The organism is Burkholderia pulmonis (assembly GCF_984667975.1).
Map to the genome: position 1 here is coordinate 511,451 of NZ_OZ480188.1, position 57,671 is coordinate 569,121.

General features: G+C 67.9%; 18 protein-coding genes (2 of these 18 running past the window's edge). 2 read left to right on the forward strand and 16 right to left on the reverse strand.

The genetic code is table 11. From position 1 onward, the window contains the following. A protein-coding gene (locus AC5LXK_RS34100) for an AraC family transcriptional regulator (RefSeq protein ID WP_493395022.1) crosses the window boundary here: on the reverse strand, positions 1-133 show its 5' end (the start). It extends 827 nt beyond the left edge of the window; 133 of the gene's 960 nt are visible here — the first part of the coding sequence; its start codon is at positions 131-133; its stop codon lies off the left edge, out of view. 120 nt (positions 134-253) lie between these two features. Next, entirely contained in the window at positions 254-1,177 is a 924-nt protein-coding gene (locus tag AC5LXK_RS34105; RefSeq protein ID WP_493395023.1) for an SDR family oxidoreductase, read from the reverse strand. 268 nt (positions 1,178-1,445) lie between these two features. On the opposite strand from AC5LXK_RS34105, the gene AC5LXK_RS34110 reads away from it, so the two are divergent. After that, positions 1,446-1,757, forward strand: coding sequence for a hypothetical protein (locus AC5LXK_RS34110; RefSeq protein ID WP_493395024.1), 312 nt, complete (start codon positions 1,446-1,448; stop codon positions 1,755-1,757). A gap of 97 nt (positions 1,758-1,854) precedes the next feature. Here AC5LXK_RS34110 and AC5LXK_RS34115 read toward each other — a convergent pair whose 3' ends face one another. Continuing rightward, a complete protein-coding gene (locus tag AC5LXK_RS34115) occupies positions 1,855-3,603 on the reverse strand; it encodes a cholesterol oxidase substrate-binding domain-containing protein (RefSeq protein ID WP_493395025.1) in 1,749 nt (582 codons plus the stop codon). Between the two features lie 1,138 nt (positions 3,604-4,741). Between AC5LXK_RS34115 and AC5LXK_RS34120 the strand changes: the two genes are divergently transcribed. Then, entirely contained in the window at positions 4,742-5,575 is an 834-nt protein-coding gene (locus tag AC5LXK_RS34120; protein WP_493395026.1) for a response regulator transcription factor, read from the forward strand. A gap of 383 nt (positions 5,576-5,958) precedes the next feature. Here the strand turns inward: AC5LXK_RS34120 and AC5LXK_RS34125 are convergent, their stop codons facing one another. The 13 genes from AC5LXK_RS34125 to AC5LXK_RS34185 form a co-directional block, all read right to left on the reverse strand. Beyond that, the gene (locus tag AC5LXK_RS34125) at positions 5,959-7,662 is read right to left on the reverse strand and encodes a cyclic peptide export ABC transporter (RefSeq protein WP_493395027.1); all 1,704 of its coding nucleotides are present in this window, start codon (positions 7,660-7,662) and stop codon (positions 5,959-5,961) included. A gap of 37 nt (positions 7,663-7,699) precedes the next feature. Further along, positions 7,700-8,179 (reverse strand): hypothetical protein, encoded by a 480-nt coding sequence (locus AC5LXK_RS34130; protein ID WP_493395091.1) that lies wholly within the window; start codon positions 8,177-8,179, stop codon positions 7,700-7,702. A 53-nt stretch (positions 8,180-8,232) separates the two neighbouring features. Next, a complete protein-coding gene (locus AC5LXK_RS34135; RefSeq protein WP_493395028.1) occupies positions 8,233-8,889 on the reverse strand; it encodes a glycosyltransferase family 25 protein in 657 nt (218 codons plus the stop codon). Then, on the reverse strand, positions 8,886-18,383 hold the full coding sequence (locus AC5LXK_RS34140; protein WP_493395029.1) for an amino acid adenylation domain-containing protein: 9,498 nt from the start codon (positions 18,381-18,383) through the stop codon (positions 8,886-8,888). Before AC5LXK_RS34140 ends, AC5LXK_RS34135 begins: the two co-directional genes overlap by 4 nt. Positions 18,384-18,470: 87 nt before the next feature. Further along, positions 18,471-27,560 carry an amino acid adenylation domain-containing protein gene (locus AC5LXK_RS34145; protein ID WP_493395030.1) on the reverse strand — a complete coding sequence of 3,030 codons (9,090 nt, stop codon included), beginning with the start codon at positions 27,558-27,560 and terminating at the stop codon, positions 18,471-18,473. After that, entirely contained in the window at positions 27,557-31,471 is a 3,915-nt protein-coding gene (locus AC5LXK_RS34150; protein ID WP_493395031.1) for an amino acid adenylation domain-containing protein, read from the reverse strand. Before AC5LXK_RS34150 ends, AC5LXK_RS34145 begins: the two co-directional genes overlap by 4 nt. Next, complete coding sequence (locus AC5LXK_RS34155) at positions 31,459-33,075, reverse strand: MBL fold metallo-hydrolase (protein WP_493395032.1); 1,617 nt, start codon at positions 33,073-33,075, stop codon at positions 31,459-31,461. The genes AC5LXK_RS34150 and AC5LXK_RS34155 overlap by 13 nt, the downstream gene beginning before the upstream one ends. A 10-nt stretch (positions 33,076-33,085) precedes the next feature. Continuing rightward, positions 33,086-46,480: an amino acid adenylation domain-containing protein gene (locus AC5LXK_RS34160; RefSeq protein ID WP_493395033.1), complete on the reverse strand. Its 13,395-nt coding sequence runs from the start codon at positions 46,478-46,480 to the stop codon at positions 33,086-33,088. Continuing rightward, entirely contained in the window at positions 46,477-49,800 is a 3,324-nt protein-coding gene (locus AC5LXK_RS34165; protein ID WP_493395034.1) for a type I polyketide synthase, read from the reverse strand. The genes AC5LXK_RS34160 and AC5LXK_RS34165 overlap by 4 nt, the downstream gene beginning before the upstream one ends. Further along, positions 49,797-54,185: a beta-ketoacyl synthase N-terminal-like domain-containing protein gene (locus AC5LXK_RS34170; protein ID WP_493395035.1), complete on the reverse strand. Its 4,389-nt coding sequence runs from the start codon at positions 54,183-54,185 to the stop codon at positions 49,797-49,799. The genes AC5LXK_RS34165 and AC5LXK_RS34170 overlap by 4 nt, the downstream gene beginning before the upstream one ends. Positions 54,186-54,493: 308 nt before the next feature. Continuing rightward, positions 54,494-55,492 (reverse strand): TauD/TfdA family dioxygenase, encoded by a 999-nt coding sequence (locus tag AC5LXK_RS34175; RefSeq protein ID WP_493395036.1) that lies wholly within the window; start codon positions 55,490-55,492, stop codon positions 54,494-54,496. 82 nt (positions 55,493-55,574) lie between these two features. Then, positions 55,575-56,885 carry a diaminobutyrate--2-oxoglutarate transaminase family protein gene (locus tag AC5LXK_RS34180; protein WP_493395037.1) on the reverse strand — a complete coding sequence of 437 codons (1,311 nt, stop codon included), beginning with the start codon at positions 56,883-56,885 and terminating at the stop codon, positions 55,575-55,577. Between the two features lie 159 nt (positions 56,886-57,044). Next, positions 57,045-57,671, reverse strand: partial view of a UDP-glucuronic acid decarboxylase family protein gene (locus AC5LXK_RS34185; RefSeq protein ID WP_493395038.1) — the 3' portion only. Its footprint extends 324 nt past the window's final position; 627 of the gene's 951 nt are visible here — the last part of the coding sequence; the start codon falls outside the window, past its right edge; it ends in the stop codon at positions 57,045-57,047.

The following is a 57,671-nucleotide window of genomic DNA, read 5'->3' on the forward strand; positions in this document are numbered from 1 at the left end:
GAAAGCTTGCCTTGGCGCGACCGGCGGTCGACGCCTGCCAGTCGCCGCAGTACTGGCCGACGTGAAAAAGCTGGCTTCTGGGCTCCAGGCTGGACAGCAGCCAATGGACGACCTTGTCTGTTTGCGCGGACATTCCGATGCTGGAAGGAGGGTGACGCGTCTATGCTACGGGCTGCGCCGTGCCGCTCAAACCAACGATTCGTAGAAAGCATTTTCCTGTCGTGGCGAAAGGATGGCCGCGGTACGCCTCCGCCTACGACTCCCGGCGAATGCGTTCGAGCCCCTCACGGTACGTCGTCACTTCGAACTCGGGGAAGCGGCGCTTGAACTTCGTCGAATCGAACAGGTTGTCGTGCTCGTAGCGGGGCAGGAGCTCCCGGATTTCGCGCACCTGCGGCGAGAAGAGGCCGGCGGCCGCAAAGGCCCATTTTCCGACGATCGAGTAGGCGGGCTTGCGTCCGAACGCGTCGCTGGCCATCGCGACGAACTCCCGGTACGTCGGCCGGTCGTCGCAGCAGGGCAGATGCCAGGTCTGCCCGAACGCATCCGGCGCGTTGCCCAGGGTCGCGAGCGCGCGGCTCGCATCGGGCGTCCAGATGAGCGTGCGACGCGTGTCGTCACGCAGCGGCACCTTCGGTTTCTTGCCGGCCTTGAGCTTGTCGAGGATCAGCGCATTCGTGAAACTCTGCGTCTTGCCCGGGCCATAGAACTCGGGGGCGCGCCCGATCAGGACCGGAATGTCGCCGCGCGCCATCTCGTCGAGCACCATGGACGCCATCGCGGCGCGGACCTGGCCCTTGCGGCCGACCGGCGCGAAGGACGTGGCCTCCGTCTGCGGCCGGCTGTTCTGCGGATACATGTAGGTGTTGTCGAAATAGGCGAACCGGGCGCCTTCCGCCCGGCACGCATCCAGCGCGTTCTTCAACATCACCGGAAACTGCGTTTCCCACAGTTGCGTGTCCGGCGGCAAGCCGGCGGTGAAATACACGATGCTGCTGCCCTTGACCGCCTGGGCGGTCTGTTTCGCATCGAGCAGATTGGCCGACACCAGGCTGTCGGTGTCGTTGACCTTGCGCGGCGTGCGGCTCACGAGGCGGATGTCGCGCGTGTCCATGCGGTTCAATTCCCGCGCCAGCTCCGTGGCGATCTGGCCATTGGCCCCTAATATCGTTTGCATTTCGTCTACCTTTGCGACCTTGCGTCAATGACGATAGCGACGAGGTTAACCTTAAAGTAAACCTGAAGGTCAAGCGGTTCGACGACATCCCGCCGAAACGGCCGGAACCCGCTCTCCGGTGGCTGCGGGCGCACGAGATGACGAAGCTGCCCGGGCGGCGAACTTCATCATCGTATTCCTGATCATGTCTCCGGGCGGGACGGCATACCCGCCGTCAGGGCTTCCGGTATCGCAATGCGTCGACCGGCAGCGAGAACGCGGACGTCGCATGGCGCCGGTTCGCGTAGTAGAGAAGGTAGTTCTCGATGCATCAAGGAAACGAAGCCGATTGCGCGGCCACACCCCTTGGTTCTCGGATGGCAAAGGTGACATCAGTCGCCTGAGCATCGCAACAGGTCGTTCCAGTGCGGGCTCCACTGCAGAGAACATCGACAGCGCGATACGCCATTTCATCGCAATGGATCCGCTTCCAGTCCAGACCGACGTTCCTGAAGATGCGTCCGACCCGACGCGCGCCACTGCCCCGATGCCGTTTGTGATCGTCATCAGGGCAGTGGAATTACCGTCAAGGCGCTTTTGACGCCGGATGGCATCCGGATCACGTGGCGTTGCGCGGCGGGCGGCCCGGAAAGCGCTCCGCGAACGGCTTCGCGAAGCGCCCGGCATCCGCCTGGCTGTTACGGCATCAACCGATCCAGCAGCGGCGACCGGAAGACCCGGTACGGGTCGTAGCGTTCGAGGGTCGTGCGCGCCGCATCCCAGCTGCTCGACGCCGGCTGGCCTTCACGATGCAGGTTCGGAATCGTGGTGGTGAGCATCGTGTCGTCCTGCCAGGCGGCCGTGTCGGTATAGGCCCAGCCCTTCGACCATTCGGGGCGCACCGTCGCGTAAGAGCCGGTGTAGTTCGCGAGCATCCATTGCTCGATCTCGCGATAGAAGCGGTCGGCGGACGGCGTGCCCGGCAACGTCAGGATGTCGAACCACACGGCGGTATCCCATTCCGTCCGGTCGGGGCGCGGCTTGAGTGCGGACAACGCGGGCACGACCGCGCCCGCGCCGGCATCGGCCGGCTTGTCGAGGCCGGTGACGCGGATCTCGACGGGGCCGTTCATCGGATACTCGCCGCGCGCCTTGTACGTGTCGACGCGGTTCTGATAAAACTGCACGAATTCGCTGATCACGCGCTGCACGTCGGCGCGCCGCGCCAGGATCGCGTAGCCGTTCGCGGTGACGCGCAGCGTCGTCGGCCGAATGTACTGAAGCACGGTGCGCGACCAGCCCCAGATGTCCCCGCTGAGCGTGAGCGCGAGGCCGGCGGTCGTGATGGCCAGTTGCGTCTGGCCGAACAGCGGCGTCAATGCGCCTTCGCCGCCGATCACGATCCGCTTGACGAGATCCGAGATGGATTGCGAGATCGAATCGGAGAACGGATAGTTGTACGGCTGCGTGACGGCGCGCGACAGGAACGGCTTGCTGGGCGTCGGCGTCCAGACCTTGAGCCACGGGTTGCTCGTGAACGGGAACCAGATGGCTTCCACCCGGCCCGAGCGATCGAGAAACGACGTGATCGTGCGGCCCGTCGTGCCGGCCGCGGCAAACAGTTCGGATGCCGGAATGTCGACGTAGCTCTGGCAGCGCAGCCGCTGGTTCGGGCCTGCCGTCAGCGTGACTTCGACGACGAACGCCCGCCCGATGTGCGCGAGGAACGCGCCGATGTCGGGATCGCTGCGCTCGAACCGGCGCAGCACGTATTGCTGCCGCGCCGGATCGAACACGACCGCGGTGAGCGCGACCACGAGGTTGCTCAGCGAGCCGTAGGTGTGGCCCGGTTGCAAGGTTTCACCGGCCGCCGGCACGGCGGTGCCGTGCGCATCGATCGCGAGTGCGCCGCCGAGCGTGATGTCGCCCGGCGCAGGCGCGGCAATCACGCCGAGGCCATATTGCTCGAGCGTCGCGAGCAGCGACTCCAGCGAGACGCCCGTCTGGGCGGTGACGCGCGCCGGACGGGCCGACGTGTCGACGGAAACGACCGTCAGCGACTTCGTCGTATCGAGCAGCACGAGGTTCGCGGCGCCGGCGCCCGGATCCAGCGTCAGCGGCGACCAGTTGTGCATGTAGCCGCGCGGGCGGATCCGGTAGCCGTTCGCACGCGCCCAGTTGACCGCCGCGACGACGTCGTCGGCAGAGCGCGGCGCGGCGGTCCATACGTCCTGCACGGCGATTTCGCCGCTCCAGTTCTGGAATGCCTGCTTGTAAAGCGGGATGTCGGCCGGGAAGCCGGGCGGTGTCGCGCCGGCCGTCGCCGCGTGTGCCGCGATCTGGTAGAGCGGCGTCCAGCCGGTAACGACACCGGCGGCCGCGAGCTTCGCCATGTCGGCGAGGAAGGCGCGGCGCGGCGCGGGTTCGTCTCGGAAGTCGTGACTCATGGTGTGCTCCAGTTTTTAGGAATGGTTTTGACGAACGGAAAGACGACAGATGACGCGTTGATACCGGGATGCGGCAATTCGAGCTGCGGCGAAGCGAGGTAAAACGTTGCGGGCAGGGCAGCCTTGAAAAGACGACCGGTTCGGCAATGCGCGGACGCGCATCATCGCGGACGTCTGGAGGGAAATCGACAAGCCGCCCGGCGGCTTCTTCAACCGGCCGCCGGCCCGTCCTGCCGGCAGGCGGGCAGGGTGATCCGGCTGGATATCGCGTGGCGAAGCGCTAGTCGCGACGATCGATAAAGAATGATTGAGCGCGAATGTTTATTTCCATGTTTCATTTTTTTAAATAAAACCGATCTCAATTCATGATCGGATGATGGCCGGTATTTTGTGTCGCCGAGAGATTAGCAACCTGTTTGCCGGGTGACAAGCGGCAGAGTTGCCAGATTGCGTGAAATTCGATGTTTATGTTTTGTGGCGGACAATGAATTGATTATTCGTTGATCTTTCGAGGTGCCGATATTCGAAAACCCCTGCAAATTCTGGCAGGGAGATTTTTATCACCGGAAAGTGTATTAGCGGCGTGACGCGGAAGCTGAAACAGGACTCATGCCGTGCCGTCTTGCAGGTTCATCCAATCGTTGAGTGAATCGAAACAATTGCCGGGAAAGCGAAGGGCCAAGCCGGAATCGCATCGCCGAACGATGAATCCTTGATGAAATTTTCCGGAAATTCTCTCGAATAACGCTTCGCAAACGAAATTGAAACTCATGGACGCAACGCCCGGCGAGATTGTTTAAAAATATCGCACCAGGCAATGGCGAACTTATCCAGTGGAAACTGGTACATCGATCGATTCAAGTTTCATGAGGTGGCGTGAGTCGAAGATAAATATCCAATTAGCTGAAAATATTTTCAATCATCGCTATCATACGCAGCTGGGGTATTCACGCATCAATTCAATGAAAGGAATCGTTTCATTTTTTCGTGCTTTTTTCGTTTAATCCGTCAGGCGTGAGCGGCCATTCAGCGGCGCTCAATGACCGGAATGGACGTTTCAGCTTCTTGCAGGGTTCGCCAGCAACAATCGTCAAGCACTGCGCCGCCGCCCTCAATCACGCACTACAAGGAGAGTCAGATGGTCGCGATCTTCGCGAAACTCGGGAAGGTGATTTCGAGCGCCGGCAGCGAGCGGTTCGCATCCGACATGCATGCATTGCTGGTCGCATCGATTCCGCTCGAGATCACCCGGATGACTGAATGGACGCTCGACGAGCCGGCGGGCGAAGTCGTCCACGTGGAATCGCTCGGCGCGTTCGGCGCGACGCGCGATGACGCACGCGGCGGCGCACCCGTCGTGCACGGCGAGCGGGAACCGGCGGCGCATCCGCTGCGGAACCGGATCGTGGCCGCCTGCGACCGGCAGCTCATTCACGTCAATCCGTTGATGCGGCGCGGCCACGACAGCGAAGTCGCGCCGCTGCGCGGGGCGAGCGCGGGCTTCCAGTGCCACCTGGTGTCGGGCAAGGCAAATCGCCGCTATGTGATCTCGCTGCATCGCACGGCGTCGCATTGCGACTTCTCGTTGCAGGAGATGTCGTTCCTGAGGAATTTCGCCGATACGCTGCTGCCGCTCGTCGAATGGCATGCGTCGACGCGGCGGCAGGACGTGCGCGAAGGCGCGGCGCCGCGCCGTGCGATGGAGGGCGTGCCCGGTGTCGAGGCGCTGCGCCAGGAGTTCGAATCGCGGCTTGCGCGCGCATCGGTCGTGCTGTCGGCGCGCGAAAGCGAAGTGTGCCTCGGCCTGCTCGCGGGCAAGATGCTGCGCGAAATGGCCGGCGAGCTCGGCGTCAAGGAGAGCACGATCGAGACGTACATCAAGCGCGCGGCGGTGAAGCTCGGCATCAGCGGCCGGCACGGGCTCACGAAATGGATGATCGACGATTGCGTGCCGTGCGCATCGGCGGCCTGACGCTGCTTCGTCGATCTTCTCGCGCGTGAGGCCATCACGCCCGCCGAGGCCGGGCCTGACGTCGATTCCGGCGATGCTTTCGCGCGACGCGAACCGCGTGGCGACAGCGGATACGCGTCGCCGGCCGGCAGCGCCGTGCATGCCTTGATCTCGCACGGCGGCCGCCCGCTGTTCCGCGACCCAGCGCGTGTCGCCGCTGGCCGAATCGACGCATCCGACGCATCCGACGCTCGAGGCGGCCGCCGGCCCGGGTGATTCCCCGTTCGTAGAAAAAGGAGGATCGCCGCGCGACGGAGCGGCATCGTCCGAACTCGCGCTCGTCGCATCAGGTGGCAGCATGCGCGCTGCCGCCACCGATGGAACCTGCTGATCCGTGGCACCGGTCATCCTGCCATTTCGGCGCTGGCCGCATAGCTGGCCGAGTCGGAGAAGATGCGGCCGCTATCCAGGCGAATGACCCGGCCGGCCAGCCGGAAATACTGGTCGTCATGGGTCACGATGATCACGCATTTCCCCCGCGATTGCAGATCGGGAACCAGCACTTCGTAGAAGAACTTCTTGAATACCGGATCCTGATCGGCGGCCCATTCGTCCAGGATGTAGATCGGACGATCCTCGATGTAGGCGCACAGCAGCGCCAGCCGCTTGCGTTGTCCCGTCGACAGCGCCTTGGTCGTCGAGTAGGTCTTGTCGTGAATCTCGATCTTGCCCGCCAGTTTCAGGGTTTCGAGGTACTCCCGCGCAAGCCCGATGCCTGCATTTTCATGGTCCGGCCCGATGATGCGGTTGAACAGGTGGAAATCGGTGAATACCGCGGAAAACAGATTCCGGTACGGCTCCCTCGCGTCGTCGTCGATGATCTTTCCGTCAAGGGCAATATGGCCTTCGGTCGGCGTGTAGAGGCCGCTGAGCACCTTCGCGAGCGTGCTTTTGCCGCTGCCGTTGCCACCGATCACATAGACCAGCTCGCCGGCGTGAATCGTCAGGTTGACGGGGCCCAGTACGAAGTCGACCGACGATTCGTTGTCGCGGTAGCTCATCTTGACGTCGCGCAACTCGATGCGCCGCCAGGACCGGATCGGCGGCGCGTCCTTCATGCCGGGCGCGGACGGCCCGCCGGACGAATCCGGCGCGTCGTCGATCAGGAAACCGAATTCCGCCAGCCGGGCGAGGGCAGTCTTGCCTTCGGCCACGATCGGCAGGATGTTGATCAGCATGGTCAACGGTCCCATCATGTAGAGCACGGCCAGGATGCTCGCCGTGAGTACGGCGGGATCCACGACGCCGAGAGACGGCACGCCGAACAGCAGGAACCCGAGCAGCACCGCGACGGTGAGCTGGCCGATGCTGTCGCCGCTCATGAACCAGAAGCGCTCGATGTAGTTGTAGCCCGCCACGCGCCGGGACGATACTTCGATCGCCGCCCTGGTGAACCAGCGGCGTCTGGCCCGGTTGAGCTTGAGTTCCTTGATGCCGAACACGAGGCTGTGCGTGTATTCGTTGAACTGGACAAACTCGTCGCGCACTCTTTCCGTGAAATTGGCCGCCTTCCGATAGAAGAACAGGTAGAGCACCAGGCCGACGATCGTCAGTGCGAGCGTCGACGCGAAGACGATCCACGACAGGTAGGCGAGATAGACGATGCTGCACATCAGGACGACGGATTGAACCAGGATCGTCGGTATGGTGAGCAGGGTCTGGCTCAACTGCGGAATGTCTTGCGTCAGCATCGTCAGGACCTGCGGTGCGCCGCGCCGGTCGATTTCCTCCAGCGGGGTCGCCAGGATGCGCTTGCACAGGTTGACGCGCAATCGCGTCATGATTTTCATGCATGCGTAGGACGGCATCGCGGCCGCGCCGCTGCGGCAGATCACCGCAATGACATTCACCGCGATGAAGATCATCAGCAGCATCGGTCGATTGTCCTGGTCGTGAAGCACCCGGCTGATCAGGCCGACGCCGGCGATCGACGCGACACCGCTGACGAGGCCCGTCAGAACCGTGCCCACGGTCAACCAGGGATGACTGCGCCACATCAGGGTGACGGCCGAATGCCACGGTGGCGATTTGCTTTGCGCGGAGTCCATGTGTCGCTGTTCGGAGAGGCGTGAAAACGGGAAGGGCTCAGTTGACCAGGTGACTGAGTTCGATGGTGTGTGCCGCCGATCTCAACCTCGATGACGCTTCGTGCCTGCCGAGAAACGTGATGCTTTCGACGATTTCCAGCGGCGAATCGGAAAACAGGATGCAGCACTTCAGCAGGCGCTGCGCCCGGTCCCAGCCGACGCGCGTGGAATCGGCCACGCCACGCAGCGCGGCCTCGACCGATGCGGCCGTCCAGTTGTCGTTCCGGATCAGCTGCGACTCGATCAGTCGAAGAAAGTGCAGGAGCGTGCGGGGGTTGCTCTCGATGCTGTACATGAGGATGTAATCGACCCGCAGTTTCTTCGTGATCAACGGAAAGATCAGGTCGATCACGCCGGCGGTCGATTCGCATTTCCCGTAAGCCAGCGAAATCGCCTCGCCGAGCTTGTGGTCACGGTGAAGCGCATCCAGCGCGGCCTGGACGAACGCCGCTTCATGGTCAACGGTAGTGATTTGCATGATGTTCAATGGCCTGTCGAGTGATGGGTCGCAGCGAGCGTGGGCCGCAGGCGTTACCAGCCATCCGGAATGGGCATGGAATAGGTCAGCGGCTTTTCCGGCATGACTTCATCCATGATGTCGGAGTAGCCGGACTCCTGTCCGACCAGGTTCGGCTCGAAGCAGTAGCAATTGAACGTCTGCTGCAGCACGAGGTTGTTGCGGTCGTTGATGGCCGGCGGGTGTTCGTTGATCGCGATGAACGCGTCGTAAAGCGAGTTCCTGACCACGTACGCATGCGCGGTGAGCGTCTCCACGGTCTTCACGACGTTCGGTGCGACGGGAACGGGCGGCGCGAAGTGGTACGCGCCCAGAAACAGCATGTGCCAGTCGTCCGGCACCTGCGTGATGAACTCGGGGAAGCGCGCGGCGAAATCGGCGGCGAAGAACGCGTCGTCCTCGAAGATCAGCACTTCGCTCGCGCCGTCGGCCTTCGCCTGTTTCACGGCGGCGAGATGGCTCATCGTGCAGCCGTAGTCCTGCGGGCGCATGTGGCTCAGGGATTCCGGCACGCTCACGAGCCTGGCATCGACCGCGGGCAGCCGTTCCACCGTGAGGATGTCCTGTTCGGCGAATTTTCGTTGCATCGCGTCCCAGCGGTCGGGACGGCGGTCCAGGTTGATGCAGACCTTGCGGGCGAAAGTGTTGTCGATCGTCGGCGTGGATTTCATGAGGGCTGTTTTTCCAGAAACTGATTGACATGGGCAGCGAGGACACTCGCATGCGGATCGAGCAGCATGGTCAGGTGGTCGCCGGGGACGTCCGTCACCTCGACGGGGAGCGCCGAGAAGCGGGGCCACCCCCAGGCCGGATCGAGGCGGAGCTGCGCGATCTCGGGCGACGGATCGTAGTCGCCGGGATCGCGCTCGGTACTGCGGAACAGTGCGATCGGCACGGGCAGCGGGGACGCCTGCGGTGCGTAATGCGACTTGAAGTTGGCCTGATAGACGCGCAGATAGGCGCGCAGGCGGTCGGGTCCGGCGTCCGCGAACCAGCTGCCGCGGGCGCCGATCCGCTCGAGGATCAGGCCGGCCTGGCCGTCGGGATCGAGCGGAACGAGGTCGTCTCGCGTCACCTGAAGGTCGGTCCCGAGGAAGGTGCCGATTTCGTGGGCGATCGCGACCAGCCATTCGGTGTCATCCCAGTCCCGCCAGTAGGTGGCGGCCGGGCCGTCGACGGGCGCGGACGCGTCGAAGATCGCCAGCAGTTTCACGACCGCGCCCTTCGCGACGAGCTGCCGGCTCATTTCGAGCGCCACGTGCGCGCCGAACGAGTGGCCCGCGAGGTAGTAAGGGCCCGCGCCCACCAGCGGCCAGATGCGTTCGATATGACGGGCCGCGATGTCTTCCACGCGGGTGAGCGGCAGGCAGGTGCCGTCGAGGCCGAGTGCTTCCAGCCCGTGGATCGCGTGGGCTCCGGCCAGGTGGTTCGCGAGCGGGTGGAAGTAGACCACGTTCCCGCCGGCGCCCGGCAGCAGGAAGAGCGGCGCGGCGGGACCGCCGTCGCGGATCGGCACGAGTCCGCCGGTGGGCGCTGACGGTTCTCGCGTCGCGAGCGCCGCCGCCAGTTTCTCGATCGTCGGATTCTCGAAGAGGCAGGAAATCGGCAGCCGGCGATCGAACGCCTTCTCGACGTTGGCCATCAGCTGGATCGCGATGATCGAGTGACCGCCGAGATCGAAGTAGTTGTCGCTGACCGTGATGTCGTCGCGCTTGAAGATCCGCTGCCAGATCTCCAGCAACGTGCGCTGGTCCGCCGTCGGCGCGACGGCGCATGCGGCCGGGCCGGTGTCGGGCCGGACGGCTGGGGCGGCGTGATCGGCCGCGCCGCGCGGCACGCCCGGCTGGCCGCCGGCGGCCGGCGCGTCGGCGAGCTGGCCGGTCAACTGGTCCGGCTCGGCGGCGAACCGTTCCAGCAACGCGCGGAGAGTGCCCAGCATCTGCCGCACCACGTCGGGCGCGACACGGTGCGCATCGTGCGAAATCTCGAAGCCGATGCGCGCGTTCGGATGCACGGTTAGCGTCAGCGGGTAATTCGATTCCGCGAAGGCGCGGGTGTCGAGGATCTCGATGTCGTCCGGCCCGAGATCGGGGGCGGCGGCAACCGGGAAGTTCTCGAACACCAGCAGGCTGTCGAACAGGCTGTCGCGGGCACCCAGCTCGCTCCATGACTGGATGTCGACCAGCGAGCTGTACGAATGCGGCTCCATGGCCGCCTGCGCGGCATGGACCGCCGTCAGCCATTCGACGAACGGGCGCTCCGGCGCGATGCGCAAGCGCAACGGCAGCGTGTTGATGAACAGCCCCACGATCGACTCGACGCCGTCGAGCATCGGCGGGCGACCGGACACGGTGACGCCGAAGACGACGTCGTCCGTGCCGGCGTGGCGTCGCAGCACCAATGCCCAGACGGCGCGTATCAGGACGTTGAGGGTAAGGCGATGGGTGCGCATGAGCGCATGCAGCCGCGCGGTCAGGGTTTCGTCGAGCAGGAATTGCTGGGTCCTGCGCGCGGCGTCGCCGGCGACCTGCCGGGCCGGACTGGCCGCGATCGGCGTGGCGGCGCGGAACCCGGCCAGCTCGGCGCGCCACCAGGCTTCGTCGGCCGAGCGGGGATGATGCGCGAGCCAGTCGATGTACGTGCGGTAACCCGGCGCGGGTGCCGCGACCACGGGCGCGCCGGTGCGGACGATCGACAGGTAGTCGTCGAACACTTCCTTCATCAGGGTCGCGGTGCTCCAGCCGTCGAGAATGATGTGGTGCGCGCTCCAGCAGAAGCGATGGCGCATATCCGTTTCCTGGATCAGCGTGCAGCGGAACAACGGCGCGCGCTGAAGATCGAAGCCGCGCTGCCGGTCCTCGGCGAGGAACGCGTCGAAGTCCTGCGCGCGGCGGGACGCGTCGCGGGAACGCCAGTCGAGGCATGTCCACGGCAGGTCGACCGCGCGCAGCACGGTCTGGACGGGCTGATCGCGATTGGCCCACGCGAACGCGGTGCGCAACACGGGATGGCGTTCGAGCGCATGGGCCCACGCCTGCCGGAGCGCCGGCACCTCGAGCGGCCCGCTGACGACAAAGCTGAACTGCTGGAAATAGGCGGCGGGATCCAGGTCGTACAGCGAATGGAACAGAATGCCCTGCTGCAGCGACGAGAGCGGGTAGCTGTCGTCGACGTCGTCCCATGCGGTATCGGAGACGGACGCCGCGAAGTCGAGCAACCGGTCCTTGAAGTGCGCGGCCAGGTTCTCGACCGTCTGCCGCCGGTGGAGCCGCTCGCCGTAGCGCCAGTCCACCTGAAGCCTGCCGTCGGCAACGGCGGCGACGATCTCGAACGCATGCGTGCGCTGCTCCCGTTCGGCGCGCAGCGAACCGAGATCCTCGGTGGCCGGACGCCAGCCATCGGATTGCTGCAGCACGCTGTCGAGCTGCCCGTGATAGTTGAAGAGGATATCGGCCTTCGGCAGCGCGGCGAGGCTGTCGCGCACCGCGTCGTCGGGGCTCAGGTAGCGCAGCAGCGAATAGCCGAAGCCGTCGGCCGGAATGTCGCGCAACTGCTGCCGTGCGGTGCGCAGCGCTTCCTCCGGCGTGTGCCACGCGTCAGCCTCGAGCACGACCGGGTAGATGGACGTGAACCAGCCCACCGTCCGGGTGAGGTCGAACGGCGCATCCGATACGTGGCGGCCGTGGCTTTCGAGATCGATCCGGGTGCGGGCGTTGCCGGTGACCATGCTGCAGGCTTGCGCCAGCGCGGCGAGCAGCACGTCGTTGATGCGGGTGTCGTAGGCCCGCGGCAGCCGGCGCAGCAATGCGGTCGTGGCGGCTTCGTCCAGCTCGAACGACACCGATGCCGCGTCGCCCACCGCGTTGTTGTCCCCGTTGCCGGCCCCGCGCGCGGCCGGATAATCGACCGGCATCGGTTCGACGGGCTGCGCGACGAGGGTGTGCCACAGGCAGGCTTCGTCGCCGATGGCCGGCGACCGGCTCAATTGCTGCAGATGCATGGCCCATTCGCGGAACGACGTCGTCTTCCCGGGCAACGGCTCGCCGTGGTAGGCGGCATGCAGATCCTCGAGAAGCACGCGCCATGACACGCCGTCCACCGCCAGGTGGTGGATCGACACGAACAGGCGGGCGAGCGGCTCGCCGGCCATGCAGAAGAGCCGGGCTGCCAGCAGCGGGCCGTGCGTGATGTCGATGCCGCGTTCGGCTTCGGCAGCTGCCGCGCGCATCGCCGCCAGCCGCTCGCCGGCGTCGCCGGTGATCTCCTGCTTCGCGAAGCACGCCGGCACCTCGCCGCCGGCGACGATTTCCTGGGTCCAGCGGCCCGCGTCGTGCGAGAAGCGCAGGCGCAACGCATCGTGATGTTCGTGAACTTGCCGGAATGCGTCGGCGAGCCGCGACGCGTCGATATCCGCCGGCACCTGGATCAGGACCGTCTGGTTGTACTGCGACGGCGCGTCCGTCTCCTGCTCGAAGAACCAGTGCTGCACCGGGGTGAGCGGCGCATCGCCCAGCGGGCTGACGCTCGGCGCATGCGTCGCCCGTTCGTCGGGCGCGGCGGCCAGCTGCGCGATCGTCTGGTACTGGAACAGCTGTTTCGCCGTCACACGCAATCCGGCCCGGTTGGCGCGCGCGATCACCTGAATGCTCAGGATCGAATCGCCGCCCAGTTCGAAGAAATTGTCGTGGATGCCGACGGAAGGCAGTTGCAGCACGTCCTGCCAGATCGAGGCCAGCAGGATTTCCCGGGGCTTGACGGCCGGCGCGTGCGGCCGGGCCGCGTCGATCGTGTCGGCGGGCGCGGGCAACGCCTTGCGATTGATCTTGCCGTTGGGCAGCATCGGCAACGACGCCAGCGCGACGAACTGCGACGGCACCATGTAGTCCGCGAGCTTGCCGCCCAGATAGTCGCGAAGATCGGCGATGTCCGGCGTGGCAGCCGCGACATACGCGATCAGGAACGTTCGGATTCCTTCTGTTTTGGCGATGACGACACAGTCGTCGACCGACGGATGCGTACGCAGCGCGGCTTCGATTTCGCCCGGCTCGATACGCAGGCCGCGCAGCTTGATCTGGTGGTCGATGCGACCGAGGAATTCGATGTTGCCGTCGGCGCGGTAGCGCGCCAGATCGCCGGTGCGATAGAGGCGCGCCTGCGGATCGCTCGAGAACGGATCGGCGATGAACTTCTCGGCGCTCAGTTCGGGTTCGCCGTGGTAGCCGAGCCCGACCGGCGTACCGCCGATCAGCAGTTCGCCGGCCACGCCGAGCGGGGTGGGCTGCATCTGCGCATCGACGATGTAGAGGCGGGTGTTGGCGATGGGCCGCCCGATCGGGACGATGCGGTGCAGGTCATCGCGCCGGCACTCCCATGCGCTCACGTCGACGGCGGCCTCGGTGGGGCCGTAGAGGTTGGTCAGCGCGACGTCGAGGCGCTCGAAGCAGCGCTGCTGCAGGTCGTGGGGCAGGGCCTCGCCGCTGCACACGACGCGGCGCAGCGACGCGCAGTGCGCGTCGAGGTCCGGCTGGTCGAGGAAGGCGCGCAGCATCGACGGCACGAAGTGAATCGTGGTGATCCGTTCGCGCTCGATGAGTTCGACCAGATAGTCGGTCTCGCGCTGTCCGCCGGGGCGGGCGAACACGAGTCGCGCGCCAGTGACGAGCGGCCAGAAGAATTCCCAGACGGACACGTCGAAGCTGAACGGGGTCTTCTGCAGGACGGCGTCGTCTGCGTCGAGCGCGTAGGCCTGCTGCATCCACAGGATGCGGTTGGTGATCGCGCGGTGCGCGTTGAGCGCACCCTTGGGTCGGCCGGTGGAACCGGACGTGTAGATCATGTAGGCGAGGTTGTCGCCGGTCAGATCAGGCTCGGGGTTGGCCACCGCATCGGGATCGAGGGCAAGCGCATCGGAATCGACGACGATCAGCGCGGCGTCGGTATCGGGCAGCGCGGCTAGCAGATGCTGCTGGGTGAGGATCCAGCGCAACTGCGCGTGGTCGATCATGAAGCGCACGCGCTCGGCGGGGTAGTCGGGATCGACGGGGACGTAGGCGCCGCCGGCCTTGAGGACCGCAAGGAGCGAGACGATCATGTCGAGCGAACGCTCCATCGCGACGCCGACGAGGGCATCGGGCCCGACGCCGAGCGCGATGAGCCGGTGCGCAAGGCGGTTGGCGCGGACGTTGAGTTCGGCGTAGGTGAGCGTGTCGTTGTCGTAGACGGCGGCGACGGCATCAGGCGTGCGCTCGACCTGCTGTTCGAACAGTCGATGCAGCGGCTGTGCGGCGGCTGCGCCGAAATCCGTTTCGGTCCGGTTCCATTCGACGGTCAGCAGGTTCCGCTCGGCTTCGCTCGTCAGCGGCAGCCCGCCGAGCGGCCGGTCCGGATCGGCGATCACGGCATCGACGAGCGCACGGAAGTGTTCCGCCATGCGATCGATTGTGGCGGCGTCGAACAGGTCCAGGTTGTATTCCAGCGAGCCTGCCAGGCCGTCGTCGGCATCCTGGATATGGAGTGTGAGGTCGAACTTCGCGGTGTGGGTCTCCACCGCTACCGGCGTCGCCACGAGACCGGGGAAGCTCACCGTCTCGGGCTGCGCTTTCTCGTACGCGAACACGACCTGGAAAACCGGCGTGCGGCTCAGGTTGCGTTCCAGATCCAGCGAGTCCACCACCTGTTCGAACGGAATTTCCTGGCGGCTGTAGCCGTCCAGCGCGACGCGCTTCACGCGCGCCAGCAGTTCGCCGAAGGTCGGGTTGCCCGACAGGTCCACGCGCAGCGCGAGCATGTTCGCGAAGAAGCCGATCAGCGGCTCGGTCATGCTGGAGCGCCGATTGGCGATCGGCGACCCGATGACGAGGTCCTGCTGGTTGCTGTACCGCGACAGAAGCAGCGCATACGCGGCGAGCACGACCATGAACGTGCTGGTGCCGGACGCGCGCGCGATCGCGCGCAGGCCTTCGGCACGCTCGCCGTCCAGCCGGAACGGCAGCACCGCGCCGCGGAACTGCTGGATGGCGGGCCGGGGACGGTCGGTGGGCAGCGCGATCAGGTCCGGCGCGTCCGTCAGCGCCGCGCTCAGGAGCGCCAGCTCCCGATGCGTATCGGTGGACGCCAGGCGCTCGTACTGCCACACGGCGTAGTCCGCGTACTGGATCGGCAGTTCCGGCAGCGACTCGCCCGCATAGAGCGCGGCCAGCTCACCGATGAGGATGCCTGACGACCACGCATCCGAAACGATGTGATGCATCACGATGCCGAAGACGTGCAGGCGCTCGTGCACGCGATACAGCACGACGCGGTAGAGCGGCCCGGCGGCGAGATCGAACGGGCGGTCGGCTTCTTCGGCGAGCAGCGCGAGCACGTCGGACTCGCTGGCGACGTCGACGACGTCGAGCGCGACCGGCGCTGGCGGGGCGATGCGCTGGACGCCGAGGCCGTCGATGGCCGGAAACGTCGTGCGCAGGATCTCGTGACGCCGGCTGATCCCGGACACGGCAGCTCGCAGGCGCGCGACGTCCAGTTCGCCATCGAAGCGCAGCGCGCTCGAGATGTTGTACGCGGCCGACGGGCCTTCCAGTTGCGCGAGGAACCACAGGCGCTGCTGCGGAAAGGACAGCGGCAGGTCGTTCGCGCGTGAGCGGGGCACGATGTTGCCGGCCGTCGAACCGGCGTGGGGCGACGACGCCTCGATCAGGTCGGACACCGCGCCGATGGTCTGGAGTTCGAAGATCGCGTCGATGCCGATCTCGACGGAGAAGCTGCCCCAGATTCTCGACACCAGCTGCATGGCCTGCAGCGAATCGCCGCCGTAGTCGAAGAAGCGGCCGGCGAGATCGACGGCCGGGTTGTCGAGCACGTCGTGCCAGATGCGCAACAGTTCGAGCTGGACCGGCGTGGCGTCGGGGCTGGCCGCGTCGGGCGCGGCGGCCGGCTCCATGGCCAGCAGCGCCGGGCGATCCAGCTTGCCGTTGGCGTTGAGCGGGAATTCGGCGATCGGGACGATGTCGGACGGGACCATGTAGTCCGGCAGTTTCCCGGCGAGGAACGCCCTGAGGTCCGGCACGTTCAGATTGTCGGATCCCTTGACGTAGGCCGCCAGCTTGCGCACGCCGTGGGCGGATTCGCGCAGCATGACCGCCGCGCCGACGACCGCCTCGTGCGCGGTGATCGCGGCCTCGATCTCGCCGAGTTCGACCCGATGCCCGCGAATCTTGACCTGGTCGTCGACGCGTCCATAGCACTGGATCCGTCCGTCGGGCAGCCAGCGGCCGATGTCGCCGGTGCGATAGATGCGCTGCTCGCCGGGGAACGGATGCTCGACGAATTTCGCGGCGGTGACGTCGGGGCGCTGGTGATAGCCGCGCGCGAGGCCGGCGCCGGCGAGGCAGATTTCCCCCGGCACGCCGAGCGGGACCGGCCGCAGGGCTTCGTCGAGCATGTACACGCGGGTGTTGGCGATCGGCCGGCCGATCAGCACCGAAGCCGGCACGTCCTCGACGCGCTCGACGATGCAGCCGACCGTCGCCTCGGTGGGGCCGTACTCGTTGTAGATTTCGATCGCCGGATCGATCTTCCGCAGCGTGGCGATATGCTGGGGCGCCAGTTCCTCGCCGCCGACGATCACCTTGCGCACGCCGGAGCGTGCGAGGTTCATGTATTCCAGCAGGTGGATGTGGGTCGGCGTGAGCTTGAGGGTGTCGACGCCGCTGCCGGGCTGGAACATCCGGGCCAGGATGGTGTCGATGCTTTCCGACTGCGGATAGATGCGCAGCGTCTTGCCGCGCACCAGCGGGCAGAAGACGTTGGTCAGCGTGAAATCGAAGCACAGCGAGCTGTACAGGCCGAAACTGCCGGCCGTGCTTTCCGGAAAGTAATACCCGGCGGCCCACGCGATGTAGTGGGCCAGGTTCCGGTGCTCGAGCAGGCAGCCTTTCGGTCGCCCGGTCGAACCGGACGTATAGATCACGTAGGCAAGGTGCGCCGGCTCGATGCGGCACGGCGGATTGTCCGGCAGCGGCGGCCAGTTGGGGAGCTCCTGATCCAGCAGCAGCGTCACGCCGGAGAATTCGTACCACTGCGCCAGTTGGCTCGATTGGGTCACCAGCAGCGACAGGCCGGTGTCGCCGAGGATGTGATTGATCCGCTCGGCCGGATAGGCCGGGTCCAGCGGCACGAACGCCGCCCCCGCCTTCAGGATGCCGAGAATCGCGACGATCATCCACTCGGAACGTTCGAGCATGATGCCGACCAGCGATTCCGGCCCGACGCCGTGATGTTCGCGCAACTGATGCGCGAGGCTGTTGGCCCGGGCATTCAGGTCGGCGTAGGTCATCAGCGAACTGTCGGTGACGAGGGCCGGTGCGGTCGGCGTACGGGTGACCTGCGCTTCGAACATGTCGACGACCGTCGGGTGGCGGGGGCCGGCCGCCGCGGTTTCGTTGAAGGCGGCCAGCCGCCGGCGTGCGTCCGGCGGGCTCGCGTCGATGTCGCCCACCGGCTGGTCGAGGTGTTCGAATGCCTGCAGCACCGCGGCGAGGCTGCCCGCGAAGCCGTCCATGACGAAAGGCTCGATCGCGCCGGCATGACGGATCTCGATTTCGCCGCGCGCGAGCCGCAGGTGCAGCTGCAGGTCGTCGTCCTGCGCCGTCGGTGCGCGGTGTACCCGATCGTCCGCCAGCGACACCTTCGTGAGCTGTGCGAGCGCCAGATTCTTTTCGTTGCGCACCAGCGTTTCCAGCGGGAAATGCGGCTCGGCATAGCTGTCTTCGACGATTCCCGCCACGCGCGACAGGTAGTCCTCGATGCGCTCCTCGGGGCGGACCTCGATGATCAGCGGGATGGTGCCGGCCCCGGCCGGCGCGTGCCCGGCGAGCGCTGGCGTGCCGAGCACCGTGACGGGCGTCCGGAAGGTCTGCCAGAGCAGGAACGCAATGCCCGCCGCCGTGACGGTGAATTCGGCAAGCTCGTCGTCGCCGATGCGCCGCAGCAGGTCGAGCGACGCGGGCGTGAGCGGCACCGTGCGGGACAGCAGGCGGCCCGGTTGCGGATTGGGGGCGTGTGCGGCGATCCGGTAGGCGCCGGTGACGAGCGCAAGGCTGTCGCGCCAGAATCGCGCGGTGTGCGCATAGCGATGGTCGGTGACCAGCACGTTATTGTCTTGCACGGGAAACTCCTCGATACGTTTTGTTCACCTGAATCAACCTGAAGCCGGGCGCATGGCGCCCGTTGCGCGGACCTCGACCGGGCCGCCTCACGATTTCTCCTCGAGCGCATCGTCGGCGGTGACTTCGGGCGCGCGCTTCAGGCGCAGGCCGACCCGGATGCGCGGGCCGGCGGCGGGCGCATCGCCGGAGAGCGGGATGCGATCGACCGGCATGGCCGGATCGCGACGGAACACGTCGTGGATCGCGAGCAGCCGGTCGCGCATCGCGGCGATGGTCGCGGGGCGGAACAGGTGAGCGTTGTAGATCAGCTGGATGACGTGCCGGCCATCGCTTTCCACGACCTGGAACGACAGGTCGAACTTGGCCGTGGTGTCCGCCGGCGAGCGGTCCGTGATGCGCAGGCCGGGCTGCGGCGCCGGCATCGAAATGGCGTTCGCCTGAATGTCGAAGATCGGGAAGTGGCCCGTCGGCGTGCGAATCTTCAGGTCTTCCAGCAGCGCATCGAACGGATAGGACGCATGCGCCAGCGCGTCGGTGGACGCTTTCGCCACGGCGTCGATCACCGCTTCGACGGTCGCGGCCGGCCGCACCGGGACGCGGAGCACGATCGTGTTGAGGAACACCCCGATCTGCGATTCGAGTTGTTCGCTGTCGCGTCCGGCCGACACGCTGCCGATGACGATGTCCTCGCGCCCCGTGTAGCGGTGCATCAGCACGCAGAACGACGCGAGGAGCACCGTGTAGAGCGACGTGTGGCGCGCGCGGGCCAGCGCCGCGAGGCCTGCTGCTTGCGGTTCCGACAATTCGACTTCGAGTGTCTGCCCGGCATGGCCGGGCCGCTCGGGACGCGGGAAATCCGACGCCAGTTGCAGCCGGGGCAGCGGCGACGCCAGTTGCCCGAGCCAGTACGCGCGATGCGCGGCGGCACGCGGGCCTTCGAGGCTCGCGTTGTGCCACGCGGCGTAGTCGCGATACTGGATCGACAGCGGCGGCAGGTCGTGACCCGCATACAGCGCCTGCAGATCGTCGGTCAGCACGCGCAGCGACCACGCATCCGAGATCACGTGATGCATGTTCAGCAGCAGCAGGTGATGCGTCGGCGAGCGCCGGACCAGCTTCACGCGAAACAGCGGCCCCGACGCGAGATCGAACGGCTGCGCGCCTGCCGCGCGAATCAGCGCATCGACGGCGTGCGGCCCGGCATCGTCCGCGAGCTCCGTTTGTTCGACCCGGAATCCGGATGCGTCGCGGGTGAGGATGCGTTGCCGCAGCTCGCCTTCGATCATCGCAAACACGGTGCGCAGGCTCTCGTGGCGATCGACCAGCGCGTCGAACGCCTGGACGAGGCGCGCCGTGTCGAGCGCGCCGTCCAGCTGCAGCGCGCCTGCCATGTCGTACGTGGACGGATCCGCGCTGCGGCTGGCGAGCCAGATCCGCTTCTGTGCGCGAGACACCGCGTAGGACGGTTGCGCCGCCAGCGCCGGGATCGGCGCGTCGCCACCGGTGCTGTCGGCCGGCATGGAGGCGAGCTTCCGGGCGAGGGCACGCGGCGACGGCGCATGGAAGATATCGGCGACCGCGACGTCCAGTTTCAACTCGCGCCGGATCCGGCTGACCATCTGGATCGCCTTCAGGCTTTGGCCGCCATGCTCGAAGAAATCGTCGTCGACGCCGTTCGGCCGGTGGCCGAGCACCTCGGCGAAGATGCGCAGCAGCGCCGCCTCGACGGGTGTCTGCGGTTCGGCCCGCACGCCGTCGGATACGACCGCTGCCGCATCCGGGAGCGGCAGCGCGGCGCGGTTGATCTTGCCGTTCGGCATGACGGGCAGCGCCGGCAACAGCATCACGGTGTCGGGCACCATATGCGCCGGCAGCGTGTCGCGCAGCGCGTCGCGCACGCGTTGGGGCGTCCAGCCGGTGCCCGATGCGTAGCCGCACAGGGTCGTGCCCGCGTCCGGCGCCTGTCGGGCGACCACGACGGCATGGGAGATGCCGGCGAGACCCGTCAGCGCGGCTTCGATTTCCCCGAGCTCGATGCGATAGCCGCGGATCTTGACCTGGAAGTCGCGGCGGCCGAAGAAGTGGAGATTGCCGTCCGCGTCGAAGCAGCCGATGTCGCCGGTGCGGTACAGGCGTGCGCCCGGCTCCGGGTTGAACGGATCGTCTCGGAACACCGCCCGGGTGCGCGCTTCGTCGAACAGGTAGCCGCGCCCGACGCCGGTTCCCCCGATGCAGATCTCGCCCTTGACGCCGGCCGGGCACGGATTCATGTCGGCATCGACGACGTAGAGGCGCAGGTTCTCGATCGGGCGGCCGATCGGAATCGCCGTCAGGTCCGGCGCGCACGTCATGCTGTAGTGCGCGACGGAGTCCGACGCTTCGGTCGGCCCGTAGGCGTTGATGAGCCTGACCGCAGGATTCAGGCGGAACCATGCTTGCGCGGACGCGGGCTGCAGGGTTTCGCCGATCGTCAGCAGCGTGTCGAGGTGCGGGAACGCCGGCGCCGGGTGCCGTTCCAGCTCGCCGAGAAAGGTCGCCAGATAGGACGGCACGAACTGCATCGCCGTGATGCGGTCCTGGTGAAGCGCGTCGATCAGGTGCGCGGGCTCGAGGATGACTGCATCGGGATAGATCACCGTGGCGCCGCCCGACGCCAGCGCCGCGAAGCACTGCCAGACCGAGATGTCGGAGCAGTGCGAAGCGGTCTGGGCCACCGCGCTCCCTGCGCCGAGCCCGACCCTGCGCGCCATCGCGAGCACGTGATTGAGCATGCCGCGATGCTCGACCATCGCGCCTTTCGGCTGGCCGGTCGAACCCGACGTGAAGATCACGTAGGCGAGATCCGCGGGCCGGCAACGCGCCGCCGGCGCATCGGCATCGCGATGCCCGGGCAGGCGCGCGGGATCGACCAGCGGGATCGACGCCAGCGACGGCGGCGGCACGCAGTCCGTCGCGACGATCAGGGCCGGCCGGGCCAGCGTCAGGATGGTCTCGACGCGCTGGGCCGGATAGGCCGGATCGACGGGAACGTACGCCGCGCCGCACTTCCAGATGGCCAGGATCGTTTCCAGCATCAGCGGCGAGCGCGGCATCCAGACGGCGATCCGGTCGTCCGGCGGGATCGGCGCGACGCGCAGAAGATGCGCGGCGATCCGGTTGGCGCCTTCGACGAGATCGCGGTAGGTGCGGACTTCCGTGCCGCACCGCACCGCGATGCGCTCGGGGTGCGCGGCGGCGACGGCGTCGATCAGTTCGGGCAGCGTCCGGTCGGACGGAATCGGCGCGAACGTATCGTTCCAGCCCAGCACGAGGGCGTCGCGCTCCGCGGCGGCGAGGAGCGCGACGCTGCGGTTCGGGCGATCTTCCGCGCCGGCCAGGCCGACGAGCAGCGTTTCGACATGACGCAGCAGGCGGACGATCGTGTCGCGATCGAACCGGCCGTCGTCGTACAGCACCTGCAGCGACAGGCGCTTGCCCGGCGTCACGACCAGCGTCAGCGGGTAATTGTTCGGATCGGCCACCTGGAATTCGCCGATCCGCAGCCCGGGCAGCGCATCGGCCAAGGCGTCCTCGACCGGATAGTTCTGGAAGATGAGCAGGCTTTCGAAGAGCGGCACGCCGGGCGGCAGGCCGGCGAATTTCTGGATGTCGGCCAGCGGATAGTGCGCATATTCCTCCTGCCGTGCGAGATCCATCTGCAACTGCGCGAGCCACTCGGACGTCGGGCGCGCATCGATGCGGACCCGCACCGGCAGCGTGTTGATGAACAGCCCGACCATCTCGTCCGACGCCGGCAGCGACGCCGGGCGACCGGACACGATCGTGCCGAACACGACGTCCGCTTCGCCGCTATAACGAGCCAGCAGCTGCGCCCACGCGCCCTGCGCGAGCGTGTTGAGGGTGAGGCGCCGGGTTTGCGCGAACGCGACGAGCCGTTGTGTGTCGTTTTCGGAGAGCAGCAGCGGTTCTTCGACATAGGCGCCCGGCGCGGCCGTGCCGTCGAGTTCCGGGCGTCCCAGCACGAGCGGCGTCGTCGCCGGGAAATCCGCCAGCTTCGTCTTCCAGAAGCGTTCCGCGACGGCCGCGTCCTGGCGCGCCAGCCAGCGCACGTAGTCGGCGAAGGCCGGCGGCGCGTCCTGCGCCGGCGCACCTTCGGCCGACGGCGCCTGATACGCGGCGGCCACCTCGCCCAGGAGCCGGGCGGAGCTCCACCCGTCGAGCAGGATGTGGTGATGGCTCCAGTGGAAGCACCAGGCGTGATCGCCCACGCGGAACAGCGCGACGCGCATCAGCGGCGCCCGGGTGAAGTCGAAGCCGCGTGAGCGGTCCTGCGCGTCGTAACTTGCCCGATGCCGATCGGCCTCCGCGGCGGACGCCGCGCGCAGGTCTTCCTCGTGCCACGGCAGGTCGACACGGCGATGCACGACCTGCACGGGGCTGTCGAGGTCTTCCCAGTGAAACGACGTTCGCAAGATGTCGTGCCGCTGCGCGACGGTATCCCACGCGCGGCGGAACCGGTCGACGTCGAGCGCGCCGTCGATACGGAAATTCAGGCTGCTGAAGTACGCGTCCGACGCGGGTTCGTACAGCCCGTGGAACAGCATGCCCTGCTGGGTCGGCGTCAGCGCGTAGACGTCGGCCACCTCGTCCGGCGCGACCGCGGCCGGCACCTGCGGCAGGCCGGCTGCGGGCCGGACCGACGCGGACGGAACGGCAGGGCCGGCGACCAGGGATTCGAGCGCCGCGAGGTACGCGTGCGCGACGCGCCGGATCGTGTCCGTGTCGTGGCAGGCCCGGCTGAATTCCCACGCAACGTGCAGGCGGTTGCCGCTCACGTAGGCGTTGATGTCGAGCAGGTGTTCGCGCCGCTGGTTCGCATGGCGGCCGTCCCCGCTCGGCTCGGTCGCCTGTTTCCAGTCGCGTGCGGCGGCGAACAGCTGGTCGGTCTGGCCGAGGTAGTTGAACAGCAGTTGCGGCTGCGGTGCCGGCGCGTCGAGCCGGTTCTGCAGCAGTCCGTAGCTGATGCCTGCGTTCGGCACGGCGCGCAGTCGCGCCTTGACCGCCGCGACCAGGCGGGCCGGATCGTGCGGGCCGGCCTCGACCGTCAGCGCGACCGGGAAGACGGACGTGAACCAGCCCAACGTGCGCGAGATGTCGAGATCGTCGATCAGTTCTTCGCGCCCGTGCGCTTCGAGATCCAGCAGGACGTCGGCGCATCCGCTCCAGTCGCTGACGGCACGCGCGAGCGCGGCGAGCAGCACGTCGTTGATCTGCGCGTCGTAGGCCCGGGGCGCGGCGCCCAGCAACGCCGTCGTCGCGGCTTCGCCCAGCTCGACCACGATCGTTTCGGCGGACGACACGGTATTGGCGTCGGCCGGCGCCGCGCGATCGAGCGGCAGGCCGGGCAGGCCGGCGCGCGCGAGGGCCTGCCAATGGGCGAGATCGGTGTCGGCGGTGCCGGCGTCGGCCCAGGTCGAGATCGCGCGGGTCCACGCGGTCCACGTCGCGCTGCCGCCCGCAAATTCGGGTGCCTTGCCGTTGCGCAGGCGGGTGTAGGCGTCGTACAGGGTTTCGAGCAGCGCGCCCCACGACACGCCGTCGACGACCAGATGATGCGCAACCAGCAGCAGGCGCAGCGAGCGGCCTTCGTCGAGGCGGAACAGGTCCGCGCGCACGACGGGGCCGTCCGACAGATTCAGGCTCGCATGTGATTGCGCGACGTGCTGCGCGAGCTGGTCGCGCGCAATGTCGAACACGCCGACGGGCACCTCGGGATCGTCGACGACTGCCTGGATCCAGCCGGACTCGCCCGCGCGAAAGCGCAGCCGCAGCGCATCGTGCCATTTGACCGCGTGCCGCAACGCCTGGCGCAGCAGGACCGGATCGAAATCCGCCGGGACGTCGAGCAGGACCGCCTGGTTGTACTGGTCCGGGTCGACCTTGCGCTGCGCGAAGAACTGTTTCTGGATCGGCGTCAGCGGCAGCGGCCCGGACGACGCGACGAACTCCGCCGCGCCGGCCGTGCCGCGCGTGGCCACGGCGGCGAGCTCGGCAACCGTCGGATGCTGGAAGATGAGCCGGGTCGTGAGCTTCAGGCCCGCCTTGGCGGCCAGCGACACGATGCGCATGCTGAGAATCGAATCGCCGCCCAGCGCGAACAGGTTGTCGTGGACGCCGGGCGCCGGAATGCCCAGCGCTTCTCCCCAGATGCGGCACAGCAGCGTCTCGGTGGGCGTGCGGGGCAGGGTCGGCGTGTGTGCCGCCGCCGACAGCCGCGCCCGGTCCAGCGGCGGCAGCGCCTTGCGGTCGATCTTGCCGTTGCCGCTCAGGGGCAGCGCGTCGAGCACCACGTAGATGGCGGGCACCATGTAGTCCGGCAGCGTGGCGGACAACGCCGCGGCAATCGCGGCATCGCTCAGCGACGCGCCGTCGCGGAACGCGACATACGCGCACAGCGCGGCGCGGCCGGCCTCGTCGCGATAGTCGAGCGCGGCCGACTGGCGGATTTCCGGAAGGGCGGCCAGCGCGTTGTCGATCTCGCCGAGCTCGATGCGGTAGCCGCGGATCTTCAGTTGGTGATCCTTGCGGCCGTGGAGCACGATCGTGCCGTCGGGGAGATAGCAGCCGATGTCGCTGGTGCGGTACAGGCGGACGCCGCGCTCCGGATGGAACGGATCCTCGACGAAAGCCTCCCGCGTCGCGGCTTCGTTGTTCAGGTAGCCGCGGCCGACGGCGATGCCGGACACGCACAGTTCGCCGGGGATCCCGATCGGGCACAGGTTCATCTGCGGATCGACGACGTAGAGGCGCACGTTGCGGATCGGCTTGCCGACCGGGACGTAAGGTGTGGTCGGCGCGCACGTCATGCGGTGCTGCGCGACGTCGTCGGACGCTTCCGCCGGGCCGTAGGCGTTCACCAGCGCGATGTCCGGGAACACGTCGAACCACTGTTTCACCAGGGCCGGGCTGACCATCTCGCCGGTGACGAGCAGGTGCCGCAGGTGCTGCATCAGCGCCGGCCGTTCCGACGCGCGGTCGAGCACGGCGGACAGATACGACGGCACCAGTTCGAGGATGCTGACCCGGGTGGCTTCCAGGGTCGCGACGAACGACGCCGGATCGCGAATGCATTCGTCGTCGACGATCACGGTCTTGCCGCCGGCGAGCGGCGCCGTGAAAAATTGCCAGACCGAAATGTCGAAGCAATGCGGCGCGGTTTGCGCGATCACCGACGACGCCGAGATCGAAAACTCGTCGATCTCGGCGAGCATGTGATTCAGCATGCCGGCGTGCTCGACCATCGCCCCCTTGGGCTTTCCGGTGGAGCCGGACGTGTAGATCACGTAGGCGAGGCTGCCGGGCAAGACGGGGCGGCCGGGATTGGTGTCGTCGCCGGAATCGGCGGCGTCGTCGAGCGTCACGACCGGCGCAAGCGCGGCCAGCTCGGGCGGCAGCAGGTCGTCGCAGGTGATCACGAGGGCGGCGCCGGAATCGTCGAGAATGGTGCGGATACGGGCCGGCGGATAGTCGGGGTCGATCGGAATATAGGCGGCGCCGCACTTCCAGACGGCGAGGATCGCTTCCATCAGGCGTGCCGACCGGCGCATGCAGATCGCGACCAGCGCGTCCGGCCCCAGCTCGGCGGCGGCCAGCAGGCGGTGAGCGAGACGGTTGGCGCGCGCGTTCAGTTCGCCGATGCTCAGGATGCCGTCGCGGGACTCGACCGCCACCCGCCCGGGGTGGTCGGCGGCGGCCTGTTCCAGGCGATGCACCACGGTGTGTGCGGCGTCGAACGGCACGGCGGTGTCGTTGAACGTGTCCAGCAATTGCCGGCGTTCGGCCTCGGGCAGGATCGACAGGCGGCCGAGCAGCCGGTTCGGGTCGGCTGCGAACGCATCGAGCGTCGTGGCCACGTGGCCCAGCATGCGCTGCATCGTGTCTTCATCGAAGCGGCGCGGATCGAACGACAGCTCCATCTTCCAGTCGTCGCGCGCCGTCACCACGAATTCGAGCGGGATGTCGGCGCGGTTGTACAGCTCGACCTCGTCGACCGCGAGCCCGTGCGCGCCGTGCGTCAGCGACGCATCCAGCGGGTAATTCATGAACGTGATGTTGCTCTCGAACAGCGGCGTCGTCAGCGGCACTTCGCTGCAGCGCTGAATGTCGGGCAACGGGGTGTGCTCGAACGGTGCGCGGGCGGCCACGCGCGCCTGGATCATCTTCAGCCACGGCACCAGCGGCTGCCGCGGGTCGACCCGCACCCGCACCGGCACCGTGTTGATGAACAGGCCGAGCATGGTTTCGATCCCCGGCAGGTTGGCGCCCCGGCCGGACACGACGGCGCCGAACACCACGTCGGTCTCGCCGCTGTAACGCGACAGCACGAGCGCCCACGCCGCTTGCGCGAGGGTATTGAGGGTGACGTGATGGCGGGCCGCGAATTGCCGCAGGCGCGCGCTCAGGTCGGCCGACAGGTCGGCCTGCACTTGCGCGAGGCCCTGGCCGAAACGCTCGCCCGTTTCGGCGCGCGCGGCCGTGGGCAGCGGGGTCGGCGAGTGGAACCCTTCGAGATAGCGCGCCCAGTATTGCTGCGCGGCTTGCGGCTCGCGCTGCTGCAGCCACTGGATGTAGTCGCGATAGGGGCGCACCGCGGGGAGCGTCGGCGGCACGCCTTGCACGAGCGCGCCATAGGCCTCGAAGATCTCCTCGATCACGAGCGACAGGCACCAGCCGTCGGCCAGGATGTGATGGTGGCTCCAGCTGAACAGGGATGCGTCTTCGGCGACGCGCACCAGGCGGCAGCGCACGAGCGGCGCACGATCGAGCGCGAAGCCTTCGGCCAGGTCGTTTTCGAGGTGCGCACGCCACCGCGTGCGCTGTTCGTGGTCCGGCAGGTCGCGCCAGTCGTCCTGCACCCACGGCAGCGTGGCGTGCGCATGCACGACCTGCATCGGCTTGTCGAATTCTTCCCAATGGAACGACGTTCGCATCACCGGATGCCGGTCGACGAGCTGCTGCCATGCGGCTTGAAACAGCACGGGATCGAGGTCGCCGGTGATCCGGCAACCGAGCTGGTTGAAGCTGCTTCTCGTGCCGGGCGAGTGCACGGCATGAAAGAGCATCGCCTCCTGCATCGGGGAGAGCTCGTAGATATCGGCGATGGTGGGGGATGTCACGATTTGATCCTTGATACGAGTGCGTCCAGCGCTGCCTGGCTGATGCGCGCGGCCGGAAAGTCCGACGGGCTCAGCCCGCTCGAGCCGTCGCCGCTCGCCGCGACGATCGACAGCAGACGGCTGCGGTAGCTGTGCGTCAGCTGTTCGATGACGCCGGGTGCGCAGGCCTCGCGGTTGTAGCGCCAGGTCAGGCGCAGGCACCCGTCGAACACCATGCCGTCGATCTCGAACAGATGGCCGCGCCGCGCGCGCGGGCTGTGCTCGGGACTCTGGAAGTCGAGCACCGGCTTCCAGCCCGTGTCGTCCGCCAGCACGCGATCGACCTGGCCGAGATAGTTGAAGCGCACCGGCGCCGGCGGCTGCCGTTCCAGTGCCGCCGCGATGCCGGCGTCGCGGCCGAGGTAGCGGGCGACGCCGTAGCCGAGCCCGCGCATCGGCACCGCGCGCAGCTGCTCCTTGACGTGGCGCAGCGCCTCGACCGCCCCGGTGGCGTCGCCGGCGTTCAGGAACACCGGGTAGTGCGTGGTGAACCAGCCGATCGTGCGCGACGTATCGACGCCGTCGAAGAGATCTTCGCGGCCGTGGCCTTCGAGTTCGACGCGGAGCGTCGCGTTGCCCGTCCAGTCGCCGAACGCGAGCAGCAGGGCCGTCAGCAGCACTTCGTTGATCTGGGTATTGAACGCGCGCGGCACGTCCTGCAACAGCGCAAGCGTCTGCCGGGCGTCGAAGTCGACGACCGTCGTGCCGGCTTCGCCGACGGTGCCGACCGGCATGTCGTCGAAACATGCTTGTTCGTCGGTGTTGGCCCGCAGCCAGTAGTCCAGCCCGTCGGGCGCGGTCGCGCCGAATTCGGACAGCCGCGTCGACCAGTCGCGCCAGGCCGTCGTCCTGGCCGGGAGCTGCACCGCTTCGCCGGCTTCGAGCTGCCGGCACGCGGCGTACAGGTCTTCGAACAGGATGCGCCACGACACGCCGTCGATCACCAGATGGTGCGCGACCACGAGCAGGCGCTGCGGCGTGTCGGGGCCGAACCGGAACAGGTGCGCGCGCAGCAGCGGCGGCGCCGACAACGTGAAGCTTTCCTGCATGTCGCTGGCAGTTGCGAGCATGGCCGCCTGCCGTGCGGCGGGCGCCATGTCCGCCAGCGACGTGACGCCGAGCGGAATCGCCAGCGGCGGCGCCGCATGCGATTGTTGCCACACGCCGGCGACGCGCTCGAACCCCAGCCGCAGCGCGTCATGATGGGTCGCGACGGCCGCCAGCGCATGCTCGAGCACGTCCGGCCGCAGCGACGCGGGCACCTCGATCAGGGTTGACTGGTTGTAGTGGTGCGGATCCGCCACGTCCTGCGCGAAGAACCAGTGCTGGATCGGCGTCAGCGAGGCAGGGCCGACCACCGGCTCCTGCGAAATCCGGATCGACGGCGCTTCCACCGCCACCGCGGCGAGCCCGGCGATGGTCGGATGCGCGAAGAACTGGTCGGCGGTGAATTTGAGGCCGACCTGCTGGGCCAGCGACATCACCTGGATGATCAGGATCGAATCGCCGCCGAGTTCGAAGAAATTGTCGTGCACGCCGATCGGCTCGCGGCCCAGCACCTCGGACCAGATCTTGCCCAGGCGCGCTTCGACGTCGTTGGCCGGTGCGGCGTATGCGGTTGCGCTCGGCACGGGCGCCAGCTCCAGCGCGGCGAGCGCCTTGCGGTCGGGCTTGCCGTTCGGCGTCAGCGGCAGGCGCTCGAGCGTCACGATCGACGCCGGCACCATGAACTCTGGCAGGCGCGTCTTCAGATGTTCCCGAAGGACGGCGACGCTGGCCGTCGTCGTCGCGACGCAGGCGACCAGCTGCTTGTGCTGCGGCGTGTCCTCGCGCACGAACACGAGCGCGTCGGCGACGTCGGCATGCTGCCTGAGCGCCGCTTCGATTTCGCCCGTCTCGATGCGATAGCCGCGAATCTTCACCTGCGTGTCGCGGCGCCCGGTGACTTCCAGGTTGCCGTCCGGCAGCCAGACGCCGAGGTCGCCGGTGCGATAGAGGCGCTCGCCCGCCTCGAACGGATGGTCGACGAACGCGGCGGCGCTCAGGTCGTCGCGGCCGATGTAGCCGCGCGCCAGCGCGATGCCGGACACGCAGATCTCGCCGGTACATCCGTCGGGCGCCAGCGCGCCGTGCTCGTCGAGCAGGTACAGGTGCGTATTGTGGATCGGGCGGCCGACCGGTAGACGCGCGCCATAGGCGATTGCCGGGTCGACCACGTAGTCCGTGATGCACACGGTGGCCTCGGTCGGGCCGTACGAGTTGTGGCACACGCGGGTCCGCGCCAGCTCGCGCAGATCCGCCGCGCGCGCATTGTCGCCCGCGCTGATGACCCGCTTCACGGTGCCGAGCGCGTGCCAGTCGAGCGACGCGAGATAGGCGGGCGTCGCGTTGACGGTGGTGACGCCCTGCTGCGCAATGTAGTCGACGAAACGCGGCACGTCGCGGATCACGGCGGTCTTCGCCAGCACCAGCCGCGCGCCCGCGAGCAGCGTGACGAACATCTCCATGATCGAGCCGTCGAAGCCCGGCGAGTAGAACTGGACGAACCGGTCGTCGGCATCGAAACCGAAGGCATCCACATGGTATTGCGCCATGTTCAGGAGCCCTGCGTGTTCGAGCACGACACCCTTGGGCACACCCGTGGAGCCGGACGTGTAGATGATGTACGCCGCGTCGCCCGGCGCGACTTCGACCTGCGCCGACGCCGGTGCGGGTTCCAGCGTGTCGAGCTGAAAGTCGAGCGCGAACATCGGGATCGCCCAGAAATCGGCGAGCAACGACAGGTATTCCGAGTTCGTCAGCAGCGCCTTGACCTTCGCGTCCTCGATCATGAAACGCAGCCGTTCCTGCGGAAATTCCGGGTCGAGCGGCAGATACACCGCGCCGGCCTTGAGCGTGCCGAGCATGCCGACGATCCAGCGCGCGGAACGGTCGGCGATCACCCCCACCACGTCGCCGCGTTCGATCGCGTATTCCGCGCGCAGGAAGCCCGCCAGCCGGGAGGCCTGTTCGTCCAGTTCCGCATAGGTCAGCGATGCGTCGGCGGTCACCACCGCGAGGCTGTCCGGCGCGGCCGCGACCCGTTGCGCGAACTGCGCGAGGAAGGTGCCGTCCACCGCAACGGGCGCCGCATGCGCACGCAGGCGCGCGCGCTCGTCGTCATCGAGCAGCGAGACCGTGTCGAGCGGGGCGTCCAGCGTGCCGAAGCCGGCCACGACGTTGCGCAGGTGCCGCGCGACGTGCTGCAGATAATGCAGCGTGAAGACCGTCGGCCGGCCCGTCAGGACGATCTCGTAGCCCGCACGATGCCGGATCTCGATCGACAGGTCGTGGTCCGCGTCCGCCCATGCCTCGTGCAGTCCGTCGAAGCGCACGCCGACGTTGGTCACGGGCCGTTCGCCGCGCAGTTTGTGCGCGAGGGCCGCGACCGGAAAATCCTGATACGAATAGCTGCGCTGGACGCCGTCGCGCACCTGGTTCAGGTAGGCGCGAACCGTGGGGCCGGGCCGGGCGGCGTCGAGCAGCGGGACGCGATCGGTCGAACCGTTCGCGGCTTCGGCGATCAGGCGCGGCGTCTCCACGAACAGGCCGGCCTCGCCGTGGTAGCGCCCGAGCACCCGGAACAGCGCCGCCAGCAGCACGACGAACGCGCCCAGCTCGTTACCGGCCGCGAGCGTCGCCAGCGCCTGCGCCGCGTCGCCGTCGAGCTCGAACGTCAGCGCGGGCGCGGGGCCGAGAGGCAGCGCATACGCCTGCCAAGACTGCTGGAGACGGAAATCTTCGTCGATGCGACCGAGCGCATCGGTCCAGAACGCCAGGTGTTCCTGGTATTGCCCGCTGGTCGAGAGCGCGTTGAGATTCAGTTCTGACAAAGCACGATCTCCCTCGTCGCGTACAGGATTTCGGAAGCGATGCCCTTGGCCTGGCAGTGCGCGACAAACTGGGTGGACTGGATATGGCTCGGCGAGTTTTCGTCGAAGGTGTTGTCGAGGAGGTGGTTGAGCCACGGCTCCTGACCCATCGCGTAGACATACGCCGCGTTGAACGCGAAGTCGTCCACCAGCGCGGCGGCCTCGCCGAACTGGCAGCCCCGCGCCCGGCGCGACTGGTCGATGTCGCGCGGCAGCGCCTTGGGAAACAGCGGTCCGTAGACCCACGACGGCGGCGCGCCTTCGGTTTCCATCCCGACGAACAGCGTGTCCGGCTTGCCTGCAAGGCGGAAGACATGCTCGTAGAGGCGCGGATCCAGGTTGCACGAATCGGCGATGCACAGCACCGAGCGCGTGCCGAAGCGGATCATGAAGCTCTGCTTGCTCTGGATCGCCAGGTCGTTGTGTTCGCCCAGGAACGGAATGGCGGTGATGGCGCCGCCGGACACCTTGATTTCCTCGGCATCCCTGACTTCCAGCACGTCGTCGAAGCCGAGCTTGCGCAACGCGAGCGCCATCGACGGATCTTGCGGAAAACCGTCGAGATTCCTGCCGACCACCACGGTCTTCACCTTGTGGCGAAGCTGCAGCAGCGTTTCGAGCACGATGTGATCGTGATGGCTGTGCGTGATCAGTACATAGTCGATCCGGTCGGGCAAATCCGCGAACGTATAGCGCGGCAGCGCGGTGTCGTAGCCATAGCTGATGATCGGATCGATCAGGATGCTCACGCCGCGGCTCTGTACCAGCAGGCACGCATGGCCGTAGTAGCGGATGCGGATGTCGTCGCCGTCGAACGAACGGTCCGGCTTCGGCGCCGGCGCCTCCTCGGTGAAGAACGTGCGGAACAGCGGCTCGTCCTGCTCCTCCACGCGCATCAGGTCGACGATCTTCGCGTAGCTGCCGGGCGTGTCGCGCATCCGGAACAGCGCGTCGAGCGCGCGATCGTCGAACGCCAGGTTGCAGAACAGCGTGCGCTCGTCGCTGAGCCGCGGCGTGCTGAGAATGAACGGCCGGGGCGTGTTCTCCTCGATCGCCGACAGCGCAATGCTCTGGGCATCGCGCGCATAGAACGGGCTCGCATACAGCAGGCTCTCGAAGAGTCGGAAGGACGGGTTGTGATTCAGGTCGTAATAGATCTCGACATAGCCTTTCAGCACCTCCGGGATCTCGGGGTAGATCGGATCCGACGCCATCCCCTGCGCCTGTTCCAGCAGCAACGTGGAGAACGTCTTGTACGCCTTCGCCAGCTCCAGTTGGCGGGTCGCGCGCCCGGTGGTCTGCTCGATCAGCGCATGGATTTCGTCGACGCGCTTGCCGCCCAGGTCGAGAAACGGGCCGCCGCGCATCGCGGGATCCTTGCAGGCCGCCGCATGCATCATCGGCGATGCGGCATACGACTTCATCAGCGGCAGGAACCGTTCGGCCACGTTGAGGGCGGCCGTCAACGGCGGAAGCGTGTGAAACCACGCGTACCAACCGTTGATCAGCGGTTCGAACTGGATGTTCTGCCGCAGGTAGACTTGTGTGCTGGACGAAATGGTCAACGAAGGCTCCTTAGAATGCGCTGAGTTCGACGGTCGGCTGACGGGTTTCGGCATGCAGCGCGCGTTGTCCCAGGGTCAGGTTCCGGATGCGAACGCCCGGATCCGCCAGCACTTCGTCGATGACGGACGTCAGCTCGCCGGCGAGGCCTTGCACCAGCGCCTCGCTGAACCGCCCCGCGTGATAGACGACGCTGATCGCGAGGCCTTCGGCGCGCGGTTCGGCCAGGAACCAGAAGTCCGTCGCGGCTTCCGTGTCCGCGTGTTGCGGGTCGTGGTCCGGCCGCTCGGCAATGCGTACCTGTCCCGCGTAGCGATCGACGGCGCCGTCGCGCTGGTTCTGCAGCGTCAGGCCGATGTCGAAGAGCGGGTTGCGCCCCGCGACACGCTTGATGTGCAGTTCGTCGATCAGGCGATCCAGCGGATATAGCGGGTGGGAGAACGCTTCGAGCGTGGTGTCCCGCACGCGGGTCAGCAGCGTGTCGAAACGGTCGTCGCCGGCGACGCGGTCGCGCAGCGCCAGCACGTTCAGGTACGGGCCGACCTGCGACTCGAGTTCGGGCAGCTCGCGGCCCGCGACCGGCGTGCCGACGACGATGTCCTCCTGGCCGGAGCGGCGGTAGAACAGCGCCTTGACGGCGGACAGCAACGCGACGAACAAGGTCGCGCCATGACGCTTGCCGAGCGCTTCGAGCGCCGTCGACTTGGCGGCGGGCAGCTCGAACCCCCAGGTTTTCCAGCTCGGCGCGGCCGGCTGCTCGACGTCGCCCGGCAGTGCCAGTGCGCGCAGGCCGCCGCCCAGCCTGGTCAGCCAGTAGTCCTTCATGCGGGCGCCGTCCGGCCCGGCGAGCAGGCGGTTCAGCCAGCCGGCGTAATCCTTGTACTGGATCGACAGGGCCGGCAGCGGATTGTCCCGGTGCTGGACGAACGCGTCATAGAGCTTCGACAGGTCGTCGAGCAGCACCTCCGTGGACCAGCCGTCGCTCACGATGTGATGCATCGTGCAGAGACAGACGTGACGGACTTCGGAGAACCGGAGCAGCTTGACGCGGAACAGCGGGCCGGTGGCGAGATCCATCGGCGCAAGCCGTTCGCTCGCGTAGATCGACGCGGCCCGGGCATCCCGGTCCTCGGCATCCTGTAGATCGACGACCTCGACCGGGAAAGCCGCTTCGCCCGGCGGCAGCACGTGCTGGACCGGCTGGTTGCCCGCGAGCGCGAAACGCGTGCGCAGGATCTCGTGACGTTCGCTCAGCGCGCGGAACGCACGCACGAGCGCGTCCACGTCCAGCACGCCCTCGAACAGCAGGGACGTGGGCAGCGGCCCGCCGGCTTGTGCCCCGTTGAGGCGATCCTGGACCCACAGCCGCGTCTGGGCCGGAGAGAGTTCGTAGTGCGTCTGCGCCGGCAGCGGCGTCACGGGCACGTAATCGATCGGCTGCGTATCGGCGATGCGCTTCGCGAGGCTCGAAATGGTCGGGTGCGCGAACAGGCTGCGGATTTCCAGCTTCGCATGCAGATCGCGACGGATGCGCGCGACGACTTTCGTCGCGGACAGCGAGTTGCCGCCCAGCTCGAAGAAGTTGGCGGTCGTCCCGATCCGGGCCTGGCCGAGCACTTCCTGCCAGATGGCCGTCAACTGCGCTTCGAACGCGTTGGCGGGCTCGACGTGGCTCGGGCCGTCGCCGGGTTCGGGCAGCCTGGCGCGATCGAGCTTGCCGTTGGGCAGATACGCGAACGCGGTCACGACGACGAACGCGGACGGCACCATGTAATCCGGCAGCCGCTGCTGCAGGAGGCCGCGCACCGCTTCGATCAGCTCGGATTCGGGGTGCGACGAGCACAGCCATGCGACGAGTTTCGCGCCGTCGTCCACGCCGCGCAGCGCCACGACGGCGGCGTCGACGAGCGGATGCGAGGTCAGCACCGCTTCGATTTCACCGGGTTCGATGCGCAGGCCGCGCAGCTTGATCTGGTGGTCGATGCGACCGAGGAATTCGATGTTGCCGTCGGCGCGGTAGCGCGCGAGATCGCCGGTGCGATAGAGACGCGCCTGCGGATCGCTCGAGAACGGATCGGCGATGAACTTCTCGGCGCTCAGTTCGGGTTCGCCGTGGTAGCCGAGCCCGACCGGCGTGCCGCCGATCAGCAATTCGCCGGCCACGCCGAGCGGGGTGGGCTGCATCTGCGCATCGACGATGTAGAGGCGGGTGTTGGCGATGGGTCGCCCGATCGGGACGACGCGATGCAGGTCGTCGCGCCGGCACTCCCATGCGCTCACGTCGACGGCGGCCTCGGTGGGGCCGTAGAGGTTGGTCAGCGCGACGTCGAGGCGCTCGAAGCAGCGCTGCTGCAGGTCATGGGGCAGGGCCTCGCCACTGCACACGACGCGGCGCAGCGACGCGCAGCGCGCGTCGAGGTCCGGCTGGTCGAGGAAGGCGCGCAGCATCGACGGCACGAAGTGAATCGTGGTGATCCGTTCGCGCTCGATGAGTTCGGCCAGATAGTCGGTCTCGCGCTGGCCGCCGGGGCGGGCGAACACGAGTCGCGCGCCGGTGACGAGCGGCCAGAAGAATTCCCAGACGGACACGTCGAAGCTGAACGGGGTCTTCTGCAGGACGGCGTCGTCGGCGTCGAGCACGTAGGCCTGCTGCATCCACAGGATGCGGTTGGTGATCGCGCGGTGCGCGTTGAGCGCGCCCTTGGGTCGTCCGGTGGAGCCGGACGTGTAGATCATGTAGGCGAGGTTGTCGCCGGTCAGATCAGGCTCGGGGTTGGCCACCGCATCGGGATCGAGGGCAAGCGCATCGGAATCGACGACGATCAAGGAGGCGTCGGTATCGGGCAGCGCGGCGAGCAGGTGCTGCTGGGTGAGGATCCAGCGCAACTGCGCGTGGTCGATCATGAAGCGCACGCGCTCGGCGGGGTAGTCGGGATCGACGGGGACGTAGGCGCCGCCGGCCTTGAGGACCGCGAGGAGCGAAACGATCATGTCGAGCGAGCGCTCCATGGCGACGCCGACGAGGGCATCGGGCCCGACGCCGAGCGCGATGAGCCGGTGCGCGAGGCGGTTGGCGCGGACGTTGAGTTCGGCGTAGGTGAGCGTGTCGTTGTCGTAGACGGCGGCGACGGCGTCAGGCGTGCGCTCGACCTGCTGTTCGAACAGGCGATGCAGCGGCTGTGCGGCGGCTGCGCCGAAATCCGTCTCGGTCCGGTTCCACTCGACGGTCAGCAGGTTCCGCTCGGCTTCGCTCATCAGCGGCAACCCGGCGACGACGGCCGACGCATCGTCCGCGAGACGTGCCAGCAGCGTCCGGTAGATCGCGAGGAATCGCTGCACCGTGCTCGCTTCGAACAGATCGGTGTTGTAGTCGCAATCGATCAGGAGCTCCTGCCCGGAATCGAGGACGTTGACGTTCAGGTCGAACGCGGTATGGCGGATCAGCGGGGCGACCAGGTCGACCCTCAGGCCGGGCAGCTCGGGCAGCGCCGATACGGGTTCCAGGTTGAAGACCGCCGAGACCAGCGGTGCGGCGTTGAGATCGCGCTGCGCGCCGATTTCGCGGACCAGCTCGGCGAACGGATAGTCCTGGTGCTCGAGCGCGTCGAGCAGGTTTTTCCGGGTGCCGGCCAGGAAGCTGGCCACGGTGGCCTGCCCGGGCAGCGTGGAGCGCAGCGGCAGCAGGTGCGTGCAGTAGCCGGCGAGGCGATCGCTGCCCGTCACGGAACGTCCGGTCACCGGGATGCCGGTGACGATCTCCTGCTGGCCGGCGATGCGGTGCAGGAACAGATTGAAGCCCGCGAGCAGCACCATGTAGAGCGTGCAGCCGTTCTGGCGGGCGGCGGTGCGCAGCGACGCGGCCGCCGCCGTATCCAGATGCAGCGACACGCGTTCGCCGTGAAACGTCTTCACCGCGGGCCGCGGGTAGTCCGCCGGAAGATTCAGCGGCTCGGCCTGGTGCTCGCATTGCGCGAGCCAGTACGCACGATTCGCCTTCGTTTCAGGGCTGTGGCGCTGGCTGTCGAGCTGCTTCAGGTAGTCGCGGAACTGGAGCGGCGCCGCGGCCGGCGCGGCACCGGCATACGCCCGGGCCAGATCCTCGAGCAGGATGCCGAACGTCGAGCCGTCACAGATGATGTGATGCGCCGTCATCACCAGCAGGTGACGTTCGCTGTCGAGGCGCACGAGCGCCGCGCGAAAGAGCGGGCCGTTCACCAGGTCGAACGGCTGGCAGCTTTCCTGCTCCCGCCATGCATCCTGGTCCGCGTCGATCAGCGGAATCCGCAGTGTCAGCGACGGATGCACGATCTGGCCCGCGCCGTCCGGCGTCACCGTCGTGCGCAGCGCCTCGTGTCGATCGACCAGGCCCTGGATGGCCGCGCGCATCGCGGCCTCGTCGAGCCGGCCCTTCAGTTCCAGCGTGGTGTTGACGTTGTAGGCCAGCGAGCCTTCGGGATCGATTTCCGACAGCACCCACAGCTGGCGTTGCGCCTCGCTCAGCGCGGCCACCGTGCCGTGCTTCGAGTGCGGCCGGATGAAACCGCCGCGGCGCAGGTCGGCAACGCTGTCCTTCACCGCCCGGATGAAGCGGTCGACATCGGCATCGGTATGCGCGGTGGACAGGAAGCAGGTGCGCCATTCCCAGATGTAGATGCCCTTTTCGAGCATGTGATAGAAGAACAGGTCCAGGTTCTCGGTGAATTCGAAGCGGAACATCGAGCCGAACCACGTGACCTTGATCGGCGCCTCGGCTTCCGTGAAGAACGCGTTCAACGTCGCGGCGATGTGCGCGGTCCGTTCGTTGAGCTCGGTCTGCAGCGCCGGGCCTTCCTGTTCGATCTTCTCCAGCACGGCCAGCGCGGCCGCCATCGCTAGCGGGTACTGGCAGAACGTGCCGCCGAACGCGGTGCGGTCCGCGACGGGGAACGAATGGTCGCCGTAGGTCCACATGCCGCCGTCGATCGCGTCCATGAAGCGGGTGGTGCCGGCGATGACGCCCAGCGGCAGGCCGCCGCCGATGATCTTGCCGTACGTCGCGAGATCGGCCCGGATGCCGAACATGGCCTGGGAGCCGCCCGGATGGACGCGGAAGCCGGTGATCATTTCGTCGAAGATCAGTGCGACGCCGGCCTCTTCGGTGATGCGGCGCAGTTCCTTGAGGAACGCGACGGGCTGCAGGGACGGGTTGCGGCTCTGCACCGGCTCCACCATCACGGCCGCCAGGGTCGACGCCATGCCGCGAATGGCCTCGAGTGCGGCATCGCTGCCGTAGTCGAGCAGGATCATGTTCTCGACCGAGCCGAACGGCACGCCCGGGGCGATGGTTTCCGTGATGCCTTCCGCGTTCGCCGCGGCGAGCGTGCCGTCGGCATGGCCGTGATACGAGTGCGTGAACATCACGATCTTGTCGCGCCCGGTCACGGCGCGTGCGAGCCGCATGGCGGTCATGACCGCCTCGGTGCCGGTGTTCGAGAACGCCACGCGATCGAGGCCGGTGACGCGGGCAAAGCGCGCGGCCACTTCGCCGACGAGGCTGGAGCGCGCGCCCAGTTCGAGCGGGCGTTGCCATTCGCGGGTGACCTGATGCTGGATGAAGTCCGGCGTGTGGCCGAACAGGTGCACGCCGAAGCCCATCGTGAAATCGATGTACTCGTTGCCGTCGATGTCCCACAGCCGCGAGCCGGCCGCGCGATCGCCGACGATCGGATACAGCATCTCCTTGGTCGAGAAGCGGAAGCCGACCGTGGCGCGGCTGTCGGCCAGCACCGGGCGGGACGCCTGCACCGATTCCTTCGATTTCCGGGTGCGCGTCGTGTAGCGCACGATCAGCGCTTCGAGATGCTCCTGCTGCGCGGCGGACAAGCCGCGCGCCCGCTGTTCGACCGGGCTGCCCCACGGCATCATCGGCTTGCGCGGCTGATTGTCGGTCGCGGCCGCCGTTGCCGGCGCAGGCTTCGCCGCGGGCGCGGCGGCCGGCACCGCGATCGCGGCCCTGGCTGCGACGTTCGCAACGTTCGTGAGGGCTTGCGCGGCGACCGTCGCCGGCCGGACGTCGGCGTGGCCGGTCATCGACGTGCGCAGCAGCTCCATCTGCTGGCTCATGACGCGGGACAGCAACTGGTTCTGCTCGCGCAACACGCGCTCGACCGTGGAGCCGCCTTCGACCGCCACCCATTCCGCCGGTGCGGCGGCGGCGGGTGCTGCAAGCCCCTCCGCCGAAGGCGCGAGCGTGACGGTGGACGGCTCGGCCACGGCCACCGGTGTGGCCTCGGACGGCGCGGCGGCGGCCGGCAGGTTGTCCGAAATATATTCGGCGAGCGCCTGCACCGTCGCCAGGTCTTCGAAGAAGCGGCGCATGGCCGTCTTCACGCCGTACTGTTTCTCGATGTGCCGGATGGCCTCGATCAGCACGATCGAGTCGGCGCCCATTTCCAGGAACGGCAGGTCGATGTTGATGGTGGCGGGATCGGCCTGGATCAATTCGCCGATCTTGCCGCGAAGCCACTCGAGAATTTCGCCGCTACGGTCTTGAGCCGGCGTGGCGGCGATGGGTGATGCGCTTGTCTGAGTCATGGACGTGTCCGCTTTCTGAAACCAGGTACGGCTGCGTTGGAAGGGATAGGACGGCAATGCGACGCGCGCGGGCGCGGGTGTTTCGGTTGCGGCCCAGTCGATCTCGACGCCTCGGGCATAAAGGCTCGACAGCGTTTCGACCAGGGCTTGCTGCTCGACCTGCGGCCGCTGCAGGGCAACGAACTGGATCCCTGCATCCGGCGCGCAGCACGCACGCGCGAGGTTGACGAGCACCGGCTTGGGGCCGATTTCGACCAGCACGTTGAAACCGGCTTCGGCGAGGCGCTCGACGCTGCTCGCGAACTGCACCGGCTCCCGGCAGTGCCGGCGCCAGTACGCTTCGGTGGGCGCCTCGTCCATCAGGGCGCCCGTGAGATTCGAATAGAACGGAATCGCCGGGCGGGCGACCGGCACGGCTTTCGCCGCGGCCTGGAAGCTGTCCAGCATCGGCTCGAGCAGCGGCGAGTGAAACGCGTGCGACGTGTTGAGCGGCACGGACCGGATGTCCTGCGCGGCGAACGTGTCGACCAGCTGCGCGATGCGTTCGCGCCTGCCGGAAATCACGATGCTGGCCGGGCCGTTGACGGCCGCCACCGCGACCTCGTGCGACCAGGCTGCGATCGCGCGCTCGACCGTGGCGAGGTCGGTGAAAATCGCCGCCATCTCGCCGTCGCGGGGCAACGCCTGCATCAGCCGGCCGCGCTCGGCGATCAGCCGCAGGCCGTCTTCCGGCGAGAACACGCCGGCCGCGCAAGCCGCCGCGTACTCGCCGACGCTGTGGCCCATCACGGCGTCGGGCACCACGCCGAACGACGCCAGCAACGTGGTGAGCGCGTACTGCAGCGAGAACAGGGCCGGCTGGCTGTAGCCGGTCTGGTGGATGTCCTCGGACGGCGCGGACAGCACCTCGAGCAACGGCTTGTCGAGCAGCGGATCGGCCACCGCGCGGCAGCGGTCGATGGCGTCGCGAAACACCGGATACGCGTCGTACAGGCGGCGGCCCATGCCGGCGTATTGCGAGCCCTGACCGGTGAACAGGAACGCCATCTTCACGCGGGGCGTGCTCTGCGCCGCGCCGGCGGGTTCCTTCGCGTGGAATGCGCGCAGCTTGTCGATGGCGTCCTCGACGGACGTCACCGGCAGCGCCAGCCGATGCGCGAAATGCGAGCGGCCGGCCGCCGCCGAAAACGCCACGGCCGCGATATCGAGACCGGGTTCGGCTTCGAGCCGCCGCTGATAGCGCCCGGCAAGCTCGCGCAACGCCGCCGGCGTCTTGCCCGACAGCACCAGCGGATGCACGTTGTGTCGGGACGGCGTCGCCGGTCGCGCCGGCGCGGGTGCTTCTTCCAGCACCAGGTGCGCATTGGTGCCGCTCGCGCCGAACGCGCTGACGCCGGCTCGCCGTGGCCGCTCGCCGCGCGGCCACGCGCTCGCCTGCGCACAGATCTCGACGGGCAGCGCGTCCCACTGCACCAGCGGGTTCGGGCGGCGGAAATGCAGGTGCGCGGGCAGGCGGTCGTGGTTCAGCGACAGCACGACCTTGATGACCCCCGCGATGCCGGCGGCGGATTCCGTGTGGCCGATGTTGGTTTTCACCGAGCCGACGCGCAGCCGCCGGGCCGCGTCGCGGCCTTCGCCGAACACCGCCGCCAGCGCCTGCACCTCGACGGGGTCGCCCAGTTGGGTACCGGTGCCGTGCGCTTCCACGTAGTCGATGGACGCGGCGGGCAAGCCGCCCAGCGCCTGGCGGATCACGGCTTCCTGCGCGCGCCCGTTCGGCGCGGTAAAGCCGCTCGACGCGCCATCGTGGTTGACGGCCGAACCGCGCAGCACGGCCAGCACGCGATCGCCGGCGGCGAGCGCATCGGACAGGCGCTTGAGCACCAGCGCCCCGCAGCCCTCACTGCGCACGAAGCCGTCCGCCGCCGCGTCGAAGGTCTTGCAGCGGCCGTCCGGCGCCAGCGCCCGCGTGCGCGACACGGCGACGGAGTTGTCCGGCGACAGGATCAGGTTGACGCCGCCCGCGATGGCGAGATCGCATTCGCCGCTGCGCAGGTTCTGGCTCGCGACATGGATCGCGGTGAGCGACGACGAGCAGGCGGTGTCGATCGCCATGCTCGGCCCCTGCACGCCCAGTCCGTACGAGATGCGGCCGGCCGCCGTGTTGAGCGGATTGCCGGTGAAGAAATAACCGTCGATGCCGCTGCCGCCGCCGTTGCGCAGCTGCAGGTTCGCGTAATCGTTGGTGGTGATGCCGACGAACACGCCGGTCCGGCTGCCCTTGAGGCCGTCGACGGGAATGCCGGCATGCTCCAGTGCTTCGTGACTGACTTCGAGCAACAGGCGCTGCTGCGGGTCCATCGCGGCCGCTTCGCGCGGCGTGATGCGGAAAAAGGCCGGATCGAACTGGTCGACGTCGTCGAGGAAACCGCCGAAGCGGGAATACATACGCCCCGGCGCCTCGGGATCGGGATCGTAGTACGCGTCGACATCCCAGCGCGCGCGCGGCACTTCGGAAATCGCATCCACGCCGTCGTTCAACAACTGCCAGTAGGCGTCGAGGTCATGCGCGGCGCCCGGGAAACGGCAACTCATGCCGACGATCGCGATCGGCTCCGGCGTGCCGGTCTCGCGGGCAGTCACGGCCGGCACGGCAGGCTGCGACGACGGGACCTCCGTCGGCGCCATGGACGCGTCCGGCGTCGTGCCGGACGACTGCTCCGCGAGGAAATCCGCGAGGGCGTTGACCGTCGGATGATCGAACAGCAGCGCGACCGACAACGGGATGCCCAGCGCCTTTTCGAGGAGCGCACGCACGTCCAGCGCCATCAGCGAATCCATGCCCATCTCGAAGAAGCCGAGGTTGCGATCCAGCGCCCCCGCTCCGTAGCCGAGCACCTGGGCCACCGCGCGATCGATGCTGTCCGCCAGCAGGCGCTTGCGCTCGCGCGGCGAGACATCGCTCATTGCCGGCATCGTCCGCGCGCTCGCGGCGGCGCTCGCCACCCGCACGCGATCGAGGAAGGGCCGGGGCCCGCGCGCCTCGTAGGAGGCCTGGAACAGCGCCATGTCGAGATCGACGGCTGCGGCCTGGGGCACGGCAGGGAGGTGATTCAGCAGATCGAGCGCGCGCTCGGCTTCCAGCGACTGGATGCCGACCCGTCGCAGCAACGCTTCCGCCTCGGGGAACGTCATGCCGCCTTGCGTCCAGGGGCCCCAGTTCACGCTCAGGGCCGGCAGGCCCAGCGCGCGGCGATGATGCGCGAGCGCGTCGAGGAAGCGGTTCGCGGCGCTGTAGTGCGCCTGGTCACGCGAGCCCCACGCGGACGCGATCGACGAAAACAGGATGAAGAAATCGAGCGGGAAGGGCGCGCTGTGCTGATGGAGCAGCCACGCGCCGGCGACCTTGGGTTGCAGGACCGCGTCGAGTTCCGCGCGCTCGACCTGCATGAGCGGCTTGTAGCCGACGATGCCGGCCGCATGCACGATGCCCCGCAGCGGCACGCCGTCGCGCCGCAGCGCGGCGAAAAACGCCGCAACCGCCACCGGGTCGGCGATATCGAGACGCTCGCAGCGCAGCGACACGTCGCGCTCGCGCAGCTCGGCGATCGCCTGCCGGCTCTCGTCGCTCGCGGCCCCTTGACGGCCGGCCAGGATCAGCGTGCGCGCGCCGCGCGCCGCCAGCCATCGGGCGGTGTGCAGCCCGAGCGCGCCGAACCCGCCGGTGATCAGGTAGGCCGCGTCCGGGTCGACCTGCAGCGCGGCCGTGTCGGCTTGCGCGAGCGGGCTCAGGCGCGCGACATGACGCACGCCGTCCCGCAAGGCCACCTGTTCTTCACGGTGCTCGTCGAGCAGTTCCTGAAGCAGTGCCTGCGTCTCGTCCGCCGGCGCGGCCGGATCGAGATCGATCGCCGTGCCGAACCATTCCGGATGCTCGATCATCGCGCCGCGCGCCAGGCCCGACAGTGCGGCCTGTGCGAGCCCCGTGACGCGGGGCGCTTCACCGGCTTCCACCGCATCGCGGGTGACCACCCGGATCCTCGGCCGGATCGAAGGCGTCTGCTCGCGCTCGCTGCCGACCAGCGCATGCACGAGGTGCAGCAGCGCGGCAGACATGCGCGACGCGCCCACGACTTCGTCCAGCGCCCACAAGAAGACGATGTGCTGCGCGGGAGCGGCGGTCTCGTTCAGCAAGCGGACGAAATGATCCGGCCGCTCGGGCGCGACCTGCCAGCCCGCTTCCGCGCTTGCGCTGTAGTCGCTGCCGGGGCGCACCAGCGCACACGACGCGCCGTGCGTACGCAGCAGCGCGGCGAGCCGCTCGCCGACCCCGCTTTCGTCCGCGAAGATCAGCCATGGGGACGCGTCGGCGGCGAGCCGGGCCGTCGGTGACGCGGCGTGCGGCTCCCACACCACGTGATAGAGCGGGGGCGCGGTCGGGGCCGCGGTGTCGGCCGGGGCGAACACGGTCCTGAGCAGTTCCGGAAAGACGTTCAGCACGTCTTCCGGGTACTTGCCGGACGACTTGAGATGCCGCAACGCCGCGTCGATGCTGCCGGCATCCATCCCGACGACGGGCGACGGGATCTTCTCCAGGCTGAAGCGCTGCCGCTCGAACGGGTAGTTCGGCAACGTGGTGGCAGGCTGGGCCGATGCCGGAAACAGCGCGTGCCAGTCGAACTGCCCGCCCTGCACGTACAGCGCCGCGAGTGCGTGCTCCAGTGCGTCGCCGGCGCATGGCGGCGGCAGCCAGCCGTCGGCAAGCCCGTCCGGCGCGGCCGGCGCGTCGGCCCGATCCGGTGCGCCGGCAAGCTGCAGCCAGTACTGCGGCTGCGTCGCCTCGTCGGTCACCTCGGCGCCGAGACAGCCGGAAATCAGGCGGACCGACGGGCGGGCGAGGGGCATGTCCCGCAGCGCGGCGCGCGAGGCTTCGGGATCCGGGCGGGCGGCGACGAGGCGCAGCGCGTCGGCCACGCTCACGACACCCGCCACGCAGGCCGCGACATATTCGCCGATGCCGTGTCCCGACACGACGGACGCCCGGATGCCCCAGCCCTTCCACAGTTCCGCCCACGCGAACTGGGTCGCGAAGCGGCCCGCGTCGGTATCGAGTGCGTCCAGCGGCACCGAGCAACGGTCGAACGCATCGCGAAACAGCGGTTCCGACGCGTGGAGCGCGTGCGCGGCGCCGGTGTCCGGCACACCGAACCAGGCGCCCGTGCGCCACGCCTTGCCCGTGCGGGCGACGGCCGCCGACGCGTTTCTCACGCCCGCCACGTAGGCCGTGCGAAACGGATAGTGACTCCGTCCGGTGGCGGCGGCGCGGCAGATGGCGGCCCGCTCCGGCGGCGTCGCACCGGCGATCGCGGCCTCGTAGCGTTGCGCGAGCGCCGCCAGCGCCGCGTCGGATCTGGCCGACAGCAGCAGCACCTGGCGCTGCGCCGCGTGCGCCGGCGCGACGGGCGGTTCCTCGACGATCGCGTGGGCGTTGGTGCCGCTGAATCCGAACGCGCTGACCCCGGCGATGCGCCTGCGCTCCCCGCGACGCCACGCGACCGGATCGGCCGCGACGCGGATCGGGATGTCCTGCCACGGCGTATGCGGATTGGGCTGCGTGAAATGCAGGTGCGCCGGAATCCGGTCGTGCTCGAACGACAGCAGGACCTTGATCAGGCCGGCGATGCCGGACGCGGATTCGAGATGCCCGATATTGGTCTTGACCGACCCGATCACGAGCGGCTCGCCCGCCTCGCGGCCGGGACCGTAGACGCCCGCCAGCGCGTCGACCTCGATCGGGTCGCCGAGGGACGTGCCGGTGCCGTGGGCCTCGACATAGGAGACGTCGCCGGGCGCGACGCCGGCCTGGCTCAGCGCACGGCGTATCACCCGCTCCTGCGAATCGCGGCTCGGCACGGTCAGCCCGCCGCCGCCGCCGCCCTGGTCGACCGCCGTGCCACGCACGATGCCGAGCACGCGGTCGCCGTCCGCGAGCGCGTCGGCAAGTCGCTTGAGCACCACCATGCCGCACCCTTCGCCGCGCACATAGCCGTCCGCCGCCGCGTCGAAGGTCTTGCAGCGTCCGTCCGGCGACAGCATGCGCGCCTGCGAGAAGCTGACCATGACCTCGGGCGACAGCATCAGGTTGACGCCGCCCGCGAGCGCCATGGCGGTCTCGCGCGAGCGCAGGCTTTCGCAGGCCAGGTGCAGGCAGACCAGCGACGACGAGCAGGCCGTATCGATCGCCATGCTCGGGCCGGTGAGGCCCAGCACGAATGACAGCCGGCCCGCGGCCATGTTCAGCGCGCTGCCCGTGCCGGCGTAGCTGCTCGACGGCATCGCCGCATTGGACACCTGGATCGCATGGTCGAAGCAGGTGATGCCGACGTACACGCCCGTGGCGGACTGCCGGAAGCGCTCGGGCGCGAGATGGGCGTTCTCGAGCGCCTCCCAGGCCACTTCGAGCAGCAGCCGCTGCTGCGGATCGAGATAGGTCGCCTCGCGCGGCGCGATCCCGAAGAACGCGGCGTCGAACTGATCCACGCGTTCGAGAAACGCGCCGTGGCGGGTCGCCATCTTGCCGGGCGCGGACGGATCGGAGTCGTAATAGCGATCGATGTCCCAGCGTTCGCCGGGCACTTCGGTGACGGCATCGCGCGCGCCGTCGAGCAATTGCCAGAACGCGTCCGGCGTATCGCTGCGGCCGGGGAAGCGGCAAGCCATGCCGATGACGGCGATCGGTTCGTTGCGGTCCGCGCGCAGCGCCGCGATTTCCGCGCGCCGCTGGCGCAATTCGTCGAGCGCGGCTTTCAGTGCATGCGTGGCCTTGGCGTTCATTGGGCGCCGATCTCCTGCGCGATCAGTTCGGAAAGGTCGTCCTCGTCGAGGTCGTCGGACGCTTCGTCGACGACAGGCGCGGGGAGCGACGGTGACAGTTCGCCGAGCACGTACCGGGCGAGCGCTTGCAGGTTCGGATAGGAAAAGAACAGCGTCGCGCGGAACGGCCGGCCGAACACCTTGGTGAGGCGGTCGGTCAGTTCGAGCGCGATCAGCGAATCCAGGCCGAGATCGAGCAGCGATTGCCCGGGTGCGATGGCGTCGGGGCCGGGCAGGCGCAACGTCTCGGCCAGCATCGTCGCGAGCGTGCCGGCGACGAGCTCGAGCCGCTCGCTCGGCGCGCACGCATGCAGCTGGCGCAGCAGCGCCGTCTCTTGCTGCGCAGGCTGCGCGGCCGGTTGCGCCAGCTCGGAAAACAACGCCGATCCGGCCGCCGGCGCATCGACCCGGAACAGCGTCGGCCAGTCGATGTGCGCGACCCCGGACTGGGCAACGCCGGACGCCATCAGTCGTTCCAGGGTCGCCATGGCGAGGTCGGGCGACAGCGTGCCGACGCCGAGCGCGCCCAGTTGCTCATGCGCGCGCCGTCCGTAGTCGGTGGCGGCGTGGCCGATCTCGGCCCACGGCCCCCAATTGACGCTGAGCCCCGGCTTTCCGTGCGCGCGCCGATGTTGCGCCAGGGCGTCGAGGAAGCTGTTCGCCGCCGCGTAGTTGCTCTGGCCCGGCATGGTGATCAGCGCGGCCATCGACGAGAACAGCACGAAATGGTCGAGCGGCAGGTCGGCCGTCAGCTCGTGCAGATACCACGCGCCGTCGGCCTTGCCGCTTCCGGCGCGATGGAAGAAGTCGTCGTCCTGGCGCGTCAGCAGCGCATCGTCGAGTGCGCCGGCGAGGTGAAACACCCCTTTGAGCGGCGGCATCGAACGCGCGATTTCGTCGATCGCGTCCGCGACATCCTCGCGACGCGACAGATCGGCGCGAATGAATCGTGCGTCGAGCGTTTGCAGGATGCCGGCGGCCTCGGCGGAAGGCTCGCTGCGCCCCAGCAGCACGATCTTGCCGGCGCCGTTGCCGGCGAGCCAGGAGGCGAGCCGCAGGCCGAGCCCGCCGAGCCCGCCCGTCACCAGATAGGTCGCGTCGGCATGGAACCCGATCGGCCGGTGGCTGACTAATTCGCGATTGTCGCGGCCAATGCGCGCGACGTAGCGCTGCCCGCGGCGAAACGCGACCATGTCTTCGCGGCCGCCGGCCAGCACCGCCTGCACGATGTCCGCCGCCGACGGCTGCGCGGGATCGAGGTCGATCAGGCCGCCCCACAGCGGCGCATGCTCCACCGCGATCGCGCGGCCCAATCCCCACAGGGGCGCCTGCGCCACCGCGGTCGATTCGTCATCCAGAACGTTCATCGCGCCCGACGTCACCAGCCACAGGCGCGCCTGCCGGGCCGACGGCGCGTGCGATGCAAGCGCCCTGACCAGTTGCAGCACGCTCGCGCTCGCATGCCGTCTCGCCGCGATGTCGGCGGGTGCGAGATCGAGACTCCACAGATGGATGACGCCCTTCAGCGGCCGGTCGAGCGCGGGCAGCGCTGGGCTCGCGTCGGCAAAATGCAGCGTGCACGTATCGCCCGCGCTTTCCAGCAGCGCCGACAGTTGCGCACCGACGCCGCCGCGATCCGCGAGAATCAGCCACTCGCCATTGGCCGACGCGCCGGTTGCCGCTTCGACGCTCGACGGTCTCCAGACGCGCTGATACAGCAGTGCGGCGAAGTCGTGCCGCTCGACGGCTCGCCCGGTGCGCACCTGCTGCAACCGCAGCCCGTCGATCTCGATCAGCAGCCTGCCGGCGAGATCGTGGACGCGGATATCGCCTTCCAGCGCGTGTTGTCCGGCCGGCTTGCGCAGCGTTGCGTGGCTCCACGCGTCCGCCGACGACGGCGGCCGGTGCACCCGTACCGCACCGATCGAACTGGGCAGGTACAGGTCGCCCGCTTCCAGCGCGGCCGGATCGATGGCGGCGGCGAGCACGCGGCTGCACGCATCGAGAAAGGCCGGGTGCACCTGGTAGGGCGACGACGCCAGTGCGTCGGCCGGCAGGCTGATTTTTCCCAGCGCCTCGCCGGCCGTGCGCCAGATCTGCCGGATCGCGTCGAACACGCCATCGATCTGCACGCCGTACCGGCGGATTTCGCCATTGAAGTCCTCGCCCGACGTCGTTTCGGTGCAGCGGGCCTGCACTTCGGCCGCATCGAATGTCGTCGTCTCGACGCGCCGTTTGGGCGCGCACATCTCCCGCAGCCGGCGCAACTGCGGAAGATTGCCGAGGATCAGCTCGACCGGCGGGCCGAAATCGAGCAGGCACGCCACTTCGTCCACGCCGATCGATTCGAGGTCCCGCACCAGGTCGACGCAGGTTTCCGGCGTACCGATCAGGCCGCGCGATTGCGCGAAGCGTTCGTAGAGAAATTCGACGAACTCGTCCAGTTCGCGCGCGCCCATCGCGCGCACGTCCACCGACTGGCCACGGCTTTGCGCGAGCCCGTTCAGCAGCCCGATATTGCTGCGGATGTAGTTGCAGAACGGCGCGCGCGCCTGCTCGCGCACCCGCGCCGCGTCGTCGCCGACGAACGTGTGCAGCATCACCGACACGGTGCCGGCCGCCGGATCGAAACCATGCTTCGCGCGCGCCTCGCGGTAGAGGGCGATCTTGTGCGCGAGCTGGTCCCGATCCTGGTCGAGCACGTGGGTCAGCAGGTTGGCGCCGACTTCGCCGGCGCGGACGAACGTCTGCGGATTGCCGGCGGCGGTCACCCACACGGGCAGTTCCGGCTGTACCGGCGTCGGGTAGATGCGCAACTGCACCGGCTTGCCGACGCCGTTGTTCGCATCCAGCGACTCGCCGCGCCACAGACGCTGGACAGTGCGCATCGTGGTCAGCATGTCGTCCTGCCGCGTCGCGTATTTGTCCGGCGCGAGCACGAAATCGTCCGGATTCCATCCGGAGGCGAACGACACGCCCGCGCGACCGTTCGACAGGTTGTCGACCATCGACCACTCTTCCGCGATCCGGATCGGGTCGTGCAGCGCGGCGACCACGCTGCCCGCGACCAGCCGCACGCGATGGGTGACCGCGGCGAGGGCGGCGTGCAGGACGGCGGGATTCGGGTACAGCGAGCCGAATGCGGTGAAATGGCGCTCCGGCACCCAGACGCTGGAGAACCCGTTCGCATCGGCGAAGCGCGCGCTCTCCATCACGAGCTGGTACTTGTTGCCGGACAACGCCTCTTCACTGCTGGCGAAGAACATCAGGCCGAATTTCATGCGTGGCTCCGATCCGATTCGTGAATTTCGGCACTGGCGCAGATCTGCCATGTCGCGGCAGCGCTCGTGTCCTCGATCCGGTGATAGACGGCAAACGAATACGGTCCCCACGACTGGCGGCTCAGCACGGTCTGCACGGTGCGCGATGCGTGCGGATGCAGCGGCAGGGGCGCATGCAGTGCGAGGTCCTTCAGCGTGGTGTGACCGTCGGCGCCGATCGCCGAGGTGGCCGCCAGCGCCATCTCCACATAGGCGGAATAGGGCAGGACGGGCGGCCCTTTCACGCGATGGCCGCCGAGAAAGGCGGTGGCCGGCGTGTCGAGGCCCGACTCCCAGATCCACGTGCCGGGCGAATGCGCGTGCTGCGCCATGAGTTGCCCGAGCAACGGATGGCCGGGCGCGCGCGGACTGAGCCAGAAGCCGCGACGCTCGAACGGGTAGGTCGGCAGCGTGAGCCGGCGGGGTGGCGCGGGCTGCCCGACGGCATGCCAGTCGACCGATGCGCCACGGACATGGAGTTCGGCGAGCGTGTGCAGGATCGCGTCCCACGCGGCCGCATGCGCGCCGATCTCGATGACGATGCCGCCGGTGCCCGCCGCAGCCGGCGGCACGTCCGCCAGCGAGGCCGCGGCGCGCTGCCCGTCGCCCGTGCTGCTGACGGCATCCGGCGTGATGCCGAAGGACATCCACAGTTGCGCGAGCGCGCGCTGGAATGCCGTGAAGCCGGTTTCGTCCGCGTCGAATGGCTGCTGCGCCAGCGCGCTGAAAACCGGGCTCGCCGAACGCAATTGCCGAACCGCATCCGCGCTGCCGCCGTCGTCGGCGCAAAAATGGAACGTCACCGTGGACGGTGTGTCGGCGCTCTCGCCGGCCGAAACGGCATGCAGCCGCGAACGCAACGCACCGATGCTCGATGCGACGATGGCCGCCCGCCGCGTGAAGTGGGTGCGCCCGGTGTTCGCCGTCCACGCGAACTCCCGCAACTGGATCCCGGGATGGGCGTCGAGATACGCCGCATACGACGCGGCCAGCGCTTGCAACGCGTCGGGCGTGCGCGCGGAGAGCGTCACGACGTGCGCGGCGGGCGCCGCCGGGTCGGCTTCGACCTCCGCGGCGCGCGGCGCTTCGGACAGGATCAGGTGCGCATTGGTGCCGCCGAAGCCGAACGAACTCACGCCGGCCACGCGCGGCCCGGGTTCCGCCTGCCACGACGTGACCTGCTGCGGAATGCGGAACGGCGTGTCGTCGAGCGCGATATGCGGATTGAGCGCCCGGAAATGGAGGTTCGGCGGAATGGCGCAATGGTGCAGCGCCAGCGTGGTCTTGATCAGGCTCGCGATGCCCGCCGCCGATTCCAGGTGGCCGATGTTGGTCTTCACCGAGCCGATCCAGCAGCGTGCTTCCGGCGGACGCCCTTCGCCCAGGACGGCCGTCAGCGCGTTCAGCTCGATGGGGTCGCCCAGCGGCGTGCCCGTGCCGTGCGCCTCGACGAAGCCGATGTCCTGCGGCCGCACGCCGGCATCGCGCAGCGCGGCGTGAATCACCGCCTGCTGAGCCGGGCCATTGGGCGCGGTCAGTCCGTTGCTGCGGCCATCCTGGTTCACCGCCGAGCCGCGGATCACGGCGAACACGGTGTCGCCGTTCTCGAGCGCATCGTCGAGACGCTTGAGCAGCACCATGCCCACGCCTTCGCCGCGCACATAGCCGTTGGCGTCCGCGTCGAACGCCTTGCAGCGGCCATCCGGCGACAGCATCCCCGCTTGCGTGAAGGACGCGCTCAATTGCGGCGCCAGGATCAGGTTGACCCCGCCGGCCAGCGCCGCATCGCTGTCGCCGCGTTGCAGCGCGCGGCACGCGTGGTGGACCGCGACGAGCGACGACGAACACGCGGTATCGACCGCCCAGCTCGGGCCGCGCAGGTCGAGCGTGTAGGAAATGCGGTTGGCGGCGACGCTGAGCGCATTGCCGGTCGCGACATACGGGCCGACGTCCGCGACTTCTTCCTGCGCGAGCCGGACGTAGTCGGTATTGCTGATGCCCACGATGACCGCGGTGCGGCTGCCGGCGAGACGCCGGGGCACGATACCCGCGTGCTCGAACGTTTCCCACGCGACTTCGAGCAGCAGGCGCTGTTGCGGGTCCATCGTTTCGGCTTCGCGGGCGTTGATGCCGAAGAATTCCGCATCGAACTGGTCGACCTGGTCCAGCAACCCCGTGGCCGAAAGGCCGCCGGTGCGCGGCTTCGACGCGCCGACCGCGTCATGCCCCTCCAGCAACCGTTGCCAGAATGCGTCGGGATCGCTGGCGCCGGGGAAGCGGCATCCCATGCCGACGATGGCGATATCCGCACGCGCCGGAGGCGCAACGGATGCGTCGTCCGGCCGGGCATGCGCGGCGCCGCCGAAATGGCGCGCCAGCAGGGCAATGCTCGGGAAATCGTAGACGACGGTAGGGGGAACCGGCTGCCCGAGCCAGTCCTGCAACTCGCCCGAGAGCATGATCGCGTCTTTCGAATCGAGCCCGCAGGCGCTGAATGGCGCATCGGGGTCGAGCTTGCCGGGCGCGATGCCCGACAGATGCGCGACCCGCTCGATGCACCATTGCACCAGTTCTTGCGTACTGCGCACCGCGCCCGCTGCAGGCGCGGGCGCCCGGGACAACGAACGCCGCCATTCGCCCGCGATCGCGAGCCCCTGTTCGTCGAGGAACGCCTGCCGGATCCGGCTTCGCTGGATTTTTCCGCTGGACGTGCGCAGGATCGTGGCGGGCCGCAACAGGATCGCCGCATACAGATCGACGTCGTGCGCTTCGGCGAGCTGGCGGCGGATCGCCGCGGCGACAGCTTCCGCGTCCAGCGTGTTGAGCGCTTCGCGGCGTACTTCACAGGCGATGACGACCCGCTCCGCGTTGTCGATGTTGACCGAGAACGCCGCCGACGCGGCGGGCGCCAGCGCGGGGTGGCTTGCCTCGGCGGATTGCTCGAGATCCTGCGGGTAGTGGTTGCGGCCGGCGACGATGATCAGGTCTTTCAGGCGGCCGGTGACGAAGAGGTGCTCGCCGTCGACGAAGCCGAGATCGCCCGTGCGCAGGTAGGGCGCGTCATCGTCGTTCAGCCTCGCGCGAAAGGTGCGCTCCGTTTCCTCGGCGCGGTTCCAGTAGCCGACGCCGACGCTCGGTCCCGTCACCCAGATCTCGCCGATCCGGCCGGGCGGGCAGCGCTGGCCGGTATCGGGATTCACGATCTGCAGACGGTGTCCCGCCCACGCCCGGCCGCACGAGACCAGCGCGTGATGCTTGCCGCGCGCGTGTTTCGTCGCGATGCCCTGCGCGAGATCGTCGGCGTCGAAGTCCGCGACGAGCGGCAGCGAGCGCGCCGGCTGGCCGGAGATGAACAAGGTCGCTTCGGCCATGCCGTAGACCGGGCGCATGGCTTCCGCATGGAAGCCGCGCGACGCGAATGTGCGCGAAAAACGCGCCACCGACTCCGCGCGCACCGGTTCGGCGCCGTTGAATGCCACCCGCCAGCTGCTCAGGTCCAGCTGGTCGCCGGCTGCGTCGGTAATCTTGCGTGCGCACAGGTCATACGCGAAATCCGGCGCGGCGCAATGCGTGCCGCGATACTTCGTGATCGCCTGCAGCCAGCGGAGCGGCTTCTGCACGAACGCCGCCGGCGCCATCAGCACCGACAGCACACCGAGATAGACCGGCAGCAGTACCTTCCCGAAGAAACCCATGTCGTGAAACACCGGGAGCCAGCTGACGAACACGGCCGACGCATCGGCATCGCTGGCCTCGGCGATGACCGCCATGTTGCTCAGGATGTTCGCATGACTGATCATCACGCCTTTCGGCGTACCGGTGGAGCCCGACGTGTACTGCAGGAGCGCCAGCGTCTGCGGCGTGATGTCCGGCTCGCGCCATTGTTCGGCCGGTGCGTCGAAGCCCTGATCCGTTGCAAGGATCCGCAGCCCCAGCGTGTCGGAATAGCCGTCGTCGCGATGCGCGATGCCGCCCAACGTATCAGCGTCGGTCAGCGCGACGACCGGCCCGGCGTCGGCGACGATCGACTTGAGGCGATCGGCGGGACGATTCCTGCGCGGCGGATATGCGGGCACGCCGATCAGGCCGGCGTACAGGCATCCCACCCATGCGCTGATGAATTCCAGTCCGGGCGGATAGACCAGCAGGACGCGATCGCCCGGTTGCGCGATGCGTTGCAGGCTGGCGGCGATGCCGCGTGCCCGCCGGTCCAGGTCGCCGTACGTGAGCCGGGCCAGCTCCGCTTCGCCGTTATCGAGAAAAATGAATGCCGTCTTCTCCGGTTCGACCTTGCCGCGCAACTGCAGTATTTCTGTAACAGTCCTGAATTTTGTATCGGGAAGCATACTCAACCTTCGTTGTCTGCCAAACGTTGATCTGAATGCACGTCACTTTTGAATCCGTGCGTTCATTCCGACGGGAAACGACAGTCCGCGATGCGGGCCCGGTGACGGGTGCATGTCGGGTTCACTGTCGCGCCGCACGACCTCAGGGCCGGTCGCGGCGCTCCCGTCAGCCTTGCTTCTTGAATCGGGTTTTATCGAGATTAGAGCATCGCTGCAAACCGGCGTCTGCCCTGTCATTCAAGGACACGGCGTTTCGCGTGCCTGCTCAATCGAGTGGGTTGTTCATTCGCGCGCCCCGGGTTTGCCGGCTACATGGCCAACGGCGTTCCCGTGTCGGGGGAGCAGGGATCGAGCAGCGACACGACGACCTTGCGCTCGCCTTCGAACGGGTTGCGCCCGTGCGCGAATCGCATGTTGTCGACGAGCAGGACGTCGCCGCGCTGCCACGGAAACGCGATCGCGCTTTCGCGGTATGCGCGGCGGATCTGCTCGATGTCGTCGAGATCGAACGGACTCCCGTCGCCATAGAACGCGTTGCGCGGCAGCCGGTCATGGCCGAACAGGCTGACGATCGAACTGGCGAGCGATGGGTCCAGGTTCGAGATGTGGAACAGGTGTGCCTGGTTGAAGAAGACCTTGTCATGCGTGACCGGATGGCTGGCCACGCCCTGGTTGATCTGGGTGGTGCGCAACGTGTCGTCGTCGAGCCATTCGTGTTCGATGCCGTTGTCTGCGCAGAAGGTCGCGACCTGGCTGCGGTCGGTGGTCTGAAAGACGGTTTCCCACGGGATGTCGACGTGCCGCCGGTAGTGCCGGACATAGCGGACCTGTTTCGCGTCGAAGTTCTCGAGGATGCGCGCACCGATCCTGCGGCTCACCTCCCGCATGTCGGCGATCGGCGTTTCGCCGCCGGCCGTGGGCGCGACAAGGCAGCAAAATGCGACGCGCAGCGGCCAGCTGCGTTGATACGCGTTTTCGCAATGAAGCGCGATCGTCTCGCTCGGCGGATACTCGGTGGCCGTGAAGATGCCGTTGCCGATCGCGGTGCGCGGCGTGGAACGATAGACGTAGTCGGATTGACGGGCCGACACCGCGCCCGCAAACGCTTCGAATTCGGCGATCGACGATACGTCGAAGCCGCGAAACAGCAGCGCCCCGTGTTCCAGCAGCCGCGATTCCAGCGCCACGCGATTGTCATTCACCGCCAGCACGAGATCGTGCCCGTTCATGCGCGCGTTCGATGCAGGCTCCAGCAGCAACGGCGAGGCGCCGTCGGCAAGCAGCTTGCGTTCCGTCATGCCCAGCATGGTCGACTATTCCTTATCTGAACGTGGATCGCGGCGCAACCCGGACCGACCGATCGATCGTCACGGTCACGCCGCGGCATGCCTAGGCACGGCTGGCCGTTTCAACCGCGTGTTCGAAGCGGTCGAGAATCTCGTGGATATCCGCCTCCGAAACGATCAACGGCGGCAGGAACCGGAGTACCGCGCCGTTGCGGCCGCCGGTTTCGATCACGAGGCCGTTTCGCAGGCAATTCAGCTTGATGGCTTTCGCCAGCGCCGCATGGGTCGGGCCGGGTCGGCCATCACGGCCGGGCATCACGACTTCGACGCCGATCATCAGGCCGCGGCCGCGGATCTGGCCCAGAGCGGGAAAGCGTTCGGCAATACGTTCGAGGCCGGCGACCAGTTGCTTGCCGACCTTGTCGGCGTGCGTCGACAGCCCGTCCCGCTCGACGATGCGCATGGTCGACAAGCCGGCCACCATCGCGATCTGGTTGCCGCGGAAGGTGCCCGCGTGCGAGCCGGGCGGCCAGGTGTCCAGGCGCTTGTCATAGACCACCACCGACAGCGGATAGCCGCCGCCGAACGCCTTCGACAACACCAGGGCGTCCGGCCGGATGCCGGAATGCTCGATGGCGAACAGCGCGCCGGTGCGGCCGAGGCCGGTCTGCACTTCGTCGACGATCAGCGGGATTTCATGCCGCAGCGTCAGCTCGCGCAACTCGATCAGCCAGGCGTCGGAAGCGGGGATGCAGCCACCTTCGCCCTGCACGACTTCGACGATGACGGCCGCGGGTTTCGTGATCCCGCTCTCGGGATCGGACAGGACCGTCCGGATGTAGTTGATGCTGAGTTGATCGGTTGCCGAGCCGTCGGTGCCGAACGGGCAGCGAAACGCATAGGGGTAGGGCAGGAAATGCACGTCGCGCCCGTTGCCGCCGGCCGATTTCGGCGTGAGATTGCCCGATGCGGCGAGCGCGCCGGCCGTCATGCCGTGGTAGGCCCCGTGGAACGCCATGATCGTCGGGCGGCCCGTATGATGCCGGGTCAGCTTGATCGCCGCTTCGACGCCATCCGCGCCGCTCGGACTGCAGAACTGGATCTTGCCGGATTCGGCGATCGCGTTCGGCAACAGCGAGAACAGCTGTTCGACGAACGCGTGCTTGGCCGGCGTCGCCAGGTCGAGTGCCTGTTGCAGTTGACCGGATGACAGGAACCGCATGACGGCTTCGTTGACTTCCGGGTGATTGTGCCCGAGCGCGAGCGTGCCGGCATTGGACAGGCAGTCGATGTACTCCTGTCCGTCGGAGTCGCGCATGCGTATGCCTTCGGCATGGGTAAACAGCCGTGGAAACGACGTCGCGTAGGTTCGCGCGTTCGATTCGACATGCTTGAGATAATCGAGTTGTTCCATGCGTAGGAATCAGGCTTGAAACGCGGATGATGGACACGGGCGCATCAGCATCGCTTTGTGTCGGCCAATAGTGCAACGGCAAAGGTGCGGCGGTACGGCGGATTGAAGCATGGTCGCTGTACCGCGTCTGCCACGGGAAAGCGGGACACCGACGCGGCGTCAGGCCGGCACGGTCGAGCGGAAATAGTCGATGGTCCGCCGCAGCCCCGCTTCGAGCCCGATCGTCGGCTTCCAGTCGAGGTGGGTGCGTGCGAGGCCGATATCCGGGCAGCGTTGCGTCGGGTCATCCTTCGGCAACGGCCGGAATACGATCCGCGACTTCGAGCCGGTCAGGCGCAGGATGATCTGCGCGAGTTCGCTGACCGCGATCTCGTGCGGATTGCCGAGATTGATCGGGCCGGTGATGTCCGTGGGCGTGGCCATCATCCGGATCAGGCCGCCGACCATATCGTCGACATAGCAGAACGCGCGGGTCTGGCTGCCGTCTCCGTACAGCGTGATGTCCTCGCCGCGCAGCGCCTGCACGATGAAGTTGGACACCACGCGGCCGTCGTTCGGATGCATGCGCGGCCCGTACGTGTTGAAGATGCGGACCACCTTGATCTGCACGTTTTGCTGGCGGTGATAGTCGAAGAACAGGGTCTCCGCGCACCGCTTTCCTTCGTCGTAGCAGGCCCGCGGCCCGAGCGGGTTGACGTTGCCGCGGTAAGACTCCGGCTGCGGATGCACGTCCGGGTCGCCGTACACTTCGCTCGTGGACGTCTGCAGCACACGCGCATGCGTGCG

Excerpts from the sequence above, each read along its gene's own strand:
- AC5LXK_RS34105 (WP_493395023.1), bottom strand. The coding sequence starts at position 1,177 with ATGCAAACGATATTAGGGGCCAATGGCCAGATCGCCACGGAGCTGGCG.
- AC5LXK_RS34110 (WP_493395024.1), top strand. The coding sequence starts at position 1,446 with ATGGCGCCGGTTCGCGTAGTAGAGAAGGTAGTTCTCGATGCATCAAGG.
- AC5LXK_RS34115 (WP_493395025.1), bottom strand. The coding sequence starts at position 3,603 with ATGAGTCACGACTTCCGAGACGAACCCGCGCCGCGCCGCGCCTTCCTC.
- AC5LXK_RS34120 (WP_493395026.1), top strand. The coding sequence starts at position 4,742 with ATGGTCGCGATCTTCGCGAAACTCGGGAAGGTGATTTCGAGCGCCGGC.
- AC5LXK_RS34125 (WP_493395027.1), bottom strand. The coding sequence starts at position 7,662 with ATGGACTCCGCGCAAAGCAAATCGCCACCGTGGCATTCGGCCGTCACC.
- AC5LXK_RS34130 (WP_493395091.1), bottom strand. The coding sequence starts at position 8,179 with ATGCAAATCACTACCGTTGACCATGAAGCGGCGTTCGTCCAGGCCGCG.
- AC5LXK_RS34135 (WP_493395028.1), bottom strand. The coding sequence starts at position 8,889 with ATGAAATCCACGCCGACGATCGACAACACTTTCGCCCGCAAGGTCTGC.
- AC5LXK_RS34160 (WP_493395033.1), bottom strand. The coding sequence starts at position 46,480 with ATGAACGCCAAGGCCACGCATGCACTGAAAGCCGCGCTCGACGAATTG.
- AC5LXK_RS34165 (WP_493395034.1), bottom strand. The coding sequence starts at position 49,800 with ATGAAATTCGGCCTGATGTTCTTCGCCAGCAGTGAAGAGGCGTTGTCC.
- AC5LXK_RS34170 (WP_493395035.1), bottom strand. The coding sequence starts at position 54,185 with ATGCTTCCCGATACAAAATTCAGGACTGTTACAGAAATACTGCAGTTG.
- AC5LXK_RS34175 (WP_493395036.1), bottom strand. The coding sequence starts at position 55,492 with ATGCTGGGCATGACGGAACGCAAGCTGCTTGCCGACGGCGCCTCGCCG.
- AC5LXK_RS34180 (WP_493395037.1), bottom strand. The coding sequence starts at position 56,885 with ATGGAACAACTCGATTATCTCAAGCATGTCGAATCGAACGCGCGAACC.